At 65.6% G+C, this 54,664-nt stretch carries 57 protein-coding genes and 2 riboswitches (1 of these 59 only partly in view); of the genes, 31 read left to right on the plus strand and 26 right to left on the minus strand.

The genetic code is table 11. The features are described 5' to 3' along the window. Positions 1–40 precede the first annotated feature (40 nt). From KHN96_RS14860 to KHN96_RS14875, 4 genes are read right to left on the minus strand one after another with little or no spacing between them, the layout of a single operon-like run. Positions 41–1,351 carry an NAD(P)/FAD-dependent oxidoreductase gene (locus tag KHN96_RS14860; protein WP_062737645.1) on the minus strand — a complete coding sequence of 437 codons (1,311 nt, stop codon included), beginning with the start codon at positions 1,349–1,351 and terminating at the stop codon, positions 41–43. After that, on the minus strand, positions 1,348–2,109 hold the full coding sequence (locus KHN96_RS14865) for an amino acid ABC transporter ATP-binding protein (RefSeq protein WP_062737644.1): 762 nt from the start codon (positions 2,107–2,109) through the stop codon (positions 1,348–1,350). Before KHN96_RS14865 ends, KHN96_RS14860 begins: the two co-directional genes overlap by 4 nt. Positions 2,110–2,111: 2 nt before the next feature. Further along, a complete protein-coding gene (gene ehuD, locus KHN96_RS14870) occupies positions 2,112–2,783 on the minus strand; it encodes an ectoine/hydroxyectoine ABC transporter permease subunit EhuD (protein ID WP_062737643.1) in 672 nt (223 codons plus the stop codon). 20 nt (positions 2,784–2,803) lie between these two features. Beyond that, positions 2,804–3,586 (minus strand): ABC transporter substrate-binding protein, encoded by a 783-nt coding sequence (locus tag KHN96_RS14875; RefSeq protein ID WP_082062826.1) that lies wholly within the window; start codon positions 3,584–3,586, stop codon positions 2,804–2,806. Positions 3,587–3,780: 194 nt separating this feature from the next. On the opposite strand from KHN96_RS14875, the gene KHN96_RS14880 reads away from it, so the two are divergent. The 3 genes from KHN96_RS14880 (at position 3,781) to KHN96_RS14890 (ending at position 5,405) form a co-directional block, all read left to right on the plus strand. Further along, positions 3,781–4,569 (plus strand): IclR family transcriptional regulator, encoded by a 789-nt coding sequence (locus KHN96_RS14880; protein WP_045785368.1) that lies wholly within the window; start codon positions 3,781–3,783, stop codon positions 4,567–4,569. Between the two features lie 67 nt (positions 4,570–4,636). Beyond that, the gene (locus KHN96_RS14885; protein ID WP_062737642.1) at positions 4,637–5,077 is read left to right on the plus strand and encodes an acyl-CoA thioesterase; all 441 of its coding nucleotides are present in this window, start codon (positions 4,637–4,639) and stop codon (positions 5,075–5,077) included. Between the two features lie 109 nt (positions 5,078–5,186). Further along, a complete protein-coding gene (locus tag KHN96_RS14890) occupies positions 5,187–5,405 on the plus strand; it encodes a hypothetical protein (RefSeq protein ID WP_062737641.1) in 219 nt (72 codons plus the stop codon). Between the two features lie 85 nt (positions 5,406–5,490). Here the strand turns inward: KHN96_RS14890 and KHN96_RS14895 are convergent, their stop codons facing one another. The 3 genes from KHN96_RS14895 to KHN96_RS14905 are packed head-to-tail and all read right to left on the minus strand — an operon-like array spanning position 5,491 to position 7,342. Then, the gene (locus KHN96_RS14895) at positions 5,491–6,126 is read right to left on the minus strand and encodes a hypothetical protein (protein ID WP_062737640.1); all 636 of its coding nucleotides are present in this window, start codon (positions 6,124–6,126) and stop codon (positions 5,491–5,493) included. Next, entirely contained in the window at positions 6,123–6,773 is a 651-nt protein-coding gene (locus KHN96_RS14900; protein WP_062737639.1) for a type VI secretion system amidase effector protein Tae4, read from the minus strand. The genes KHN96_RS14895 and KHN96_RS14900 overlap by 4 nt, the downstream gene beginning before the upstream one ends. After that, positions 6,770–7,342 carry a PAAR domain-containing protein gene (locus tag KHN96_RS14905; protein WP_062737638.1) on the minus strand — a complete coding sequence of 191 codons (573 nt, stop codon included), beginning with the start codon at positions 7,340–7,342 and terminating at the stop codon, positions 6,770–6,772. The genes KHN96_RS14900 and KHN96_RS14905 overlap by 4 nt, the downstream gene beginning before the upstream one ends. A 501-nt stretch (positions 7,343–7,843) precedes the next feature. On the opposite strand from KHN96_RS14905, the gene KHN96_RS14910 reads away from it, so the two are divergent. Then, positions 7,844–8,128, plus strand: a complete 285-nt coding sequence (locus KHN96_RS14910) for a hypothetical protein (protein WP_062737637.1) — start codon at positions 7,844–7,846, stop codon at positions 8,126–8,128. 60 nt (positions 8,129–8,188) lie between these two features. Here the strand turns inward: KHN96_RS14910 and KHN96_RS14915 are convergent, their stop codons facing one another. Continuing rightward, complete coding sequence (locus KHN96_RS14915) at positions 8,189–9,076, minus strand: LysR family transcriptional regulator (protein WP_062737636.1); 888 nt, start codon at positions 9,074–9,076, stop codon at positions 8,189–8,191. Positions 9,077–9,134: 58 nt separating this feature from the next. After that, positions 9,135–10,559 carry a coniferyl aldehyde dehydrogenase gene (locus KHN96_RS14920; protein ID WP_238587538.1) on the minus strand — a complete coding sequence of 475 codons (1,425 nt, stop codon included), beginning with the start codon at positions 10,557–10,559 and terminating at the stop codon, positions 9,135–9,137. Positions 10,560–10,913: 354 nt separating this feature from the next. Here KHN96_RS14920 and KHN96_RS14925 point away from each other — a divergent pair, with 354 nt between their 5' ends. Continuing rightward, entirely contained in the window at positions 10,914–12,644 is a 1,731-nt protein-coding gene (locus KHN96_RS14925) for a GMC family oxidoreductase (protein ID WP_062737635.1), read from the plus strand. A gap of 243 nt (positions 12,645–12,887) precedes the next feature. On the opposite strand, the gene KHN96_RS14930 is transcribed toward KHN96_RS14925, so the two are convergent. From KHN96_RS14930 to KHN96_RS14940, 3 genes are all read right to left on the minus strand, one after another. After that, positions 12,888–13,796: an amino acid ABC transporter substrate-binding protein gene (locus KHN96_RS14930; RefSeq protein WP_062737634.1), complete on the minus strand. Its 909-nt coding sequence runs from the start codon at positions 13,794–13,796 to the stop codon at positions 12,888–12,890. Between the two features lie 279 nt (positions 13,797–14,075). Next, positions 14,076–15,737, minus strand: coding sequence for an acyl-CoA dehydrogenase family protein (locus KHN96_RS14935; RefSeq protein WP_062737633.1), 1,662 nt, complete (start codon positions 15,735–15,737; stop codon positions 14,076–14,078). 188 nt (positions 15,738–15,925) lie between these two features. Further along, the gene (locus tag KHN96_RS14940; protein ID WP_062737632.1) at positions 15,926–17,074 is read right to left on the minus strand and encodes an NAD(P)H-dependent flavin oxidoreductase; all 1,149 of its coding nucleotides are present in this window, start codon (positions 17,072–17,074) and stop codon (positions 15,926–15,928) included. 224 nt (positions 17,075–17,298) lie between these two features. Further along, positions 17,299–17,400: riboswitch (TPP riboswitch) on the plus strand. A gap of 92 nt (positions 17,401–17,492) precedes the next feature. Between KHN96_RS14940 and thiC the strand changes: the two genes are divergently transcribed. From thiC to KHN96_RS14970, 6 genes are all read left to right on the plus strand, one after another. Beyond that, a complete protein-coding gene (gene thiC, locus KHN96_RS14945; RefSeq protein WP_062737631.1) occupies positions 17,493–19,388 on the plus strand; it encodes a phosphomethylpyrimidine synthase ThiC in 1,896 nt (631 codons plus the stop codon). Between the two features lie 13 nt (positions 19,389–19,401). Further along, positions 19,402–20,547 carry an FAD-dependent oxidoreductase gene (locus KHN96_RS14950; RefSeq protein ID WP_062737630.1) on the plus strand — a complete coding sequence of 382 codons (1,146 nt, stop codon included), beginning with the start codon at positions 19,402–19,404 and terminating at the stop codon, positions 20,545–20,547. Next, positions 20,544–20,759, plus strand: coding sequence for a sulfur carrier protein ThiS (gene thiS, locus KHN96_RS14955; protein ID WP_045785383.1), 216 nt, complete (start codon positions 20,544–20,546; stop codon positions 20,757–20,759). The genes KHN96_RS14950 and thiS overlap by 4 nt, the downstream gene beginning before the upstream one ends. A 9-nt stretch (positions 20,760–20,768) precedes the next feature. Beyond that, positions 20,769–21,596 (plus strand): thiazole synthase, encoded by an 828-nt coding sequence (locus KHN96_RS14960; protein WP_062737629.1) that lies wholly within the window; start codon positions 20,769–20,771, stop codon positions 21,594–21,596. Next, complete coding sequence (locus KHN96_RS14965; RefSeq protein ID WP_062737628.1) at positions 21,593–22,747, plus strand: thiamine phosphate synthase; 1,155 nt, start codon at positions 21,593–21,595, stop codon at positions 22,745–22,747. The genes KHN96_RS14960 and KHN96_RS14965 overlap by 4 nt, the downstream gene beginning before the upstream one ends. 125 nt (positions 22,748–22,872) lie before the next feature. After that, positions 22,873–23,349 (plus strand): VOC family protein, encoded by a 477-nt coding sequence (locus tag KHN96_RS14970; RefSeq protein ID WP_062737627.1) that lies wholly within the window; start codon positions 22,873–22,875, stop codon positions 23,347–23,349. A gap of 64 nt (positions 23,350–23,413) precedes the next feature. On the opposite strand, the gene KHN96_RS14975 is transcribed toward KHN96_RS14970, so the two are convergent. The 5 genes from KHN96_RS14975 to KHN96_RS14995 form a co-directional block, all read right to left on the minus strand. Beyond that, a complete protein-coding gene (locus KHN96_RS14975; RefSeq protein WP_062737699.1) occupies positions 23,414–23,776 on the minus strand; it encodes a DUF4369 domain-containing protein in 363 nt (120 codons plus the stop codon). A gap of 17 nt (positions 23,777–23,793) precedes the next feature. After that, on the minus strand, positions 23,794–24,705 hold the full coding sequence (gene thiD / locus KHN96_RS14980) for a bifunctional hydroxymethylpyrimidine kinase/phosphomethylpyrimidine kinase (protein ID WP_062737626.1): 912 nt from the start codon (positions 24,703–24,705) through the stop codon (positions 23,794–23,796). Between the two features lie 59 nt (positions 24,706–24,764). After that, the gene (locus tag KHN96_RS14985) at positions 24,765–25,451 is read right to left on the minus strand and encodes a hypothetical protein (protein ID WP_062737625.1); all 687 of its coding nucleotides are present in this window, start codon (positions 25,449–25,451) and stop codon (positions 24,765–24,767) included. A 98-nt stretch (positions 25,452–25,549) separates the two neighbouring features. Next, complete coding sequence (locus KHN96_RS14990; RefSeq protein WP_062737624.1) at positions 25,550–26,944, minus strand: alkaline phosphatase; 1,395 nt, start codon at positions 26,942–26,944, stop codon at positions 25,550–25,552. A gap of 17 nt (positions 26,945–26,961) precedes the next feature. Then, complete coding sequence (locus KHN96_RS14995) at positions 26,962–28,434, minus strand: alkaline phosphatase (RefSeq protein WP_045785392.1); 1,473 nt, start codon at positions 28,432–28,434, stop codon at positions 26,962–26,964. A gap of 177 nt (positions 28,435–28,611) precedes the next feature. On the opposite strand from KHN96_RS14995, the gene KHN96_RS15000 reads away from it, so the two are divergent. The 5 genes from KHN96_RS15000 (at position 28,612) to KHN96_RS15020 (ending at position 32,684) form a co-directional block, all read left to right on the plus strand. Beyond that, on the plus strand, positions 28,612–29,361 hold the full coding sequence (locus KHN96_RS15000) for an AAA family ATPase (RefSeq protein ID WP_062737623.1): 750 nt from the start codon (positions 28,612–28,614) through the stop codon (positions 29,359–29,361). A gap of 42 nt (positions 29,362–29,403) precedes the next feature. Then, positions 29,404–29,479, plus strand: a riboswitch (S-adenosyl-L-homocysteine riboswitch). A 108-nt stretch (positions 29,480–29,587) separates the two neighbouring features. Continuing rightward, positions 29,588–31,012, plus strand: a complete 1,425-nt coding sequence (ahcY, locus tag KHN96_RS15005; protein ID WP_062737622.1) for an adenosylhomocysteinase — start codon at positions 29,588–29,590, stop codon at positions 31,010–31,012. Positions 31,013–31,066: 54 nt separating this feature from the next. Next, positions 31,067–31,411 (plus strand): phage holin family protein, encoded by a 345-nt coding sequence (locus tag KHN96_RS15010; protein WP_045785395.1) that lies wholly within the window; start codon positions 31,067–31,069, stop codon positions 31,409–31,411. A 7-nt stretch (positions 31,412–31,418) separates the two neighbouring features. Further along, positions 31,419–32,249 (plus strand): methylenetetrahydrofolate reductase [NAD(P)H], encoded by an 831-nt coding sequence (metF, locus tag KHN96_RS15015; protein WP_062737621.1) that lies wholly within the window; start codon positions 31,419–31,421, stop codon positions 32,247–32,249. Then, positions 32,250–32,684, plus strand: coding sequence for a TfoX/Sxy family protein (locus KHN96_RS15020; RefSeq protein WP_045785397.1), 435 nt, complete (start codon positions 32,250–32,252; stop codon positions 32,682–32,684). A 4-nt stretch (positions 32,685–32,688) separates the two neighbouring features. On the opposite strand, the gene KHN96_RS15025 is transcribed toward KHN96_RS15020, so the two are convergent. Both KHN96_RS15025 and KHN96_RS15030 read right to left on the minus strand, forming a co-directional pair. Continuing rightward, complete coding sequence (locus tag KHN96_RS15025; protein ID WP_045785398.1) at positions 32,689–33,300, minus strand: pyridoxamine 5'-phosphate oxidase family protein; 612 nt, start codon at positions 33,298–33,300, stop codon at positions 32,689–32,691. A 26-nt stretch (positions 33,301–33,326) separates the two neighbouring features. Beyond that, complete coding sequence (locus tag KHN96_RS15030; RefSeq protein ID WP_062737620.1) at positions 33,327–33,932, minus strand: 5-formyltetrahydrofolate cyclo-ligase; 606 nt, start codon at positions 33,930–33,932, stop codon at positions 33,327–33,329. A gap of 42 nt (positions 33,933–33,974) precedes the next feature. Between KHN96_RS15030 and KHN96_RS15035 the strand changes: the two genes are divergently transcribed. The 4 genes from KHN96_RS15035 to KHN96_RS15050 all read left to right on the plus strand — a co-directional run bounded on the left by KHN96_RS15035 (position 33,975) and on the right by KHN96_RS15050 (position 39,281). Beyond that, on the plus strand, positions 33,975–35,936 hold the full coding sequence (locus KHN96_RS15035) for a lytic transglycosylase domain-containing protein (protein WP_045785400.1): 1,962 nt from the start codon (positions 33,975–33,977) through the stop codon (positions 35,934–35,936). 172 nt (positions 35,937–36,108) lie between these two features. Next, positions 36,109–37,110, plus strand: coding sequence for a complex I NDUFA9 subunit family protein (locus tag KHN96_RS15040; RefSeq protein ID WP_045785401.1), 1,002 nt, complete (start codon positions 36,109–36,111; stop codon positions 37,108–37,110). A gap of 198 nt (positions 37,111–37,308) precedes the next feature. Continuing rightward, positions 37,309–37,998, plus strand: coding sequence for a glutathione S-transferase family protein (locus KHN96_RS15045; RefSeq protein ID WP_045785402.1), 690 nt, complete (start codon positions 37,309–37,311; stop codon positions 37,996–37,998). A 50-nt stretch (positions 37,999–38,048) separates the two neighbouring features. Then, complete coding sequence (locus KHN96_RS15050; RefSeq protein ID WP_425314436.1) at positions 38,049–39,281, plus strand: multifunctional CCA addition/repair protein; 1,233 nt, start codon at positions 38,049–38,051, stop codon at positions 39,279–39,281. A 9-nt stretch (positions 39,282–39,290) separates the two neighbouring features. Here KHN96_RS15050 and KHN96_RS15055 read toward each other — a convergent pair whose 3' ends face one another. Beyond that, positions 39,291–39,839 (minus strand): TetR/AcrR family transcriptional regulator, encoded by a 549-nt coding sequence (locus KHN96_RS15055; RefSeq protein WP_062737618.1) that lies wholly within the window; start codon positions 39,837–39,839, stop codon positions 39,291–39,293. 88 nt (positions 39,840–39,927) lie between these two features. On the opposite strand from KHN96_RS15055, the gene KHN96_RS15060 reads away from it, so the two are divergent. Beyond that, positions 39,928–41,265, plus strand: coding sequence for a protoporphyrinogen/coproporphyrinogen oxidase (locus tag KHN96_RS15060; RefSeq protein WP_062737617.1), 1,338 nt, complete (start codon positions 39,928–39,930; stop codon positions 41,263–41,265). 15 nt (positions 41,266–41,280) lie between these two features. On the opposite strand, the gene KHN96_RS15065 is transcribed toward KHN96_RS15060, so the two are convergent. The 5 genes from KHN96_RS15065 to KHN96_RS15085 all read right to left on the minus strand — a co-directional run bounded on the left by KHN96_RS15065 (position 41,281) and on the right by KHN96_RS15085 (position 45,856). Continuing rightward, on the minus strand, positions 41,281–42,177 hold the full coding sequence (locus KHN96_RS15065) for a glutamate/aspartate ABC transporter substrate-binding protein (RefSeq protein WP_062737616.1): 897 nt from the start codon (positions 42,175–42,177) through the stop codon (positions 41,281–41,283). Positions 42,178–42,276: 99 nt separating this feature from the next. After that, positions 42,277–43,110 carry a beta-keto acid cleavage family enzyme gene (locus KHN96_RS15070; protein ID WP_062737698.1) on the minus strand — a complete coding sequence of 278 codons (834 nt, stop codon included), beginning with the start codon at positions 43,108–43,110 and terminating at the stop codon, positions 42,277–42,279. Further along, a complete protein-coding gene (locus tag KHN96_RS15075) occupies positions 43,107–44,462 on the minus strand; it encodes an aspartate aminotransferase family protein (RefSeq protein ID WP_062737615.1) in 1,356 nt (451 codons plus the stop codon). The genes KHN96_RS15070 and KHN96_RS15075 overlap by 4 nt, the downstream gene beginning before the upstream one ends. Positions 44,463–44,476: 14 nt before the next feature. Further along, a complete protein-coding gene (locus KHN96_RS15080) occupies positions 44,477–45,385 on the minus strand; it encodes a MurR/RpiR family transcriptional regulator (protein WP_062737614.1) in 909 nt (302 codons plus the stop codon). 168 nt (positions 45,386–45,553) lie between these two features. Continuing rightward, entirely contained in the window at positions 45,554–45,856 is a 303-nt protein-coding gene (locus tag KHN96_RS15085; RefSeq protein ID WP_062737613.1) for a hypothetical protein, read from the minus strand. Between the two features lie 580 nt (positions 45,857–46,436). Between KHN96_RS15085 and KHN96_RS15090 the strand changes: the two genes are divergently transcribed. The 10 genes from KHN96_RS15090 (at position 46,437) to KHN96_RS15135 (ending at position 53,902) form a co-directional block, all read left to right on the plus strand. After that, positions 46,437–46,814 (plus strand): ArsR/SmtB family transcription factor, encoded by a 378-nt coding sequence (locus KHN96_RS15090; protein ID WP_115044433.1) that lies wholly within the window; start codon positions 46,437–46,439, stop codon positions 46,812–46,814. After that, positions 46,811–47,290, plus strand: coding sequence for an arsenate reductase ArsC (locus KHN96_RS15095; protein ID WP_115044242.1), 480 nt, complete (start codon positions 46,811–46,813; stop codon positions 47,288–47,290). The genes KHN96_RS15090 and KHN96_RS15095 overlap by 4 nt, the downstream gene beginning before the upstream one ends. 24 nt (positions 47,291–47,314) lie before the next feature. Further along, positions 47,315–47,752: a protein-tyrosine phosphatase family protein gene (locus tag KHN96_RS15100; RefSeq protein ID WP_115044244.1), complete on the plus strand. Its 438-nt coding sequence runs from the start codon at positions 47,315–47,317 to the stop codon at positions 47,750–47,752. A 17-nt stretch (positions 47,753–47,769) separates the two neighbouring features. Continuing rightward, positions 47,770–48,129: an arsenite efflux transporter metallochaperone ArsD gene (gene arsD / locus KHN96_RS15105; protein WP_115044246.1), complete on the plus strand. Its 360-nt coding sequence runs from the start codon at positions 47,770–47,772 to the stop codon at positions 48,127–48,129. Between the two features lie 15 nt (positions 48,130–48,144). After that, entirely contained in the window at positions 48,145–49,917 is a 1,773-nt protein-coding gene (arsA, locus tag KHN96_RS15110; protein ID WP_115044248.1) for an arsenical pump-driving ATPase, read from the plus strand. A 1-nt stretch (position 49,918) separates the two neighbouring features. Further along, positions 49,919–50,422: an arsenate reductase ArsC gene (locus KHN96_RS15115; RefSeq protein ID WP_115044251.1), complete on the plus strand. Its 504-nt coding sequence runs from the start codon at positions 49,919–49,921 to the stop codon at positions 50,420–50,422. A gap of 62 nt (positions 50,423–50,484) precedes the next feature. Continuing rightward, positions 50,485–51,510, plus strand: a complete 1,026-nt coding sequence (gene arsB / locus KHN96_RS15120) for an ACR3 family arsenite efflux transporter (RefSeq protein WP_115044253.1) — start codon at positions 50,485–50,487, stop codon at positions 51,508–51,510. 148 nt (positions 51,511–51,658) lie between these two features. After that, on the plus strand, positions 51,659–52,390 hold the full coding sequence (locus tag KHN96_RS15125; protein WP_244855878.1) for a recombinase family protein: 732 nt from the start codon (positions 51,659–51,661) through the stop codon (positions 52,388–52,390). Continuing rightward, the gene (locus KHN96_RS15130; protein ID WP_115044255.1) at positions 52,387–52,806 is read left to right on the plus strand and encodes a hypothetical protein; all 420 of its coding nucleotides are present in this window, start codon (positions 52,387–52,389) and stop codon (positions 52,804–52,806) included. The genes KHN96_RS15125 and KHN96_RS15130 overlap by 4 nt, the downstream gene beginning before the upstream one ends. A gap of 82 nt (positions 52,807–52,888) precedes the next feature. Continuing rightward, a complete protein-coding gene (locus KHN96_RS15135) occupies positions 52,889–53,902 on the plus strand; it encodes an IS5 family transposase (RefSeq protein WP_244855880.1) in 1,014 nt (337 codons plus the stop codon). 398 nt (positions 53,903–54,300) lie between these two features. On the opposite strand, the gene KHN96_RS15140 is transcribed toward KHN96_RS15135, so the two are convergent. Beyond that, a protein-coding gene (locus KHN96_RS15140; protein WP_244855882.1) for an oleate hydratase crosses the window boundary here: on the minus strand, positions 54,301–54,664 show its end. 1,601 nt of this gene lie beyond the right edge of the window; the window shows 364 of its 1,965 coding nt (coding positions 1,602–1,965); the start codon falls outside the window, past its right edge; the stop codon is at positions 54,301–54,303.

Raw genomic sequence — 54,664 nt, forward strand, 5'->3', positions numbered from 1 at the left:
ATCCTAGACCATGCCGCACCGGCCTGGGGTGTCGCTGTACTCAGCCGCCCAGCTTGTCGAGCAGGCTGTACCAGGCCACGCCCGCCGCAATGTAGAAGCGCTGCAGGCCATGCAGCGGGATCGGCGTGATGGGCGATACGGGATACGGAAACGCCTCGCCATTGCCCGCCAGCCGTGCGGCGATCTGCTGGCCGAGGCTGGTGCACAACGCGATGCCGCGCCCGTTGCAGCCCAGCGCCATCGTGATGCCTGGCGCCGGCTCATGAATGTGCGGCATGAAATCGCGCGTGATGGCGATGCGGCCGGCCCAGCGGTATTCGTATTCCAGCGGGCCGAGTTGTGGAAAGAGCAGCTCCAGTGAGCGTTCGAGGTGTGCAAAATCCTGCGCGTCGCGCGGCTCGGAAAAGAAGCCGCGTCCACCCATCAGCAGGCGCCCGGCTGCGTCTTTGCGGAAATACAGCAGCAGCCGTTGCGATGTGGAAGCCGTTTCCCCGCGCGCCAGAATGCGCTCGGCTTCAGCCGTCTTGAGCGGCCTGGTGGCGACGATAAAGCTGTTGGCCGAGAGCACCGTCTGCGCCAGGCCCGGCCAGAGCGGACCGGTGTAGCCGTTCGTGGCGATCACCACGCGCTGTGCCCGCACCGTTGCGCCCGTGCTGGTCGTGGCGATCCACTGCGTGCCCTGCCGCTCGAGTGCCGTGACGGCGGTGCGGCCATGCACGGCGGCACCGGCATTCTGCGCGGCACGCACCAGGCCCCGTGCATACGCCATCGGCTGGATGGCGCCTGCGCGGCCGTCGAGCCACGCGCCGGCAAACGCCTCGGTGCCGACACGCTGCGCGACGGCGGCGCGGTTCAGCATTTCCACCGGCACGCCGCGCTTCTCCCATTGCCGTGCGCGGGCGTGCAGCGCGGGTACGGCCTTGTCCGAATAGGAAAGCTGCAGCCACCCGGCACGCACGGGCTGGCAGTCGATGCGATGCCGCTCGATCAGATCGAACACCAGATCGGCGGAGCGCGAGATGGTGTCGATCAACGGTTCGGCACGTGCGGCGCCCAACAGGCTCACCAGTTCATCGGGGTCGTGCTTGAGCGTCGGGTTGACCTGCCCGCCGTTGCGCCCGGAAGCGCCCCAGCCCGGATCGTTGGCTTCGAGCACGGTGACCTGCGTGCCGCGCTCGGCCAGATGCAGCGCGGTGGACAGCCCCGTGTAACCGCCACCGATGACGAGCACATCGGTGGTGATCGACTCCATCAATGGCGGTGTAGGCGGTGCAGCAGGCGCCGTCGCTGCCCATAGCGAGGGCGGCAGCGGCTCGCCGCCCGCAGCCATGTCGAGTTGCGGCTGCGTCATGGCGCGAGGTCTCCGGCGGGAGCATCGGCGGGTTTGTGCAGCACGCGGCGTAGAAAGTCCTGCGTGCGCGGCTGGCGCGGGGCGCCCAGGACCTGCGCGGCTGGGCCTTCTTCGACGATGGTGCCGCTGTGCAGGAAGCACACGCGGTCCGCCACCTCGCGCGCAAAACCCATCTCGTGCGTGACGACGATCATCGTCATGCCTTCGCGGGCGAGGGCGCGCATCACCTCGAGCACATCGCCGACGAGTTCGGGGTCGAGCGCAGAGGTGGGCTCGTCAAACAGCATCGCCTCGGGCTCCATCGCCAGCGCGCGGGCAATCGCCACGCGCTGCTGCTGGCCGCCGGAAAGCTGCGCCGGATACGCCTCTGCCTTGGCGGCCAGGCCCACTTTTTCCAGCAGCGCCATCGCCTTGGCGCGCGCAGTTTCGGGACGTTCGCCCTTCACGTAGACGGGGCCTTCCATCACGTTTTCGAGCACGCTGCGATGCGGGAACAGGTTGAAGCGCTGGAACACCATGCCCATGCGGCTGCGCAGTGTGTGGATGGTTTTGCTGTGTTGATCGACGCGTTCGCCAAAGGCGCGGATCTCGCCGCCGTCGTACGACTCCAGCCCGTTGATGCAGCGCAGGACCGTCGACTTGCCCGAGCCCGACGGGCCGATCAGACAGACGACCTCGCCCTTGTTCACGTGCAGGCTCACGCCGCGCAGCACGTGATGGTCGCCAAAGTGCTTCTGCAGATCGCGAATCTCGATCATGCTCATCGTTTGGCCCTCCCCGCGCCCATGCGGTGTTCGAGCTTGCGCAGGCCGAACACCAGCGGCAGGCTCATCACCAGATAGAGCAGCGCGACCAGCGTGTAGACCGTCATGTTCTGGAACGTGGACGAGGCGATGAGCTGCCCCGCGCGCGTCATTTCCGCCACCGTGATGGTGGACACCAGCGACGAATCCTTGAGCATCATCACCAGCGTGTTGCCGTACGGCGGCAGCGCAATGCGAAACGCCTGCGGCAGGACCACGCGCCGCATGATGAGCGTGCCGCGCATGCCCATCGCTTGCGCCGCTTCACGCTGGCCGGGGTCGACCGCTTCAATACCGGCGCGGAAGTTCTCGGCCTGATACGCCGAATACGCAATGCCCAGCCCGATCACGCCCGCCTGAAACGCGGTGAGCTGAATGCCGATGTCCGGCAACACGAAGTAGATGTAGAAGAGCTGCACGATGATCGGCAGCCCGCGGATGATGTTGACGATCGTCGCCCCGGCCGCAGACACGGCCTTGACGGGCGACAGGCGCATCAGCGCGAGCCCCAGCCCGATCACGCTGCTAAGCAGGAACGACAGCACGGTCACCTCCACCGTGACCACCGCCCCCTTCAGCAGGATCGGCAGGAAGTCCTGCGCGTGCTCAAGAAACGTTGCAACACTCATGGCGCATCACCCGTCGGGAATCAGATGCCCCACTTCTTCACGATGGCATCGAGCGTGCCGTCGGCCTTGATCTTGGCGATGGCCTTGTTGAGGCGGTTGAGCGTTTCGGTATCGCCCTTGCGCACCACCAGGCATACATCACCCACGTTGGCGGGTTTGTAGCCGGCAGCCAGCTTCACGCCCTGGAAGGCGTTCTGGCGGATCTGGTACGCGATGATCGGCTGGTCGCCCAGGCCGGCCTTGATGCGGCCCAGCGCCAGGTCGCGCGTCATGTCGGCCACCGAGTCGTAGCTGCGCACTTCCTTGAAGATGCCCTTCTTGTTAAGCATGTCGAGGAACACCGTGCCGACCTGCGCGCCCACCACCTCGCCTTTCAGATCATCGAGCGTGGCGTAGTTCTTGGCGTCGTCCGCCTTGACGATCAGGCCTTCGCCGTATGAGTAGACCGGGTCGGAAAAATCCACCACCTGCGCGCGCGCCGGCGTCTTGAGCATCGCCGCCGAGATGATGTCGATCTTGTTCGACGTGAGCGATGGAATCAGCGCCGAGAACACCGTCTGCTGCACGTTCACGTTGAAGCCGCCCGCCTTGGCCACCGCGTTGACGGTGTCAACCATCATCCCCTGGATGGAGTTCGTCTTCACGTCGAGGAAGGTGAACGGCACGCCGGTGGCCGTGGCGCCGACGTTGTAGGTGGCCGGTGCGCCTGCACCTTGTGCCCACGCGAACGAAGCGGTGCCGAGCATGCACCCGACCAGTGCGGCACCGAGCGTGAAGCGGCGTGAAAAAGAGACGACAGACATGACAACCCTCCAGGCAACGAAAAAAGACGCACCCCAAACGCACATCCACGGGGACCGGTTCACCTTCATGCAATGCTTATGCCAATATTCGAACGTGCTGCATCGATACATAACTATGGAAAACCATTAACCGATGCATGCGAATCGATATGCGATTCTACGAGCGCTGATTTGCCAACCGAAAGCCACATGCCATGACCGACGCTGCCGACGCCCCCGACCTGCTGTTCAACCAGTCGCTGGAGAAAGGGCTTGCCGTGCTGGGCGCCTTCAACGCGCAGCGCCGCACCATGACGATTGCCGAAGTGGCCGCGGCGGCGGGCATCAACAAAAGCTCGGCGCAGCGCATGGTCTACACGCTCGAGCAGCTCGGCTACCTGCGCAAGCATCCGCAGACGCGGCGCTACCAGCTCACCCCCGCAGTGATGAAGATCGGCTTCAACTACCTGGCCGCCGACACGCTCATCGACGTGGCCAATCCGTTCCTGGCCGAGCTGACCAAGCTGACCACCGAAACGTCCTGCCTGACCGAGCCCGACCAGGACGAGATGGTGTACGTCGCCCGCTTTGTGAGCGCGCATTTCGTGCCGGTGCACATGCCCATCGGCAGCCGCATCCCGATGTACTGCACCGCGTCGGGCCGCGCCTACCTGAGCGCGTTGCCGATGCCCGAAGCGCAGGCCATCGTCGAGGCATCGCAGCGCGTGGCGCACACCATGCACACGCGCACCGACGTGGCGGACATCATGGAAACGCTGCGCCAGGCGCGCCAGCGCGGCTACGCCACCAACTGCGAAGAGCTGTTCCTCGGCGACATGACGATCGCCGCGCCGGTGATCGGCGGCAACGGCCGCGCGCTCGGGGCCATCCATCTCGTTGCCCCGACCGGGCGATGGACGCCCGACGAGATGGAGGCCAAGCTCGGCCCCGCCCTGCTGCAGTGCGCGCGCGCCATCAGCACGTCATTGCGCGCGCTGGGCTGACTGGGGTTCTGCGCCGGCGCGCAAAGCCCGGCACAATGCACGCACCGCCGCCCCACCGCTCATCACGATGACGCTCCCATCGCTCCACGACTTTCCGCTGCAGTCCACCGACAAGCTCCGCTACGGCGACACCGACCGCCAGGGCCACATCAACAACGCCGTCTTCGCCACGTACCTGGAGACCGGCCGCGTGGAAATGCTCTTCACGCCCGACAACCCACTGGCCGCGCCCGGCTGCGAGTTCGTCATCGCGCAGCTTGTGCTGGACTTCCGCAACGAGATCCTCTGGCCCGGCACCGTGCAGATCGGCACACGCGTGGCGAGCATCGGGCGCAGCTCGGTCAAGCTCGAGCAGGCCATCTTCCAGAACGGGCAATGCGCCGCGACATCGCAATCGGTGATCGTGCAGATCGACGTGGCGACGCGCCAGTCGTCTCCGATTACCGACAGCGCCCGCCAGCGCCTGGCTGCGCTCACCGGCGCCCCTGCCGGCGCCGAAGCGGAGTGATGCGCGCTGTACGCAAACGAACGCCCTCGAAAAACTTTTAACTTTGCTTGCACTTCTGCCGCTTGCCGGGAGCAAGATGGCTCTCCCGTTCAATCACGCGGAGGTGACCATGGGACTGTTGGATGAAGTGGGCAAAATCGCCGGCGCCGTCGCCGCCGTTGAAGCCGCCGAGAAAGTCGATCCGGATGCCGGCCTGCTGACCAAGGCCGTCGCCGCCGTCGCCGGTTTCAAGGGCGCGGGCGCGCTGGAAGCGATGCTCGAAAAGAAGGACGAAGCCAAGGCCGAAGGCGAGGCCGCTCCGGAAGATGGGGCAGCGCCGCAGGCTTGATTGCTTGCAGGCTCAAAAGGATTTGGGGGACCCCGCCGGTTGGCGGGGTTTTTGTTTTTCTTGAACCCTGGAGTCCGCAGAAGCCTTATGGTTCAGCCCAATTGTCGGGCGCGCATAGCTTCATGGATTTCAGAGGGATCGCCCCAAAGGCATTCTCCTTTGGAATCAGGGAGAAGTATTTCCAGTCGGCTTCATTGACGAAAACCTCCCCGCTTTTGCACAGCATGTGTGCTTGCCTTGGTCGCTTGTCGCACGCTGCGCCGCCAATTGCACAACGTTGCCATTGGGAAATCACGCCGGCAGGTCGAGGCTCACCATTCTTGAGTTGGGTGTATGTGGGAACGTCGCGAGTCGCGATCGCCATATACATGAAACCCAGGTCAGGTTGCACGGGCCTTGCCGTCTCCGCCTGGAGATACCGTCTGTGTAGATTAAAACCATAGTGGCAAATGGCAGAAAGAATCACCGCTAACATCAATGCCGCCAAAATCGCGGTCATTCGATGTGTCGTAAAGTCTCCTTTTCGGGTGAGGAATAATCCAAATATCGGGAATGCCAAGACTGTTGCGAGACCTGAGAGCAAGGCGGCTTCGAGGTCCGGGCTTGCACAATCGAGCCCGCAACCGGGGTTGTGGTCAAAGGCCGTCATGATGCGTATGACGATCGTCGCAGTTGCCAACCCCGCGAGCAAAAAGATTACTAACGTCAGAACTCGCTTCACTTAATCTCCCAAAACAGAATTTTCTTCGAGTCGCGCAAATCGGAGAAGCCAAGCGGCGATCCAGGAAAGAGCGAATTCATTCCAAACATTCGGCCGAAGGTGGCGATTGAGTTAATTGGGCCGCTAATCGTCAACCGCGATCCGTTCCAAAGATCAATATGGCCACCGCTGGCGTCGCCCGCAGAATCGCTGCTGCGAGACCAGTAGCTATCGAACATGATGATGCCGGTTCGGCCCTTGACCTTCGATTCCCAATCCCTGCCTGTAATATCTTCAGTCTTATGCAGCCCGCAAAACGGCTGCTTTCTCAACCAAGACCCCATCTGGTCTGCAAGGACGGCCGTGTGCCTTCCATCCATGAGGATTCGCCCGAATTTGCTGCCCGGCTTAATCGTTACGTTGGCAGAGGTGAACGATTTCATTTCGATGCCTACTTTGTGCAAGGTCACGCTCAGCCGAATGGCGCACTGGTTCTTGAAGTTGGGCGGCACTTCGCCGTTCTCTTTGTAGGGGCTGCCGGTCACATAGTTGGCCCACAAGTCGGCAAACGTCACCGCCGGAGCGTCTATTCGGCACACCGACCCCGGCGTTGCGTTGGTCCTGACCTGCGCCTTCTGTCTAAGTGGTTTGCGTGGTGCTGCCGTCATGCCGACTCCCCTGCCTGCTTTGCTAGAGCCTCGTCGCCCCAGAAAACGGTGTATTCCTCCTCGCCTTGTGTGACAACGCGCGGCAGCGCGCCATCGGCAAGCGCGCGGCCCGAGAAAGTGCGGCCGTCCGAGGTCTCGATGTAGTACGGCACGCCTTCCAGGTGCGGCGATACGAGATGCGTCTGTTCGTCGTGACTGGCTGAGGCTCCCGTGCTGGCTGCCGCGGCATGGGGATCGCCGGTGGTTGACGCATGGGAGGCACGTTCCCCGCAGCCCATGTCTTCATACCAAGCGTCGCCAGCGAGCGCAGCGACGATGCGCTGCGGAGTTGGGCACTTGCACAGAACCTCGTCGCCATCCAGGGCAACCTCACCCATGAACTCCATCCGGCGCGGGCCGCCAGCCTTTGCAATGATGCCGATGCTCTTGCACGCTTCGCAGTACGCTCGTCCGGCGACCAGAGCGACTTGGTGACCTGCGCTTCCGAATGTGCATTGGGGCCCTGAGTAAGGCAGGACCGTTCCGCCGTTCAGAAGCGCATCGCCGACAACAGCAATTCTTCGCATCATGGTGTGGCCTCCACGATGCAGCTCAACCACCGTTCGTTTTGCATAGGATCTGCCTCCGATTAACCGCTTCGGATTGTCTTGGGCGGATTGAGCGCGAAGCAGGATTTGGCGAAATATTACGAATAGGGTCGATGTATCCGATCGCTATAATCCCCACCGTCACCGCACCAACGGTGACCGGGTTTCGCAGCCCGTCCACGCTCACCACAGACGGACAGCCGCCTTTTCGCGCGGCGTTTTTATGTCCGGTGCTTGCGCACGCCTATGCTTTTTTTGCGGCGGGCCGGGCAGGGAGACCTTCGGGTCTGCCGGTTTCCTGTGGTGGCCGGTCTGCGAACCCTGTCGTCAGGCCCGCCACCCTCGTTTCGCAGCGAATGGCGGGTCTCCTGCAATCACCACAGGACGCCACATGGCTATCGCACTCAGCGGGCATCGCCCCGCGTCTTACCCTTCCCCACCGCCTTGGCGCTGCAGGCTTCCCACGCAATCGGGAGGTGCCGCATGTCTTTGACCAGCAACCGTCTGTACCTGAACGGTGCGATCTCGGCGCGCGCGTTTCTGTGCCGCACGCGCGCTGACATGCAGACCCATGGCCAGCGGCGGCTGGGCATGCTGCGCGAGCAGCTCACGTACTTCTCGGAACACGCGTATCCGCAGGCCTTCGTGAAGGGCTTTATCGATGCCATCGACGCGTATGTGTCGATGTCGCTCGGGGGGAGCGACGTGGACCCGCGCACGTGGGAGGTGTTGGCCGCCATCGAGCGACGGCAGGTCACCGCCGCATAACAACAGATGGACGTATCCCCGGGGCGGGCCGGGGATGCCAGATAGGCAGCCGACCGCAGATCAAGCCGCGCGCTTGCGCTCCAGCGCGCTCTGCCGCGTAGAAAATCCGTCTCGAATACATTGCGCCAGCGCTTGTGTTGCCTGGCTCGCGCCTTGCGCCGGCAACAGCAGGCTGATCGCAAACATCGGCAGTTCCGGCAGGCCGGCTTCGGGCCCGAGGATGTCCAAGTCCGCAGGCACCGTCGGCGTCAGCCATGCCGTGACGGCCAGCCCGGTGCGGACCGTGGCGGTGGTCGCTTCAATGTTGCCGCTCTCGAACACCGTGCGCCATTCGATGCCGTGCTCGCCCAGCGCCTTGAGCACGCGGGCGCGGAAGGCGCAGCTTTCATCCACCATCGACAGCGGCAGGGGGCGCTTCGCATGCACGTTGCCGCCGCGCGGGCCCACCCACACCAGCCGCTCCACGCACAGGCATTCACCCGTGGCTTCATCCACCGGCGCTTCGACCACGGCGACGTCCAGCTCGCCGCGCGCAATGCCCTCCGCCAGCTCGGGTGAGGTGCCGCAGACGATGGTCAATTCGACCGACGGCCACGCTTCGGTAAACGCCTTGAAGATCGGCGGGAAAACGGTGCCGACCAGGTCGTAAGGCACGCCAAGGCGCACCGGCCCCTGCAACGGGCGCGCCGCCATGTCGGCCCAGATTTCGTCGTTGAGGGCGAGCAGGCGTTTGGCGCGGCCGAGGAACCGTTCACCCGCGTGGGTGAGTTCGAGCCGCCGGCCGTCGCGCTCGAACAGGCGGCATTCGAAGGCGTCTTCGAGCCGCTTGATCTGCTGGCTGATGGCGCCCTGCGTGAGGTGCAGCGCGTTGGCCGCCACCGTCATGCTCGCGTTTTCCGCCACGGCAATGAAGGTGCGGACGAGGGTGATGTCGAGGTTCTTGGCCATCGCTGCATTCTAGAAGCTAATGCTTGGCTGCTAAAACCTCATTGCTGCTGATGACTCCTCAGCGCACGAGCAGCTTCATCATCGTCTCGAACGTCTTGCCGTACGGCGCGCGGAACAGGCCCAGCCCGTTCAGCCGGGCCTGCCTGAACACCGGCTTCATCTTCGAGAACCGCTCGAAACCGTGGATGCCGTGGTACGCACCCATGCCGCTGGCGCCCACGCCGCCAAAGGGCAGGTCGTCCTGCGCCACGTGCAGCAGGGTTTCGTTGATGCAGACGCCGCCGGCGATGGTGCTGCTCATGACGCGGTCGATGGTGCTGTTGCTGCGCTCGAACACGTACAGCGCGAGCGGGCGCGGGCGCGCGTTGATGTAGTCGATCGCCTCGTCCAGCGTCCGATACGGCACCAGCGGCAGCAGCGGGCCGAAGATTTCTTCCTGCATGACGCGCATGTCGTCGGTGCCGCCGGTGATGAGCGCGGGCGGGAACAGGCGCGTAGCGTCGTTGGGCGCAACATTGGTGAGCGGCAGCACCTGCGCGCCCTGCTCGCGGGCCTCGTCGGCCAGGCTGGCCATGCGCTGGAAGTGGCGCGGGCTGATGAGCGTTGTGTAATCGCGGTTGCGCGCCATGTCGGGGTACATCTTGCCGACCAGCTTGCGTGCGGCATCGATGAAGCGCTGTTCGGTGCCGGCCGGCAGCAGCACGTAGTCGGGCGCCACGCAGGTCTGCCCGGCGTTGAGCAGCTTGCCCACCAGCGTGCGCTCCACCGCGCGGTCAAAGTCCGCATCCGGCCCGATCAGCGTGGGCGATTTGCCGCCCAGCTCGAGCGTCACGGGTGTGAGGTTGGCGGCGGCGGCGCGCATGACGTGATGGCCGACGTTGGTGGAGCCGGTGAACAGCAGGTGGTCGAACGGCAGCCGCGAGAAGGCCTCGGCAACGGCCGCATCGCCATTGATGACGCGCACTTCATCGGCGGCAAAACTGCGCTCGACCAGGTCGGCAAACAGGGCGGAAAAGCGCGGCGTGTATTCCGAGAGCTTGACCATCGCCCGGTTGCCCGCCGCCAGCGCGGAGACCAGCGGCCCGATGGTCAGATAGATCGGGTAGTTCCACGGCACGACGATGCCCGCCACACCCAGCGGCTGCGGAATCAGCCGCGTGCTGGCCGGCCGGAACCACAGACTCACGCCGCGTCGCTGCACGCGCATCCAGCGCTTGCCGTGCGACAGCGCGTGCTTGATGCCGTCCACGCTCGGGAAGATCTCCAGCAACTCGGTTTCCTGCCGCGAGCGATTGCCGAAGTCTGCGCTGACCGCCTGGGCGATGGCCTCGCGGTTGTCCATGACAAGGCGCTTGAGGCGCATCAGCCGATCCCGGCGCACGGGCCAGGTGGGCAGCATGTCGGCCTGGTGGGCGGCGCGCATGGCCTCGAAGGTCTGCTGCATGCGCAGCATATGCGGGGCGGGCAGGTCGGCAGGTTGCATGGGAGGCTCCTGGCAAGGTCGGCGGATCGGTGCAATTGCAAAGCAGTATGGTCGCCACGCGCGCGTGCGACGGGCTGATACGCGCCTGCCGTGTGCCGCATGCCAGGCTTGCCTGGGCCCGCGCAACCGTGTGCCAGCGCGGAATTGTTGCGTTGCGGCATCCCGCCATCGCTACTCGAGCAAGGGTTGATGGGCGGCGGCGCGCCGGTTTGCTGCGTGACATCGAACGATGCCTCTAATGCGGGTAAGCCCGGCCGTTTGAAACAACCCAGCGCGCCTAGGATGTGAATTCAAGACCGGCAGACAGCTGGCGGCGTCGCTCGCCCAGATAAAAAACACCATCCGGAGACACCCATGGCCACGGATTCGCTCACCTCCGCGCTGACTTTCGACTACGTCATCGTCGGCGCCGGCTCGGCCGGTTGCGCGCTTGCCAGCCGGCTGACCGAAGACCCGGACGTCACTGTCGCCCTGCTGGAAGCCGGGCCGCACGATCATCACCTCTCGGTGTGGGTGCCGGCCGGCTGCGCGGCGTCGCTGCCGTTCAAGAACAAGCGCAACTATGGCTTCCTGACCGTGCCGCAGCCGGGCCTCGGTGGGCGCCAGGGCTACCAGCCGCGCGGGCGCGGTCTCGGCGGCAGCTCATCGCTGAACGCAATGATCTACATCCGCGGCACGCCCAGCGATTACAACCACTGGGCCGCGCTCGGCTGCACCGGCTGGGGCTGGAGCGACGTTCTGCCCTACTTCAGGCGCGCCGAAGGAAACGAGCGCTGCGCGGGTCGCGACGATGATCCGCTGCACGGCGGCACCGGCCCGCTGCACGTGAGTGACCTGCGCACCGGCAACCCGATTGCCCGTCGCTTTGTCGAGGCCGCCGTGGCCGCGGGCTACCCGCGCAACGACGATTTCAACGGCCCGCGGCAGGAGGGTGTCGGCCCGTATCAGGTCACGCAGTACAACGGCGAGCGCTGGAACGCCGCGCGCGCCTACCTGCATGGCGGCGACAAGGCCGATGCCACGTTCTGCCGCAACCGCCGTCAGCTCACGGTGCTGCCCGACACGCAGGCGCTGCGCATCGTCTTCGACGGCAAGCGCGCCACGGGTGTGATGGTGGAGCGCGGCGGCCGCACCGAAACGTTGCGTGCGCGGCGCGAGGTGATCGTGTCGTCGGGCGCATTCGGCTCGCCGCAATTGCTGATGGCCTCGGGCGTGGGCCCGGCCGAGCATCTGCGCGCGCTCGGCATTCCGGTCGTGCACGACCTGCCTGGCGTCGGCAAGAACCTGCAGGACCACCTCGACATCATCCTGCACAAGAAGACGTTCAACCTCGACCTGATCGGCTATTCGCTGCGCGGCAGCGTGAACATGCTGAGCGAGATCCTGCGCTACCGGCGCGAGCGTCGCGGCATGCTGGCGACCAACTTTGCCGAAGCCGGCGGCTTCATCAAGAGCCGGCCAGACCTGGCCGATCCCGATCTGCAACTGCACTTCGTGGTCGCCATGGCCGACAACCACAACCGCACGTTCAACTACGGCCACGGCTATTCGTGCCACGTCTGCGTGCTGCGCCCGAAGAGCCGCGGCGAAGTGCGCCTGGCCTCCGCCGACACGCGCGACGCCCCGCTGATCGATCCCAAGTTCCTTTCCGACCCCGACGACATGGCCGGCATGCTCGCCGGCTTCCGCGCAGTGAAGAGCATCTTCGCGCAGCGCCCGCTGGCCGACCTGGGCGGGCGCGAGCTGTATTCAGCCAACATCCGCGGCGACGGCTCCGACGACGAAGCCGTGCGCGCCCTCATCCGCCAGCACGCCGACACCATCTACCACCCCGTCGGCACCTGCAAGATGGGCAGCGCCGACGATGGCATGGCCGTGGTCGACCCCGAACTGCGCGTACGCGGCCTGACAGGCCTGCGCGTGATCGACGGCTCCGTCATGCCGACGCTCATCGGCGGCAACACCAACGCCCCAATCATCATGATTGCCGAGCGCGCCGCAGACCTCATGCGTCAAGGCGGACGCCCGACACTGAATGTGGTGAGCAGCATCGCGGCGCAGGCAGCGCCGGCGGAGGTGCACTGAAAACAGCGAGGGCGGCGAACCGCAGCGCCGCCCTCCGCATACCAACGGTGTGGCCGTTGGAGCCCTAGATGGCGCCTTGAATTTCTGTGAGCGGGCGGAAAAAGGAAGGAGGCCTGTCTGAGCGCAGCGAGTTTGCCTCCTTCCCCGCACGGTCACATAAATTCAAGGGGAAGTCGCCATCTCGGGCGCGCCTTTCAGGGATGCCCCAACACCATCAACGAGCACCCCGAAGCAAATCAGACATCAGTTCCCCGCACTATCCGTAGGCGTATTAAACGAATCCCGCAACAAATAACTCATCGGCACCTCCAGATTCACCCCATTCGGCGGAATCGGCTGCTGGAACCACTTCTTGTAGAGCTTCGGCACCTCGCCGTCGACAATCAGCCGCGTCATCGCCTGGTCGATCAGCTTCTTGAACTCCGGATCCTGCTTGCTCAGCATGATCGCGTACGACGACACAAGCTGCGTCTTGCCCGCCAGGCGGTAGTCAGCCGGGTTCTTTGCCGTGGCGCGCATGCCCGAGAGCAGGATGTCGTCGCCGGCAAACGCGTTGGCGCGGCCATCGGCCAGCATCGCAAACGCGCTGCGCAGGTCATTGGCCTCCACCACCTGGATCGTCATGCCCGTTTCGTTGAGCTTGCGTGCGAGGTCGGCATTGGTCGAGCCGCGCGCGGCCACCACCGTCTTGCCGTTCAGGTCTTCCCATTGCTGGATCGGCGAGCTGGCCTTCACCAGCATGCGGCCCTTGGTGATGTAGTGCGGGATCGTGAAGGCCACCTTCTGCCGGCGCTCCGGCGAGTTGTTCGTCGAGCCGCATTCCAGGTCGGCCTTGCCCGTGGCGATCACATCCAGGCGGTTGGCGGCCGTGACGGGCACGTACTGCACTTTCAGGTCGGGGCGCTTGAGCGACGTGCGCAGCGAGTCGATCAGCCGCGAGCAGATGTCGATAGCGTAGCCGACCGGCTTGGTGCCATCGAGATACGAGAAGGGGATGGAGTCTTCCCGATACGCCACATGCACCGTGCCGGAGTCGCGGATGCGATCCAGCGTCGGGGTAGCGGCAGCAACGTCGGGTGAGAAGAATGTGGCGGAAACAGCGGCGGGAACGGCAAGCGCGGCCAGCGGCCACGTGCGCGCGGGGAACGACATCGTCAACGGTCCTGGGAGAGGGTTAGGGCTCTAGTGGCACGACTGGCTGCGCTGTTGCCCTGTCGGCGCAGCTCTGGCGTGCGCGCCGTCACTCCCCCCGGGGAATGCCAAAACGTGAGGCAATGTCACGCGCCGCCATGGGCGCGCATTATGCGCTGATTGCGGGTATACCCTCAAGCACCTCTGCGGTGCCTGGATAAGCGGCCAGACGTCGGCCCGTGGTGAAGAGCGTTCGGCGAAAGCGTGCGCTCACGTTTAGCCGCATTCCCCGGGGTGGTGTTACACGGGCCACGCGCGCTGCAGCACGGCGCCGAGTTCTTGCGCATGCCCATCGAGCGTGCCGAACACACGGCCATGCTGGTGATGGAAACGGCTGGCGATAAAGCGCTCGGCGTCGTCCGGGTGGGCGTGGGCCAGCATCAGCGCCGCCTGCGCCGTGAGCGCCAGCCCCTGCGCGATGCGGCGCGCGGAGGTTTCCTGGATGTCACCCGGCTGATGCAGCATCGCCTGCAGCGCGGCCAGCTCCGCCCGCACGGCACGGTGGCCCTGGGCGCGCTCGCCAATGTCGTGCACCAGGCGCAGCGCATCGTCCGGCGTGCGGCCGATGGCGCGCAGCACGTCCAGGCACATCACGTTGCCCGAGCCTTCCCAGATGGAATTGACCGGCGCCTCGCGGTACAGGCGGGCCATCGGGCCTTCTTCCACATAGCCGTTGCCGCCCCAGACTTCCATCGCCTCGCCGGTCGCTTCGATGGTGCGCTTGCAGACCCAGAACTTGGCGGCGGGCGTGACAATGCGTTTCCACGCTGCGGCCAGCGGATCGACATCGGCCCGCTCGAACGCGTTGCCCAGTTCCATCATCAGCAAGGTCGCGGCTTGCGATTCCAGGGCCAGATCGGCCAGCACGTTGCGCATCAGCGGTTTGTCGGCCAGCAGGCGGCCGAATGCCATGCGATGGCGCGCGTGGTGCAGCGCCTGCATCAGCGCGTGGCGCAGGATGGCCGCGCTGCCGATCACGCAGTCGAGCCGCGTGTGCGTCGCCATCTCGATGATGGTCGGAATGCCGCGCCCTTCCTCGCCAATGAGGATGCCCTCCGCACCGCGAAACTCGACTTCGCTGCTCGCGTTCGAGCGGTTGCCGAGCTTGTCTTTCAGGCGCTGGATCTGGATCGGGTTCTTGCTGCCGTCATCGCGAAAGCGCGGCACGAAGAAGCACGACAGCGGGCCGTCTTCTGCACCCATGCGCGCGACCACCAGGTGCGCATCACACATCGGCGCAGAGAAGAACCACTTGTGGCCGGTGATGGCGTACGTTGCGCCACGGCCCTCGCCGCGCAAGGGCATTGCCACCGTGGTGTTGCTGCGCACATCGGAGCCGCCCTGCTTTTCGGTCATGCCCATGCCGACGAGGATGGCGGTTTTCTGGCGCCACGGCAGATCGCGTGCGTCGTGTTCGCGGGCGTAGAGACGCGGCCCCAGGTCGGCAAACAACGCGGTTTCTTTCTGCAGCACGGGAATGCTGGCGAACGTCATCGTCGCCGGGCACAGCGTGCCGGATTCGATCTGTGCCTGCATGAAATAACCGGCGGTGCGCGCGGCCCAGGCGCCCGGGCGTGGGTCGGCAAACGGCAGGGCCTGCAGCCCCTGGCTGCGCATCAGGCCGAGCAGCGCGTGCCAGGCGGGGTCGAAGCGGATGGCGTCGATGCGCTCGCCCGTGCGGCTGTGGGTGTGGAGTTCGGGGTGATAGGTGTTGGCCTCCGCAGCCCACTGCAGCGTCTCCGGCGCGCCGAGCTGGTCACCGAAGGCTTGCAGCGCGCCGGCGTTCCAGCCGCCGCCCAGGCGTTCGAGCGCGCCTTGCAGCGTGGTGTCGGACGTGAAGGGGTTGAAGCCGGTCAGGTCCGGGACCTGGTTGAAGACGCGGTGGGTGGCCTCTGTGGGCATTGGGAGTCTCCTGGCGTGGCGCTTTTGGGTGTGTGGGCCATGGTAGACCACCGGGGGGCGGGCTGGGTGGAGAGGGATTTCTATACGAGCTGGATTGGGGCGGTGGTTTTTTGACTTGGTGGTTCATCTGTGTTTCGTACCCTGCCGGGGCTGAAACAAGGGATGCACCACAAGCAAAAAAAACCACATCAAGAAGCGACCGGCTTCTCCCCCGTCAACAAGTAATGCATCAACTCCCGCACCGGCCGGATCGCCTCCCCGAACGGCAGCTTCCCCGCCCCGCGGAAAAACAGCCCGCGCTCCACGTCCCCCCGCAGCGCCTGCGCCAGCTTCAGGTCAATGCAGAACTGCCCCACCTTGCCGATGCCATCCCGCAGGCCGCACGTCTGCAGGCAATCGAACCCCTGCAGGCAGTCCCGCACCTTGGCCTTGGCCTGCAGCGCGCTTTCGCGAGACAGATAACGCGACAGCCAAGGCGTCATCACGGCCCGCGCGGGCAGCCCGGCCACGCTGACAAACTCGCTGATATCGCCTTGCTCCGCACCCGTCAGCACCCGCTTGAAGCGCACGTGCGCATCGCCCTCCTCCGTCACCGCAAACGCCGTACCGAGCTGCACCGCAGCGGCGCCCTTGTCGAGCCAGTGTTTCACCTTGGCATGCGAATCGATGCCGCCCGCGAGGATGATCGGAATCTGTTCCGCCGCCAGCCCCAGCTTGATGAACAACTCCCGGCATTCATCCAGCACGCGTGCAAACGAGAACCGCTCGTCGCGCAAATCTTCAATACGCGCCGCGCCCAGATGGCCGCCCGCATGTGTGGGGTGCTCGATCACCACCGCGTCCGGCAGCCGCGCCTTTTTCATCCAACGTTTGAGCACGACGCCCACGCCGCGCGAGTCGGAAAGGATGGGGATGAGCGCCACCTTCGGATGCTCCGCCGTCATCTCCGGCAGATCGAGCGGCAGCCCTGCGCCCATGACGATCGCATCGGCGCCGCTCTCGCAGGCCTGCCGCACCAGCGCAGGGTGCGATTCCACGGCCTTCATCACATTCACGGCGATCAGGCCGCGGCCTTCCGATACGGCGCGCGCGGCGCGGATTTCCCGGTCGAGCGCGACGAGATTGGCGGCGTTGATGGCGTCCTTGTCGCGCGATTTCTCGGTCGCGGCCACGAGGTCCGCATGGTGATGCCGCAGGTCGATGCTGGCGATGGTGCCCATGCCGCCTTCGCGCGCAACGGCGCCGGCCAGCCGGTGCGCCGAGATGCCGACGCCCATGCCGCCCTGCACGATAGGCACGAGGCTGCGCCCCGCGAGTGTGAACCGACGCTCCAGCATGACAACTCCCCCCAGCGGCTTTGCCGCAACGCAACAGGCATGAAAAATGGGTTCGAGCGTCGCACAGGTGAAACGCGGCCGGATTGCGCCAGATCAAGCCGACTGTGCCCGTGCGCCCCGATGCACTTTGCGCGCGGGTTTGGACTGAAATGACCCGGCAGCCGTCACCTGCCGGGAATTCTTGCTGGCAACGCCGGCAGCCCTGTGCTTAAATTCAGCCTCGTTGGATGAAACAGGGGTGCCGTACGGATGGGCCGTGCGGCTGAGAGAGTCCCTTCGCACCCGATCCGGTTCGTACCGGCGTGGGAAGTTTCAGAACACCGCGTAGTCTCGGCAGCCCACCCTTCCGGGTCACGCCACCTCTCCCGGTTTCGTCCACCGCCTGATCCACCAGGCCACAGCATCCAAGGACGAGACCATGCCCCAAGCCAAAACCGCCCCCGCCGCCTCATTCGACTCGCTGCAGACCGAGCTCGACCAGAAGTTCGCGTACCCCGCTTCCAGCAAGACCTACATCATCGGCAGCCGCCCGGACATTCGCGTGCCGATGCGCACGATCAAGCAGAGCGCCACGCGCACCGACCAGGGCGAGATGCTGAACCCGCCGATTCCCGTGTACGACACCTCGGGCCCGTACTCCGACCCCGACGTGCACATCGACCTGAAGGCGGGTCTTGCCCCGGTGCGCGCCAAGTGGATCGACGAGCGCGGCGATACGGAAATCCTCCCGGGCCTGTCGTCGGAATACGGCCAGACACGCGCCAACGACCCGGCCACCGCGCACCTGCGCTTCTCGCACATCTCCAAGCCGCGCCGTGCCAAGGCTGGTGCCAACGTCACGCAGATGCACTACGCACGCCGCGGCATCATCACGCCCGAGATGGAGTACGTCGCGCTGCGCGAGTCGCTGAACCTGCAGGCGCTGATGGACAAGCCCGAATACCGCAAGCTGCTCAAGCAGCATCCGGGCTTCGCGTACGGCGCAAACCTGCCGCAGCGCCCGGAAGACATCACGCCGGAATTCGTGCGGGCGGAAGTGGCCGCTGGCCGCGCAATCATCCCCGCCAACATCAATCACACCGAGCTGGAGCCGATGGCCATCGGCCGCAACTTCCGCGTGAAGATCAACGGCAACCTCGGCAACTCGGCGGTGACGTCGTCGCTGGCCGAGGAGGTGGAAAAGATGGTGTGGGCGATCCGCTGGGGGGCCGACACGATCATGGACCTGTCCACCGGCAAGCACATTCACGAAACGCGTGAATGGATCCTGCGCAACTCGCCGGTGCCCATCGGCACGGTTCCGATCTACCAGGCGCTGGACAAGACCGGTGGCGTGGCGGAAGACCTGACGTGGGAGATGTTCCGCGACACGCTGATCGAACAGGCCGAGCAGGGCGTGGACTACTTCACCATCCACGCCGGCGTGCTGCTGCGCTACGTGCCGCTCACGGCCGACCGCGTGACGGGCATCGTGTCGCGCGGTGGCTCGATCATGGCCAAGTGGTGCCTGGCGCATCACAAGGAGAACTTCCTGTACACGCACTTCGACGAGATCTGCGAAATCATGAAGGCGTACGACGTGTCGTTCAGCCTGGGCGATGGCTTGCGCCCGGGTTGCATTGCCGACTCGAACGACGCCGCGCAGTTCGGCGAGCTGCACACGCTGGGCGAACTGACCAAGAAGGCGTGGGAGCACGACGTGCAGGTGATGATCGAAGGCCCGGGGCACGTGCCGCTGCAGCGCGTGCAGGCCAACATGGACGAAGAGCTGAAGCACTGCTTCGAAGCCCCGTTCTACACGCTTGGGCCCCTGGTGACCGACATCGCCCCGGGCTACGACCACATCACCAGCGGCATCGGCGCAGCCAACATCGGCTGGTACGGCACCGCCATGCTGTGCTACGTCACGCCCAAGGAACACCTGGGCCTGCCCGACAAGGAAGACGTGCGCGAAGGCATCATCACGTACAAGATCGCCGCGCATGCGGCCGACCTTGCCAAGGGCTGGCCGGGCGCGCAGCTGCGTGACAACGCGCTGTCGAAGGCGCGCTTCGAGTTCCGCTGGGAAGACCAGTTCAACCTGGGCCTCGATCCGGAGAAGGCGCGCGCCTTCCACGATGAAACGCTGCCGGCCGAGGGCGCCAAGATCGCGCACTTCTGTTCGATGTGCGGTCCGAAGTTCTGCTCGATGAAGATCACGCAGGAAGTGCGCGACTACGCGGCCACGCTCGACACCAACGCTACTGCTGCCGTGAGCGGCATGGAAGAAAAGTCGATCGAGTTCCGCAAGAGCGGCAGCAAGATCTACAGCTAAGCCAAGCGGCGCAATGTCAACCTCGACTTCATTTGACGTAACGATCCTCGGCGGCGGCCTCGCTGGCCGCCTGTGTGCGTGGCAACTCGCGCAAACGGGGGTGCCGCCTGCGCGCATTGCCGTGGTGGAGCGCGGCCCGCGCGACGGCAGCGGTGCCGCGGCGTATGTGGCCGCGGCCATGCTGGCGCCGCTGGCTGAAGCCGCCGTGGCCGATCGTTTCGTCGTGGATTTGGGGTTGGCCAGCCTCGCGCTGTGGCGCACCTGGTTGCCCAAGCTGCGCACGCCGGTCTTCTTCCAGGAGGCCGGCACGCTCGTCGTGTGGCATGCGGCGGATCGTGGAGAGGCATCGCTGTTTGCCAGCCACGTCCGCAATGCCGCGCCGCCCGAGCGTGTGGCCGCCGATCTGCGCGCCGTGGATGCAGCGGGCATTGCGCAGCTGGAGCCGCTGCTCGCGCAACGCTTCACGCAGGGCCTGTATCTGGCGGGCGAAGGCCAGCTTGACCCGCGCGGCGTGCTGGATGCGCTGGCGACCGAGCTGGAAGCGCTGGGCGTGCAATTGCGCTGGAACACGGAGGTTGTCGATCCGAGCCCCGACGCGCTCGCCGCTGCCGGCCTGGGCGCGCGCCTCGTGCTCGATTGCCGTGGCCTCGGTGCCAAGCCGCAGTGGCCGCGCCTGCGTGGCCTGCGCGGCGAAGTGGCGCGCATCCATGCGCCGGACGTGTCGCTCACGCGGCCGGTGCGCATGCTGCATCCGCGCTACCCGCTGTACATCGCGCCCAAGCCGGGCAACGTGTACGTGATCGGCGCGACTGAGCTGGAATCCGACGACATGTCGCCGGCAAGCGTGCGCTCCACGCTGGAATTGCTGTCTGCGGCCTACGCCGTGCACCCCGCGTTTGGCGAGGCCCGCGTGCTGGAGCTGAATACGCAGTGCCGGCCGACGCTGCCCGACCACCGTCCGGCCATCCGCTGGGACGGCGCCGGCACGCTGTCGGTCAACGGCCTGTACCGGCACGGTTACATGATTGCGCCCGCCGTCACCCAAGCCGCTGTGGCGACGGCACGCGCGTTGCTGGATGGCCGCACCATCGATGCGCACGACTGCGAATGGCCCGGGCTGTTCGCTGAGGCCGCATCCCCCGAACCTGTTTTGTCATGACGCTGAACGTCACCCTCAACGACCTGTCGCTCGCGCTGCCTGCGGGCAGCACGCTGGCCGACGCCATTGGTGCGGCCGCGCCGCAACTGCAGATCGCGCCGCCGTTTGCCGCATCCGTGAATGGCGATTTCGTGCCCAAGGCGCGCCATGCGCAGCACGCGCTCAAGACAGGCGACCGCATTGCACTCGTGCAGCCCGTCGTGGGCGGCTAGGAGTCTTCGATGACCACTACGAATCTGTCCGCCGTGGCTGACCCGCTGCGCCTCTACGACGAAACCTTCGCCTCGCGCCTGCTGCTCGGCACGGCGCGCTACCCATCGCCGCAATCGCTGGAAGACGCGGTGCGCGTGTCCAACCCGGCCATGCTGACGGTGGCGCTGCGCCGCCAGAGCGCGGGCTCGCCCGAAGGCGGCGCGGGCTTCTGGAAGATGCTGCGCGAACTCGGCGTGCCCGTGCTGCCGAACACCGCCGGCTGCTATTCCTCCGACGAGGCCTACACGCTCGCGCAGATGTCGCGTGAGGTGTTCGAGACCGACTGGATCAAGCTCGAAGTCATCGGCGACGACTACACGCTGCAGCCCGACACGCTCGCGCTGCCGGCTGCGGCCGAACGCCTCATCCGCGACGGCTTCAAGGTGCTGCCGTATTGCACCGAAGACCTCGTGCTGTGCCGCCGCCTGCTCGACGTCGGCTGCCAGGCGCTGATGCCGTGGGCCGCACCCATCGGCACCGGCCGCGGGCCCACCAACCCGTACGGCCTGCGCCTGCTGCGCGAGCGCCTGCCCAACGTACCGCTGATCGTCGATGCGGGCCTGGGTGTGCCGTCGCACGCGACGCAGGTGATGGAATGGGGCTACGACGCCGTGCTGCTCAACACCGCCGTCGCCCAAGCCGGCGATCCGGTGGCGATGGCGCAGGCGTTTGCGATGGCCACGCAGGCCGGTCGCCTTGCGCGGCTGTCGGGCCCGATGCCTGAGCGTGATGTCGCGCAGGCCAGCACGCCGGTTGTAGGTTTGCCGTTCTGGCATGCGGAAGAGAAGCAGGCATGAGTGCATCCGCCTTGCGTTTTTCCGCCGCGTGGCCGGAAGCTGCAGCCCTTGCTGCGCAGATCGTCGATCGCCATGTGGAAGCCTTCGGCCGAGCGCCGCACGCCTGGAGCGTGACCGACCGCGCTGATGAAGCCACCAGCCCCGCCACGGTCCTGCTGACGACCGATACGGCGCAAGCCGAACGCGCTCGCTCTGCTGGCGCCGCTGTTGTGTTGACTGCAGTGGAAGGCGATCAACGCATCGACACCGTGTACGACCGCCTCGGTATGTATCGCTTCACGTCTGCGGCGCAAGGCGATGCATTCGATGCGCGCTTCGTCGCCATCTTCGGTGCGGCACTCGCGCTGGCATTCGAACCGCGCGATGCGCTGTGCGTGGCGCGCGCGTGGATTGCCGAAGGCAATGCCGATGCCCTCGCGTGGCCCACGCAATTCGATGCCCTGCCCCGCGTGATCGAACCGGCGTTGCCGTGCCCGACCGCAGCGGACCTTGCCTTTGCGCCGTGCCCGACGCAGCTCGGCATCTACGCCGTCGTGCCCGATGCGGACTGGGTGGCGCGCCTCGTCGCGCTCAAGGTGCCGACGGTGCAGTTGCGCTTCAAGTCGGACGACGCGCAGGCCGTGGTCGACCAGGTGCGCCGCGCAGAAGCCGCCGCACGCGGCAGCGCCACGCGCCTGTTCATCAATGACCACTGGCAAGTCGCGCTCGACGTGCATGCGCAGATGCCTGGCCGCGGCATCTACGGCATTCACCTCGGCCAGGAAGACATCGACGATGCCGACCTGGTGGCGATCCGCTCGGCCGGTTTGCGCCTTGGCATCAGCACACACGGCTTTGCCGAAATGCTGCGCGTCGCACCGTTGAACCCGAGCTACCTTGCACTGGGCGCCGTGTTCGCCACGCCCACCAAGACCATGCCGACCGTGCCGCAGGGCCTCGGCCGCCTGTTCGCCTATGCGGCCGCCATGCGCACGCGCGTGCCGGCGCCGCCGCTGGTCGCCATCGGTGGCATCGATCTGGCAGCGATGCCGCGCGTGCTGGAATCCGGCGTGGGCTCCGTGGCGGTGGTGCGCGCCATCACCCAGGCGGCCGATGTGCCGGCTGCGGTAGACGCACTGCAAGCGACGTTCGCGGCGCACGTGCGCGCGTAAGCATCGTCCGCCGCACGTCTGCGCGCTTGCGCCGCGCACCCGCGTTTTCGCTGACCTATCCTGTTCGTGCGCCGCTGCGGTTGATGCCGCAGCGGCTTTCCAACACACGCTGCAGGAGACAAGACATGGCGGTCCAGCCCATCCCCGAGGGTTACCACAGCGTCACCCCGTACCTGAGCATCAAAGGCGCCGCGCGCGCCATCGACTTCTACAAGCAGGCCTTCGGCGCCACCGAGATCATGCGCATGAACGGCCCCAACGGCACCATCGCGCACGCAGAAATCCGCATCGGCAATTCGCCCATCATGCTGTCAGACGAAGCGCCGGACACGATCTGCGCCAGCCCCGACACGCTGCAGAGCACGTCCGTCGGGCTGATGATCTACGTACCCAACGTCGACACCGTGTTTGCCAACGCGCTGAAGGCCGGCGGCACGGAAGTCCGCCCCGTGGTGGACCAGTTCTACGGCGACCGCTCCGGCACGCTCAAAGACCCGTTCGGCCACGTGTGGACCGTGTCCACGCATGTCGAAGACGTGGCGCCCGACGAGATGGCCAGGCGCATGGAGAAATGGACGAAGGAGCAGGCGGCATCGGCCTGACATCGGCGGTGCAAAGAGGAAAGCGTGGACGAGAGCCGCGCTTCTTTTTGCCTGTGTTGATCGCTCAACGCGCCTGACACGTCACCAGCACATTGTTCACATCGCCATTGACCGTGCCGCTGCCATTCGTCACCACGCAGTTGGCCGATGCGGGCTGCGTGCTGATCGTCACCAGATAGCTGCTGTTGTACGGGAGCAGCCCGCCAAACACGAAGGTGCCGTTGCTGGCGATCGTCAGCGAATCGCGGCCGTTGTTGAGCAGCACGACCGACTGGCCGACTGGCAGCCCGCTCACCGTGCCGCCCACCGAGAAGTCACTGCCGATGGACCCGACGCCGACATAGCCGACGTTGCAGGCGGCCAGCAGCCCGCACAGCGCGGCAGCGGCAAGCAGCGGGCGAATGCGCGAGGGGAGCAAGCGTTCCATGTCGGCGGTCCTGGGCATCAGTCTTCGTCGACATCCACGGCCAGCGCACGCGGTGCCGCCAGCGGACGCGGTGCAAAGCCGTGGTTCAGCGGGCCGGCGCCTTTCCCGAGCGCCAGATGGCGGCCGGCACCGATGGCATGCAGCAGGTAATCGAGCGAGCCTTCGATGGCCACTTCCAGCGCATCGCCGCGCGCCAGGTGGGCGGCAATGGCGGCGGACAGCGTGCAGCCCGTGCCGTGCGTGTGCGGCGTGTCGATGTAGGTATGCGCGTAGACGCGCTCGGTGCCGTCGGCGGTGACGAGCACGTCTTGCAGCACGCCGTCTTCGCCCGCATTGGACGCGGCGCTCAGGTGCCCGCCCTTGAGCAGCACGGCGCGCGGCCCAAGCGCCAGCAGGTCGTGCGCGGCGGGCAGCATGTCGTCGGCAGTGCGCACCTCGCGGCCGAGCAGCGCGCTGGCTTCCGGCAGGTTTGGCGTGACGACCAACGCGCGCGGGAAGAGCCACTTCGCCATCGCCTGCACCGTGGCGTCGCTGCCGAGCTGCGCGCCGCTGGTGCTGACCATGACCGGATCGACGACGAGGTTGGCGATCGGGTGGCGGTCCAGCGCGGAGAGAATGGCTTCCACCACCTGCGGCGTGCCGAGCATGCCGGTCTTGGCCGCATCGACGCCAATGTCGCTTGCCACGGCGTCGATCTGCGCGGCGACGATGTCCGGGGTGAGCGATTCCACCGCCGTCACGCCCAGCGTGTTCTGCGCGGTGATGGCCGTGATGGCCGACATGCCGTAGCAGCCGAGCGCGGCAAACGTCTTCAGGTCAGCCTGGATGCCCGCACCGCCGCCGCTGTCCGAACCGGCGATGGTGAGCACGCGCGGCACGTGCGAGGCAGGGGCGGCAAACGCAGCGAGGGTCGGGTCGGTGATCGTCATGGCAGGCGCGAACGTTGGCGGTGTTCGCACTATAGCGCTATCACGCCCCGACCGATGGGTCAGTCCATCAGGTCCGTGTAGTCGGCGGCGGCGTACCGCTGGGCGCGCTCCCACGGCGGGGCGGCGGGCGCCGGTAACGGCGTCACGCGCGTGAGCTTGCGTTGCGTGCCCGTGGCATTGCGCGATTCCACGCGACGCGGGTACTGGCCGGCCACGTCCCAATCGACCGTGACGGTGCGCTCGCCCTGCGTGGCGCGGTAGGTCTGCACGCCGTTGCGCGCGGGGCCTTCGGCACGCATGCCCTTGAGCGCGGCCGGGTCCAGCAGGTGATAGGCCGTGGCCCAGGAGCCGTCGAAGCCGATGTTCGAATACTCCGATGGTTCCACGGCGTAGTTCTTCTGCTGGGCTTCGCTCACCACGCGCACGGTCAGCGCGCCCTTGGCGTCGCGCTCGATCCAGCGCGCAGCGGTGTCGGTGTCGGCGTGCTTGTGGCCGGCGTGGGCGTTGGCGTGGTCATGCTCGGCGTGGGCGGATGCGGGCGGCAGCTCGCGGGCGATCCAGACGCGATTGCCCTGGCGATAGACGCGCTCGGCAAAGCGGACGTCGCGCTGGATGCCGTCGGTGCCGAGTGACGACATCTGATGTTCGACGCGCAGGGCGGTCAGCGTGGCCGGGCCGGCGGCGTGCGCCGTGCCAGCAAGCGCGGCAAGCGCGAGCGAAAGGAGGAGGCGGGCGGATCGGGTCATGCGATTCGGGGACGGGAAAACGGGAAAGAGAGCGGAAACGGAAACGAAAAAAGCGCATGCCGATTGCCTCGGCATGCGCGTCAATGGAAACGCCGGAATCAGAGGCCCATGGCCGTCTTGACCACGCCGAACACTTTCGTGTTGTCCAGCGTGCCCTTCAGCGGTGCGCTGCCCGGACCAGAGGAGAACAGCATCACATCCCCGCCGCCGTGCGTTTCCGAGCCGGGCGTGCCGAGCTGCACGCCCACTTCCTGCAGGTAGTCGTCCGCCGTGGTGTCGATGGCGGCGACGTTGTCGCGCGTGGCCTTGCGCGGCGTGCCGCCGTTGCCGAACACGAGCGTGGTGTAGGGCAGGCCGTCGGCGGCCAGTTGCGGCTGGCCGGTCTTGATGTCGTTCGAGACGCCCAGGATCGGGTTGCCCTTGCGCGGGTAGCCGTTGATCGTCATCGTGTGGTCGTGGTCGGCGGTCACGACGATCAGCGTGTTCTGCAGATCGGCAATCGACAGCGCGCGCTTGATCGCTTCGTCAAATGCGCCGGCGTCTTCCAGCGCGCGCTTGGCGTTGGTGCCGTGCAGCGCGTGGTCGATGCGGCCGCCTTCCACCATCAGGAAGTAGCCCTTGCCGTTCTTCTGCAGCACACGGATGGCCTTCTCGGTCATGTCGGCCAGGCTCGGCTCGTCGATGGCCTTCTTCACGCGGTCCAGCTCGTAGTTCATGTGGTCCATGTTGAACAGGCCGAGCAGCTTGTTGGTGCTGGCCGGGTCAACGGCGGCGAGCTGCGTGCCGGTGGACACGTAGCTGTAGCCCGCGGTCTGGAACTGCGCGATCAGGTCGGTCGTGTCGGTGCGCTTGCTGCCGGCGGTCGTCTGTGGCACGTAGTGGCGGCGGCCGCCGCCCAGCAGCACGTCCACGCCATCCTTGAGCGCGGTGTTGTACAGCGCGTTGCCCGGCGTGCCTTGCGCGGCGATCTGGTTCTCGCCGTCGCGGTGGCAGATGTGCGAGTACGTGGCCGCTGGCGTGGCGTGCGTCAGGCGGGTGGTGGTGACGGCGCCCACGGACTTGCCCGCCGCCTTGGCGAGCTCCAGCAGCGTCACGGCCGGCGTGCCGTTGCCTGCGGGGCAGGTCGAGTCGGCGCCGCGCACGTAGCCCTTGCCGGTGGCATCGCTGGCCTTCGTGTCCTGCGACATGGAGATGACTTCGTTGTTCATCTTCACGCCGGTCATGTAGGCCGACATCGACGGTGCGCTGTCGGTGGTCTGCGCATCGTTGGAGTACGTCTTGATGCGCGCCGTGCGCTTGAGCGTTTCCATCGTCAGGCGGCCGGCCTCGCCCACCTTGTAGATGCGCGTGGCAGTGACGGTGGTCGGGCCCATGCCGTCGCCCAGGAAGAAGATCACGTTCTTGGCTTCGCCGGCGGCGTGCGCCTGGGCGCAGGCACCGGCTGCCAGCGCCAGCAGCGCGGCGCGCATGATACGGTTCGATTGCGTGTTCATGATGTGCCCTCTCCTGCTTACAGACCCACGGCCTGCTTGATGAGGCCGAAGACCTCGGTGTTGTCCATCACGCCCGTGAAGCGCTCGGCGCCCAGGCCGCGTGCGCCGATGAAGACATCGGTGCCGCCGTGCGTCTCGCCGCCCGGCGCCACCGGGATCACGGCTTCCTGGTGGTAGCTCTTGTCGTACACGGCGGCATCCGTCAGTGCGCCGCGCGTGGCTGGGCGGTTCTCGCCCGTGCCGAAGCCGATGATCGTGAACGGGTTGCCCGACGTGTCGGTCGCGTTGTTGCCGCTCACGTAGCTCTTGAGCAGACCCAGCACGCCGGGGTTGCTGTCGCTGGTCGGGCCCGTGCGCTTGGCGTAGCCGTTGAGCACCAGCGTGTGGTCGTGGTCAGCCGTCACGACGATCAGCGTGTTCTTCAGGCCCGGGTCGATCGTGTTGAGCTTGTCGATCGCACCGCGGATGGCGGAATCGAACGCCACCGTGTCCTGCAACGCCTTGCGTGCGGTGGTCTCGTGCAGCGCGTGGTCGATGCGGCCGCCTTCCACCATCAGGAAGAAGCCCTTCTTCTTGGCGGCGAGCACGTCGATGGCCTTGTTGGTCATCTCGCCCAGGCTCGGTTCCTTGCTCGGGTCACGATCCAGGTCGTACGACATGTGGCTGCTGGTGAACAGGCCCACGACCTTGCCGTCGGTGGCTTGCAGCGTGTCGAATTCGGCCTTGTTGCTGGCATAGCGGTAGCCGCCAGCCTTGAGTTCGGCGATCAGGTCGCGGCCGTCGGTGCGGGCGCCGCCTGCGGTGGTCGGCTGGAAATGCTTGCGGCCTCCGCCGAAGATGACGTCCACGCCGTCGCCCAGCGCAGTGTTGAAGCCCTTGCCGGCCGGCGTGAGCTGCGCGGCGATGGTGTTCTCGCCGTCGCGGTGGCAGATGTGCGAATACGTGGCGGCCGGCGTGGCGTGCGTGATGCGCGTGGTGGTGACCACGCCCGTGCCGTAGCCTGCCGCCTTCATCAGTTCGAGCAGCGTCGTGACGGGCTTGCCGTTGCCGCTGGGGCAGGTGCTGTCGGCGCCCGAGATGTAATCCTTGCCGCCCGCGTCATAGGCCATCGTGTCCGGCGACATCGAGATGACCTCGTTGTTCATCTTCACGCCGGTCATGTAGGCCGACATCGACGGCGCGGAATCGGTCACCTGCGCGTTGTTCGAATACGTGCGCACGAAGCCGGTTTCCGGCAGCGTGTCCATGGTCAGTTCGCCGTCTTCGCCCACCTTGTAGATGCGGGCGGCGGTCATGGTGGTCAGGCCCATGCCGTCGCCGAGGAAGAACACGACGTTCTTGGTCGGGCCGGCCGGCGTGGTTGGCGTGCCGGTGTCCGGCGAGGCGCTGCCGGTGGTGGACGTGCCGTCGCTGCCGCATGCCGCGAGCGCGGCGACGGCCAGTGCGGCTGCCGCGGCGGCGGCGTACTTCGTGAATTTCTGGTTGTGCATCGTTGGCTCCCTGAACGATGCCGCGCACTGTGGTGCCGCCGTGTGGCAGCGGCATGATGCGGGGGCGCCGCTCCTTAATTGGATCGCAAGGTTGGCGTGTGACAGCGTATTGACAGTGCTGCATGCGCCGCGCTAAGCGCGATACGATGCGGCGTCTGCCATTTGCCCGCCCACGCCATGCTCACCCGCCAGTTCGTCAGCCACGTGACGCTGCGGCGCGACACCGTCGCGTCGTTCGACACCTATCCCTTTAGCCTGCCTGCCGTGCGGTCGCTCGAATCGCTGGAGCTGCATCCGAAGGTGACGTTTCTCGTGGGAGAGAACGGCTCCGGCAAATCGACGCTCATGGAAGCGATTGCCGTGGCAATGGGCCTGAACGCCGAGGGCGGCTCGCGCAACTTCAACTTCAGCACGCATGCCTCGCACTCCGAGCTGCACGCGCATCTGCGCATCGCCCGCGGCTTTCGCAAGCCGCGTACCGAGTTCTTCCTGCGCGCCGAGAGCTTCTTCAACGTGGCGACCCACATCCAGCGCATGGACGAAGAACCCGGCCTCGGCGGTCGCGTGATCGACGCGTACGGCGGCCGGTCGCTGCACGCGCAATCGCATGGCGAGTCATTCCTGGCGCTGCTGATGAACCGCTTCGGCCCGAACGGCCTGTACCTGCTTGACGAACCCGAGGCGGCGCTGTCGCCGCAGCGGCAACTGGCGGTGCTCACCCGCCTGCATGATCTGGTGCAGGCAGAAAGCCAGTTCGTGATCGCCACGCACTCCCCGATCCTAATGGCCTATCCCGACGCGTGGATCTATCAATGTGACGGTGACGGCATCCGGCGCATCGCCTATGAAGAGACCGAGCACTTCCAGGTCACGCGTGACTTTTTGGCGAATCCGCAACGGATGCTCGACATGCTGCTGGAGCCTTGAGCTGCCGTGGTGGCCGCTACCCAAATCCGCTACAATCCAGCCCATTCCGAGGAGCGTTGCAACGGGTGGGCACTGCCCCAACCGCCAGGCTCGGAAGTTCAAACGGCGCTCGCAGTATCGTGGCTGACACGATGGCGAGAGCGCATCTATCCGGGGCCCCAGCATGGGCCCCGTCTCAGTGGTCATCTCCCCGCGTGCGGTCACCCATCTTTTCCGGAGTGATCCAATGAACGCTGTCACCGAACTGAAACACGATTACCTCGTCGCCGACATCAAGCTGGCCGACTGGGGCCGCAAGGAAATCGCCATTGCCGAGACCGAAATGCCCGGCCTGATGGCGATCCGCGAGGAATTTGCCGCCAGCCAGCCGCTCAAGGGCGCGCGCATCGCCGGCTCGCTGCACATGACGATCCAGACCGCCGTGCTGATCGAGACGCTCAAGGCACTCGGCGCCGACGTGCGCTGGGCCTCGTGCAACATCTTCTCGACGCAGGACCACGCGGCCGCCGCGATTGCCGCCTCGGGCACGCCGGTGTTCGCGTTCAAGGGCGAGTCGCTCAAGGAATACTGGGACTTCACGCACCGCATCTTTGAATGGCATGACGGCGGCACGCCGAACATGATCCTGGACGACGGCGGCGACGCGACGCTGCTGCTGCACCTGGGTGCCAAGGCCGAGAAGGATGCCTCCGTGATCGCCAAGCCGACCAGCGAAGAAGAGACCTTCCTGTTTGCCGCCATCAAGGAAAAGCTGTCCAAGGACCCGACCTTCTACAGCCGCAACCTCGACGCCATCAAGGGTGTGACCGAAGAAACCACCACGGGCGTGCACCGCCTGTACCAGATGGCCCAGCGCGGCGAGCTCCGCTTCCCGGCCATCAACGTGAACGATTCGGTCACCAAGAGCAAGTTCGACAACCTGTACGGCTGCCGGGAATCGCTGGTCGACGGCATCAAGCGCGCGACCGACGTGATGATCGCCGGCAAGATCGCCGTCGTGGCCGGCTACGGCGACGTGGGCAAGGGTTCGGCGCAGGCACTGCGCGCGCTGTCGGCGCAAGTGTGGGTGACCGAGATCGACCCGATCTGCGCACTGCAGGCCGCCATGGAAGGCTACCGCGTGGTGACCATGGACTACGCCGCCGAACACGGCGACATCTTCGTGACCTGCACAGGCAACTACCACGTCATCACGCACGACCACATGGCCCGGATGAAGGACCAGGCCATCGTCTGCAACATCGGCCACTTCGACAACGAGATCGACATCGCCTCGATCGAGAAGTACCAGTGGGAAGAGATCAAGCCGCAGGTCGATCACGTGATCTTCCCCGACGGCAAGAAGATCATCATCCTCGCCAAGGGCCGCCTGGTGAACCTGGGTTGCGCCACGGGCCACCCGTCGTACGTGATGAGCAGCTCGTTCGCCAACCAGACCATCGCGCAGATCGAGCTGTGGACGGAAGCGCAGAAGGGCTCGAACAAGTATCCGGTGGGCGTGTACACGCTGCCCAAGCACCTGGACGAGAAGGTCGCGCGCCTGCAACTGAAGAAGCTGAATGCGCAACTGACCGAGCTGACGGACGAACAGGCCGCGTACATCGGCGTGAAGAAGGAAGGCCCGTACAAGGCTGACCACTATCGTTACTAAGCCGTACCCGCCGGCGGCATTCCGGCCGCCGGCTCTCCAACCGAGGACTGCTCCATGAGACTGCTCGCTGTCTGGATCATCAACGCGCTGGCGTTGCTCCTTGTCGCCTATCTGCTCACCGGCATCCACGTGAACGGCTTCGGCTCCGCGCTGATTGCGGCGCTGGTGCTGGGTCTGGTCAATACGCTCATCCGCCCGATCCTCGTGATCCTCACGCTGCCCGTGACGCTGCTCACGCTGGGGCTCTTCATCTTCGTGATCAATGCGCTGCTGTTCCTGTTCGTCGGCAACCTGCTGGCGGGCTTCCAGGTGGCCAGTTTTGGCGCGGCGCTGCTGGGCTCCATCCTGTACAGCGTGATCTCGTGGCTGCTGTCCAGCCTGCTGCTTCGCGAGGCTTAGAGCCGTTATGCAAGATCGTCAATTCAGTTTTGAGTTCTTCCCGCCCAAGACGGCGGAAGGCGCCGAGAAGCTGCGCAACACGCGCGCGCAGCTCTCGCCGCTCAAGCCGCGCTTCATCTCCGTGACGTTCGGCGCGGGCGGTACCACGCAGCAGGGCACGCTCGACGCGGTGGTGGAAATCCAGCGCGAAGGCATCGAGGCCGCGCCGCACCTGTCGTGCGTGGGCTCGTCGCGCGAGAACATCCGCAGCATCCTGAACACGTACCGCGAACACGGCATCCGCCGCATCGTCGCGCTGCGCGGCGACATGCCCTCGGGCATGGGCGAGATCGGTGAATTCCGCTTCGCCAACGAATTGGTCGAGTTCATCCGCCAGGAAACCGGCGACGCGTTCCACATCGAGGTGGCGGCGTACCCGGAATACCACCCGCAGTCGCGCTCGCCCCGGCACGATCTGGACAACTTCGCCCGCAAGGTGAAGGCCGGTGCGAACTCCGCCATCACGCAGTACTTCTTCAACGCCGATGCGTACTTCCAGTTCGTGGAAGACGCCCGCAAGGTGGGCGTGGATGTGCCGATCGTGCCGGGCATCATGCCCATCACGAACTCGTCGCAACTGATGCGCTTTTCCGAGATGTGCGGCGCCGAGGTGCCGCGCTGGATCGCCAAGCGGCTGGAAAGCTTTGGCGACGACCGCGAATCCATCCGCGCGTTCGGCCTGGATGTCGTGACGGCGATGTGCGACCGGCTGCTGCAAGGCGGCGCGCCGGGCCTGCACTTCTACACGCTGAACACGGCGACGGCCACGCGGGCGATCTGGCAGCGCCTGGGGCTGTGAATGGCGGCCGCGCCGGATCCGCTGATCGCGTGGCTGCTGGATGAGCTCCAGCCGCTGGCCGCGCAGATCGGCGCGATCCGGGCGCGGCGCATGTTCAGTGGCGCCGCGCTGTATTACGACGACATCGTCTTTGCGCTGGTGATCCGCGGCACGTGCTACCTGCGCGTGGACGGCCTCACCCGCGAACGCTTTCTCGCAGAAAACTGCACGCCGTTCAGCTACGAGCGCGGCGGCCGCACCATCACCATGACAGGCTACCTGAGTGCGCCCGCCGAGGCGCTCGATGGCGGCCCGCCGCTGCGCGACTGGGCGCGGCTGGCGATCGAAGCTGCGTTGCGCGATGCAAACGCCAAGGCCGCCAAGCCGAAGCGCGCGCGCAACACGACAACGGCGGCCAGGAAGGTCGCCGCAAAGCGCACTCCCCGCAAGCGCTGAGCGCTCAATACAGCGTCGTCTTCAGCCGTTCGGGCAATTCACGGTCATAAGCGTCACCATCGAATGTGCCGCCGCTGATGTGCTGCAGGATCCGGCCGGCGGTGGGCAGCGCGGGCGCCGCCTCCTGCGCACGTTCCCACAGCTTCGAGCGCACCAGCGCCTTTGAGCAGTGGAAGTACACCGACCGCACCTTCACGAGAATCACGCTGCGCGGCAGCTTGTCGCGTACGGCAAATGATGCAAGCAGTGCCGGGTCGACCGAAATCGTGGCGGCGCCGTTCACGCGCAGGGTTTCGCCCACGCCGGGCACGATGAAGAGCACCGACACGCGCCCGTCTTCCACGATGTTGCGCAGGTTGTCGATGCGGTTGTTGCCGGGGCGGTCGGGAATCGCCAGCGTGCGGTCATCGACGATGCGCACGAAGCCTGGCGCGTCGCCCTTGGGCGAGGCGTCCGTGCCGCCAGCGCCCACCGACGACAGCACGATGAATGGGGAAGCTTCGACGAAGGCGCGGTAGTCCGCGTTCAGGTGGTCGATCTCCTTGAGCAGCGAACGCGGGTTCGGGGCGCCGTAGACGGCTTCGAGTTCGGCAACGGTGGTCAGCGTGTGCGGCATGCAGGTTCCTTCGATCGATTTTCGATTCAAAACACGCCGCGCTCGGTGACGATGCAGTCGAGCGCGATGTCGTGCGACTGCGGCGCGATGGATTCGAGCCGGTTCGCCTCGAATGCGATGCCGATGGTGCGCGGCCGGTGGCCGGCGGCGTGCAGCGCGGCCAGCGTGCGGTCATAGAAGCCGCCGCCGTAGCCGATGCGATAGCGCTGCGCATCGAAGCCCACGCAGGGGATCAGCAGTGCATCGGGTGTTTCGACCTCGCCCGAGCGGGGGATGGGGATGTTGTAGGCGCCCGGTGTCATTTCACATTCGGGCGTCCATCGCCGAAACTGCAAGGGCGAAAATTTGTCTGTCACCACGGGCAGCAGCGCATGGCGCGTGGCGTCGGCCCCCAGCCAATGGACCAGCACGGTCAACGCATCGAACTCGCCTTGCGTTGGCCAGTAGGCCGCCAGCCGTTTGACGGGCAGCGCCGCCAGCAGGTCTGCCAGGTGTCGCGCAAGCTCAGCGTCATGCGCAACACGATCGGGCAGCGATGCACGCGCGTCGAGCAGCATGGCGCGCAGGGCGCGGCGAGACTCGATCGGGGTGGTCGGATTGGCCGGATCGTGCGGGTCGCTCAGGGGCGGCATGGGATAATCGACGGACCTAACAGTGATGGGATGGGGTAGGAGATGGCATTGAAGGCCAAGGCAGTATATCGCGCGGTAGCGCTGGCTTTTGCGGGTCTGATGGGCATGAGCGTGATCGGGCCCGCGCCCCTCGCGGTGGCCGCCAAGCGGCAGGCGCCGCAAGGCATTCCGGCCAATCCGGACGACGCGTTTGTCGAGCTGCGCAACGCCGCGCGCCGCAACGACGTCACCCGCAGCTGGGAGCTGGCCGACAGCCTGTCGGACTACCCGATCCCGTCGTACGTGCAGTATTTCCGCATCAAGCCACAGCTCTTCGATGCCAGCGGCTACGCGCGCATCGATGCGCCGGAAGACGAAGTTCGCGCGTTCCTGCAGCGCTACCAGGGTGAAGCGATTGCCGACCGTCTGCGCAACGACTGGCTGCTGGTGCTCGGCAAGAAGCGCGACTGGGCGACCTTCGATGCCGAGTATCCGAAGTTCGTGCTCAAGGACGACGCCCAGGTCGAGTGCTACGCGCTGCTCTCGCGTGCGATGAAGGGCCAGAACGTGGCCGCCGACGCGCGCAACACGCTGCTCGATCCGAAGGGCTACGGCGAAGGCTGTGTCGACCTGATCGGCTATCTCGCGCAATCGAACCAGTTCAGCCGTGCAGACGTGGCCTTTGCGGCGCGGCTGTCGCTGGAGCAGAACCTCGTCACGCAGGCCGCGCGCATTGCGGCCGTGCTGCCCGGTACCGATGCGGGCGACCGCGTGGACAACGACACGCTCGCCAACGTGACGCGCATGGCGCGCACCGATCCGTCGCAGGCAACGGCCTACCTGCTTTCGCAGAGCGGCGGCCTCTCGCGCGAGGAGCAAGGCGCCGGCTGGGGCGTGATCGGCCAGTACGCTGCCAAGAAGCAGACGCCCGATGCGCTCGATGCCTACCGCCGCCAGATGAAGCTCGGCGGCGATGCGTGGCTGTCGGACGAATCGCAGGAGTGGCGCGTGCGCACCGCCCTGCGTGCCGGCGACTGGAAGATGGTGCGCCAGGCAATAGAAACCATGCGCCCCACCTTGCGCAGCCGCGATCCGGCGTGGACGTACTGGTATGGCCGCGCGCTCAAGGCCGATGGCCGCGGCGACGAGGCAGCCAAGCAGTTCCAGTCGATTGCCGGCCAGTTCAACTTCTACGGGCAGCTGGCGCTGGAAGAGCTGGGCCAGCGCATCACCGTGCCGCCGCGTACGACCGTGACTGACGCCGAGGTCGACGTGATGGGCCGCAACCATCCGGGCTTCGGCCGCGCCAAGCGCCTGTACGACATGAACCTGCGCTTCGAGGGCAACCGCGAGTGGAACTGGGAACTGCGCAACATGAGCGACCGCGAGCTGCTCGCCGCGGCGGAATACGGCCGCAAGCTCGGCCTGCTCGATCGCACTGTCAACTCGGCCGACAAGACCAAGGCCGAGCATGACTTCTCGCTGCGCTTCCCGACGCCGTACCTGAACGTGGTCCAGCGCAATGCCGATGCCGTGGGCCTGGACGTTGCCTGGACGTACGGCCTCATCCGGCAGGAGTCGCGTTTCATCATGGATGCGCGCTCGTCGGTGGGCGCGTCTGGCCTGATGCAGGTGATGCCGGAAACCGCCAAGCACATTGCCAAGAAGATCGGCCTGCCGGGCTTCCGCGTTTCGCAGATGAGCGATATCGATACCAACGTGCTGCTCGGGACGGCGTACCTGTCGATGATCCTGAACAACCTGGAGAATTCGATGACGCTGGCCACCGCTGGCTACAACGCGGGCCCGGGCCGCCCCAAGCGCTGGCGCTCGACGCTCACGCGTCCGGTGGAAGGCGCGATCTTCGCCGAGACGATTCCGTTCAACGAGACGCGCACGTATGTGAAGAACGTGCTGTCGAATGCGACGTACTACAGCGCGCTGCTCACCGGTCGCTCGCAATCGCTGAAGGATCGGCTGGGCAAGGTGGCGCCGGAAGCCGTCACCCCGGACGACCTGCCCTGAGTCGCTTTCCCGCTCGGAAACAACGCCCGCTGTGATGCGGGCGTTGTTTCATTCGCATGCGCATTCGCGATCACAGTGGTGGCGCACGCTGCACGGCGCATCGCACGCCCTTGGGGTCGGGCGCGTTCGGGTTGTATTGTGGTGTTGCCCCCCACCTTTTGGAGATGCGGCCATGCATACCTCCAATCTGCTCGTCTTTGGCGGCACCGGCTTCATCGGCACGCAATTGCTTTCCCGGCTCGTGACGCAGACGTTTGCCGCGCCCGGCCTGCCCGACGGCCGTGTGATCGTGCCCACGCGTGACGCCGAATCTGCCCGGGCACACAACCTCACGCTGCTGCCTCGCGTTGACGTGATGGACGCCGACATCTATGCCGACGACGTGCTCGACGCCCTCTTCCTGGCGCTGACCGAACGCGGCGGCGAGCACTGCGCCGTCATCAACCTGGTCGGTACGCTGCAGGATGCGCGCGAGATGCCGTATGGGCCGAATTTCCAGCGCGTGCATGTCGATCTGCCGCGCCGCATCGTGGCCGCATGCCGCCGGCATGGCGTGAAGCGGCTGCTGCATATGAGCGCGCTGGGCGCCGATCCTGCCGGCCCATCGATGTATCAGCGCAGCAAGGGCGACGGCGAGCGCGTGGTCATGGACAGCGGTCTGCACTGGACGGTGTTCCGTCCATCGGTGGTGTTCGGCCCGAACGATCACTTTCTCAACCTGTTCGCCCGCTTGCAGCGCATGGCGCCGTTCGTTCCGCTGGCCCGCGCCGACGCCCGCTTCCAGCCGGTATACGTGGACGATGTGGCCGCCGCCTTCGTCAATGCGCTCGACAATCCGGCCACCGTCCGGCACGCGTATCCGCTGGTCGGCCCACGCGTGTACACGCTCGCCGAGCTGATGCGGTTTGCCGGGCGCGCCAGCGGCCATCCACGCTGGATCGTGCCGCTGCCCGAAGGCCTGGGCCGCATGCAGGCCGCGCTGTTCGAACATCTGCCCGGAGCGCCCATCTCGCGCGACAACCTCGACTCCATGCGCGTCGACAGCATCAGCGCCGAGCCGGTCGCGCCGGAACTCGGCATCCACCCGCTCGGCATGGAAGCGGTGATGCTGCCTGCGCTGGCCGGCTTCCGGCCGGATCGGGCGCTGCGCCCCGGCATGGGCTCGCATCGGTAGCGGAACGGGCTTTGCTTGTGAGCCACCTTAACAATGGTGGCGAATGGGTTTCATTTTGTGGCGCTGCAGCGCAGGGCTAGAATGGACCGTTCGCCTTGCGCCGCCGCCCCCAATCTCGCACAACAACACGGGCGCGGCGCACCTCAAGCTGGCGAACCCTTGCAACCCCTCGCTGTGCACTCTCCAAGGACGGGAATCATGAAACTGGTCATCGGCAACAAGAACTACTCGTCGTGGTCGCTACGCCCCTGGCTGCTGGCCAAGCAGGCCGGCATTCCGTTCGAAGAGATCCGCGTGCGCCTGCTGAGCGAGACCTTTGCCGCCGACGTGGCACGTCATTCGCCTGCCGGCCGCGTGCCCGTGCTGGTGGACGGCGATATGAACGTGTGGGATTCGCTCGCCATCTGCGAGACGCTCGCCGAGCGCTTTCCGCGTGCCCAGCTGTGGCCGGCTGACCCGAAGGCCCGCGCGCACGCCCGCTCGATCTGCGCCGAGATGCACAGCGGCTTCACCAACCTGCGCAACAACATGCCGATGAACGTGACGGCCGTGCTGCCCGGCATGGGCTGGAACGTGGCCGTGCAGCGCGACATCGACCGCATTGCGGCCATGTGGACCGAGCTGCGTCAGAAGTACGCGGCCGAAGGCCCGTTCCTGTTCGGCCACTTCACGGTCGCGGATGCGTTCTATGCGCCGGTGGTCAGCCGCTTCGCGACGTACGGCGTGCGCCTGCCCGATGTGGCGAAGGCCTATGCCGACCACATCCTCAATCTGCCCGCCATGCAGGAATGGATCGACGGCGCCCGCGCCGAGCACGACTTCCTCCCCGACGACGAGCCCTATCGCACGGCGCCGGACGAGGACACGCTGGTCGCAGCCAATCAATGACGGAACGCGCAGCGCACGACGAAGCCGTTGTCGATCCGGCCACGCATGGGCTGGAGGTGTATGCCGTGGGCGGCGCCATTCGGGACGCGCTGCTCGGGCTGCCGGTGCAGGACCGGGATTACGTTGTGGTCGGCGCCACGCCGGAAGCCATGGAGGCACGTGGCTTTCGGGCGGTCGGCAAGGATTTCCCGGTCTTCCTGCATCCCGCGACGCATGCCGAATACGCGCTTGCCCGCACCGAGCGCAAGACGGCCGCCGGCTACAAGGGCTTCTCGGTCTACTACGCCCCCGATGTCACGCTCGAAGACGACCTCATCCGCCGCGACCTGACCATCAATGCGATGGCGCAGCGCGTGGCGGAAGACGGCGCGCTTGTCGGCCCGGTGGTCGATCCGTACGGGGGACAGGCCGACTTGGCGTCGCGCACGTTCCGGCATGTGTCGGATGCGTTCATGGAAGACCCGGTGCGCATCCTGCGCCTGGCGCGGTTTGCTGCGCGCTTTGCCGACTTTCATGTCGCGCCCGACACCAATGCGCTGATGCAACGCATGGTGCAGGACGGCGAAGTCGATGCGCTGGTGCCCGAGCGCGTGTGGCAGGAGATTGCGCGCGGCCTGATGGAAGCCCATCCGCAGCGCATGTTCGCCGTGCTGCGCGACTGCGGTGCGCTGGCGCGTCTGCTGCCGGAGCTGGACCGACTGTGGGGTGTGCCGCAGCGTGCCGACTACCACCCCGAAGTCGACACCGGCGTGCACACCATGATGGTCATCGAAACGGCCGCCGCGATGGGCACATCACTGCCGGTGCGCTTTGCCGCGCTGGTGCACGACCTCGGCAAAGGCACCACGCCCGAGGACGTGCTGCCGCGCCACATCGGCCATGAAGCGCGCAGCGTGCCGATGATCGAAGCCGTTTGCCAGCGCCTGCGCGTGCCGACCGAATGCCGCGACCTGGCCGTCGTCGTCGCGCGCGAGCACGGCAACATCCACCGCAGCGACGGCTTCGATGCCGCCGCGCTGGTGCGCCTGCTCGAGCGTTGCGATGCGCTGCGCAAGCCGGACCGTTTCCGGCAGGCCCTGCAGGCGTGCGAAGCCGATGCACGCGGCCGGCTCGGGTTTGAAGACCGCGCCTATCCGCAAACCGAACGTCTGCTGCGCGCGTTGCGGGCCGCCGCATCCATCGACGCCGGTGCGGTTGCCAAGCGCCATGCCGACAACCCCTCTCGCATCAAGCAGGCCGTGCATCAGGCGCGCATCGAGGCCGTTGCGCAGGCCGGTATCTAAGTCCGACGGCTAGGCTGGCACGGCCAGCCGCTGCGACATCGCAAACAACTTCAGAAAGAACGCCCGGAACGCCTCAGGGTCGGGCCGTGCCGTGGTCTGCTGCGTGCCGATGAAGCACAGGTGGGCGATGCGGCCCCAGAAGGCGGCGTCGTCGGGCACGCCTCCGCGCAGGCCGCACAGTTGTGTGGCGAAGGCCAGCCGCTGCGAATCGACGCGTTCGAGATATTCCGCCACCAGCGGCTCGCGCATGGCCCACGCGCGGATGGCAACTTCGCGCCCCGGATGCATCGATGCGGCCACGTCGAGGTAGCGCATGAGCAGTGTCTCGGCGGTGTCGTCGGGTTTGACGAGCGAAAGGATGCTGCCGGTATAAGCGCGTTCCCATTCGGCCAGGAGGCTGCGCACGTAGTCGTTGCGGCTGCTGAAGTGGTGATAGAACGCGCCGCGCGTCACGTTCAGACGGCGCGCCAGGCGCTCGGCCGAGAGTCCGTCCGCGCCATACATGTCGAGCAGTTCGAAACCGGCTTCGATCCAGCGCGTGCGGGTGGTTCTGGGCATGGCGGTGTCCTCGTGCAGAAACTGACAGGCTGTGTATGGTGCGCGGCCGGCCGGTATTGTAAGTCGCGTCACCATTCACCTTCTGGCCATGCGACATTTCATCGTAGTCGGTGCGGGCATTGCGGGACTGAACGCCGCGCGGCATCTGCAGCGCGCGGGTTGCGCCGTCACAGTATTCGAGGCGGCGCGCGCGCCCGGCGGCCGCATCCTCAGCGTGCCGTTTCACGGACACACCATCGAATGTGGCGCGCAATTCGTGTCGTCGCGATATCGCCACGTGCTGCCGCTGCTGCACGAGGCGGGGTTGTCCTCACGGCTGTACAAGACTTCGGCCGTGGCGGCGCTGCAGCGAGGGCAGGACTTCCGTGCCGTGCATTCCAAACGCCCATGGACGCTTGCCACCACCGGCCAACTCACCTGGGGCGAAACATGGCAGATGCTGCGAGGCGGCTTTGCCCCAGCGCGGGAGGCGCGCGGCATTGACCCCAATCACTACGCCAGCCTGGCCGCATTCGACGACGCCGACGCACAGGACTGGGCCACACGCGTGTTTGGCGGCGGTGCCACGCGGTACGTCTTCGAACCCATGGTGCACGGTCTGTACTTTCACCGGCTGAAAGGGACCTCGCGAGCGTTGCTGGCCGCGCTCGGCGCATTTCGCGGCGCAGACACGCTGATCGTCGAAGGCGGCTGGCAGGCGCTGCCGCGCGCGATGGCCGCGTCGCTCGATGTGCGTTACGGCGCCAACGTCGAACAGGTTGCCGAAACCCCCGATGGCGTGCGGCTGTGTGTCAACGGGGAGTGGATCAACGCCGACGGCGCGGTGCTCGCCACGCCTGCACATGCAACGCGGGCCTGGTTGCCCCGTCCGTCGCTGGGCGAGGCCGCAGTCCTCGACGCGACCTACGCGCCGAGCATCCACGTGGCGCTGGGCCTCTCCCCTTCATGGTCGGCACCGAAGGTATTCGCGCAGGCGTACGGCGCGCTGTTTTCGCCCGTGGAGGGCGGCCCTTTGGCGGCGCTGACGTTTCAACACGGTGCAGGGCGAGGCGATGGCCCCATCGTTTGTGCGATGTTTGGCGAGCAGGCCGCGACGCGCGCCATGCCGCAGAACGATGCCATGCTGATCCGCTTCGCCACCGAGGCAATGGCAGCGCATTTGCCGGGTCTGGAGCGCGCAGTGGTGTCGGCACACGTGCAGCGTTGGGTAGCGGCCGAGCCGCGATCGCCCGTCGGCCGCGCGCGTGCCATTGCGGCGTACCGCGCCACGCTCGGGCGCGATCGCCGGATCGTGCTGGCGGGGGATTATCTTGGCAGCCCGTGGACGGACGGCGCCGCCGAGTCCGGGCAGTGGGCCGCCAGCCACCTGTTGGCGGCGCGCATCCCACAGGCAGAGCGCGCCGCGTTGGCCCGGACGGTGGCGTAATGTTGCGTGCTGCGCTTACTCGAACGGCGTGTCGTTCGGGTTCGCGTACAGCGCCTTCAACTGATCGTTCATCGGGAAGTTGAAGTTCAGGTTCTTGGGCGGCACCGGCTTTTCGAACCACTTCGCGTAGAGCGTCTTGATCTCGCCGCTCTTCATCACGCCGGTCATGGTGTCGTCCACCAGCTTCTTGAACTGGGGGTCGTCCTTGCGCAGCATGAAGCCGTAGGCTTCGAACGACTGCGGCGTGCCGGTCACGACCCAGTCGTCGGGCTTCTGCGCCAGCGTGCGTGCGCCGGCCAGCAGCACGTCATCCATCATGAACGCCGCCACGCGGCCGCTCTGCAGCGTGAGGAACGATTCACCGTAATCCTTCCCGCTGATCACGTTCATGTTCATCTTCTTCTCGTCGTTCATCTTGCGCAGGATGCGTTCCGACGTGGTGCCCGCGTTGGTAATGACCGACTTGCCCGCCAGGTCGGGGAAATCCTTCACGCCGGATTTCACGTTGGTCAGCAGGCGCGTGCCGGCGATGAAAAAGGTCGTCGAAAAAGCAGTCTGCTGCTCGCGCGACTTCAGGTGCGTGGTCACGCCGCACTCCAGATCGACCGAGCCGTTCTGCACCAGAGACGTCCGGTTCTGGGAGGTCACGGGAATCTGCTTGACCTCCAGGTTGGGCTTGCCCGTCTTCTTCCTGACGGCGTCGATCACGCGGGAGCAGAGATCGGCCGAGAAACCGACGATCTCGTTCTTGCTGTCGCGGTAAGAAAACGGAATCGACGATTCGCGCACGCCGATCAGGATCGTGTTGCTGTCCTGGATCTTCTTGAGCGTGCCGTCGAGTGCCTCGGCGTGGGCCGTGGTGGCGAACATGCCGGCCAGCGCCAGCGGGATGCAACGAGCGGTAAGACGCATGGTGTCCTCCAATGGTTGTGGGGTGCGGCGTGATCCGTGCCACGCCGTCTTGGGGAAGTTCTTCGAGGTGAAAGGTCGACAGGCGAAACGAAAGCGGCGCTACCGCCCGAACCATCCGCGCAGCTCGGCGGCGCTTGCCAGCGGCCGATGCAGCGCGTCGATGTGCCGGCGCAGGTTGGTGATGAGCGCGGCGTTGTCAGGTGCGATGCTGCCGTCGGGCAGCGCCATGTTGTTCTCGAAGCCGAGGCGCGCGTGGCCGCCAAGCAGCGCCGCCGTGAGCGCGCATTCCGCCTCGCGCGGCCCGAATGCGCACATCGCCCACGGTACGGTGGCGGTGATGTCCCCGCCGTCAGCCCACGCCTGCAGGAACGGCAGCAGGTCCGCCGGGTCGGAGCGCTGGCCTGCGCTGTAGCGGCCCAGCACGAACAGCACCCAGTGCGGCGTGTCGGGCAGCACGCCGCGCACGCGCAGATCACGGTAGCGCACCACGTCGTCAGCGGAATAGAGGATGTACTGGATGGCCGTGCGCGCCGCCGCGAGTTCGCCGAAGAAGCGCGCCGCCTCGCCTTCTTGCCCCGCATCGGGGACAAGCTCGCGCAGTGCCGCGGAAATCGCCTCGGGCTGCAGCGCGCGCACCGATGCCATCTGCTGCGCAGGCGTGTAGATGCCGACCGCCTCGGTGGTGATCTGGATCACGAGCGCGTCGCCCACGGCCTGCCGCACGGCGGCGATGGCGGGACGGTAATCGTCGGGCTCCAGGCTGTGCGTGCCGTCCGGGTGGCGCACATGCAGATGCAGCATCGCGGCGCCGGCATCCACGCACCGCTGCGCACACGCGGCGAGCTCGCCGGGCGTGATCGGCAGCGCAGGATGGTCGGCGTGCGTCTTGCGGGCGCCGTTGGGCGCGACGGCGATGGCGATGGGCTGGGTCACCACGCGGCCTCCAATGCGCTGGCGGTGGCTGCGTCCACGGCATCGCCGAGGCGCTCGACGATGGCGTCGATGTCCTGTGCGGTCGCGATGAACGGCGGCGCGAGCAGGATGTGGTCGCCGCGCTGACCGTCGATCGTGCCGCCCATCGGATAGACCATCAGGCCGCGCTGCATGGCTTCGGCCTTCACGCGTGCGTGCGTCTTGCGGGCAGGCGGCAGCGGCGCCTTGGTCGCGCGATCCGCCACCAGCTCCACGCCGACGAACAGCCCGCGGCCGCGCACGTCGCCCACGTGCGGGTGATCGGCAAAACGCGTCCGCAGCGCCGCGCGCAGTTGTTCGCCGCGCGCCTGCACGTTGGCGAGCAGGTGTTCTTCAGCGATCACCTTCTGCACTTCGAGGGCGGCCGCGCACGCCGTCGCATGGCCGATGTAGGTGTGGCCATGCTGGAAGAAGCCGCTGCCGTTCGTGATGGCGTCGTAAATGCGCCGGCTGACCAGCGTCGCGCCGATCGCCTGATAGCCGCCGCCCAGCCCCTTGGCGATGGCAACGAGATCCGGCACCACACCGTCTTCTTCGCACGCAAACAGGTAGCCCGTGCGGCCCATGCCGGACATCACCTCGTCGAGCAACAGCAGCACGCCGTGGCGGTCGCACACCGCACGGATCCTGCGGAAGTAGTCGGCCACCGGCGGCACCGCGCCGGCCGTGGCGCCCACCACCGTTTCGGCGACGAAGGCGGCCACATTTTCAGCGCCCAGCTCCGTGATCTTGGCCTCGAGTTCATCGGCCAGGCGCTGGACGTACTGCGCGTCGGTCTCGCCATCGCGGCGCTCGCGGTAGGCAAAACACGGCGACACATGATGCGCCGGCACCAGCAGCGGCAGGAACGGCTCACGACGCCACGCGTTGCCGCCAATCGCCAGCGCGCCGAGCGTGTTGCCGTGATAGCTCTGCCTGCGCGCGATGAAGTACTGGCGCTGCGGCTGGCCGATCTCGACGAAGTATTGGCGTGCCAGCTTCAGCGCGGCCTCGATCGCTTCCGAGCCGCCGGAGACGAAGTACACGTGGTCCAGGTCGCCCGGTGCAGCGGCGGTGAGGCGCGCGGCCAGCTCCTCGGCGACATCCGTCGTAAAGAACGACGTGTGCGCATACGCCAATGCGCGCACCTGCTTGCAGATGGCCTCGACCACGCGCGGATGGCCATGGCCGAGGCACGAAACGGCAGCGCCGCCGCAGGCGTCGAGGTAGCGCTTGCCCTCGGCGTCGATGAGGGTCATGCCCTCGCCGCCGATTGCAGTGGGCAGCGTCTTGCGCGGGTCGCGGTGGAAGACAGAGGTGGTGGACGGTGTCATGGTCGGTCGGGCAGTCAACGTTGGGCGGGCGGCACGGCGACAGCCGCTTCACTGCGGCGGGCGTTGCGCACGTAGGCGTGCTGTTGCTTGAGCTGGGCGTCGCTGTCGGCCAGGCGCGCGAGCGCCGTGGGGCCGGCGCGGCGGAACCAGGTCATCAGCAGGGCATCGAGCAGCGCCAGGGGCGCCGCCAGTGAGTGGAAAAACGAGGGGATGGCCACCGGCGCAACGAGTTGCTGCCAGGCGAGTTCCGCACCGGGCGCGATGGCGCTGTCGGTCACGTAGACGAGCCGCGCCCCGCGCGCATGCGCGTACTGCATGGCCTCGACGACTTCGCGCGTGTACGGGTCGAACGTGACGGCGATCACGATGTCGCCCTCGCCGCAGAAGCGCAGCGGATCGGCCAGCGTGTTGCCGCTGCCGGCGCAAAGCGTGACCTTGTCGTCAAACAGTTGCGCCGCGTAGCCGAACGCGTGCGTGAGCGCGAGGCAGCTGCGCGCGCCCAGCAGGTACACGCGGCGCGCCGCGCATAGCGCGGCCGCGACGGTTTCCAGCGACACCATGTTGGCCGCCGAAAACGCCGATTGCACATGTGCGCCGATCGCCATTCCGATGCGCTCGGCGTCGGACGCGCCCGTTGCATCGCTGCCCTGCAGTGTGCTGGCGCGACCGGCAAAGCCGTCCGCCTGCTGGCGCAGGTGGTTCACGCAGATCTCGCGCAGCGCGGCAAAGTCCTCGAAGCCCAATGCGCGCGCCAGGCGCGAGAACGTGGCCGGCGCCAGGTCGCAGCGGCGGGCGAAATCGCGCATCGAAAGCAGCGCGATATCGTGCTGGTGCGTTTCCAGCAGCATGGCGGCACGCTGCAGCTGCGGAGACAGATTGCCCGCGCGGTCGCGCAGCGTCTGCATGAGTTCTTCGAACGTCATGGAGTGACTGTGTTGATTCAATTGTTTCGTAAACTACGTTAATGAAACAATTGCGTCAACACCGGGGTCTCCCGTGGGCTGCGCAAAGCAGGACGGCCGCGAAGTGCGGCCGTCTCGGACAAACAAAAACGGAGGCCGAGGCCTCCGTTCGTGCGGTGACGCGTGGGCTCAGGCGGCCGGCGCGTCGAGCTGTTCCATGCGGAACTGGAAGAAGCCCGCGGCAACGAGGCCCAGCAGGCTCACCGCCATGCAGCTGCACGCCAGGATCATCACCGCGCCGAGCGACGACACCCCGCTCATCAGCGGCGTGTGCATCAGGGCCGACAGATTGCCGCCTACCCACGTCGTCGCGATCAGCGCCATCAGGCAAGTGAGCGCCGCAGCATTGCGCAACCACGTCAACCGCGTCTTGCGGCTGATGCCGTCGAAAGCGTGGAAATGGAAGTGGTGACCGGTGCCAACGAATGCCATGGAGTGCCTCCTTGTGCTTGTCGCTGATAGCGTTGAGTCACTATACCGAGACCTGTGACAATTTGGCGCAGTTTGGGACGCTAGGTATACCCTAAGCTGCGCTGCGTCAAGAGGGCTCGGGTATATTTTTTGTTGCTGCGACACTGCGCCGCAGATCGTTGATCGGCGCGGCGAACGGGGAGACGGCGCGGTGTCGAAAGCCCGCGCGGAAAAGAAAAAAGACCTCGCGAGGAGGTCTTTTTTGTTGCTCTGCAAAATCGATGGACCTTGCAGAACGAAGAATTTTGGTGGTGCAGACGCGACCGGAATCCAACCCACTCTCTCAACGATTGAGCAATCCCGGGCAATCCTGCGGGTTGTTGTGGACGCAATGGCCTCGGCAATGAACGCCGGTCAGTCAGTGCAGGGCGGACTCTCACCTTGTGCGGCGCCGATTGACCGGTAGCGTCGCAGCCTACCATCGAGTGGTTAGCCCCAGCTATGACCGATGGCCCGCCAGCGCGTGTTGGTCAACGAGTTGTTAATGGACAGTCATCAAAACGTCATTTTGTTACTTCAACTATTGTTGTATTATCCAAGCATGGAAAAGAACACAGCCACCACGATCTTTGAATCGCTGTCGTCCGGCCTACGGCTGGATGTGTACCGGCTTCTGGTGCGCAAGGGCACCGAAGGCATGGTCGCGGGCGAGATCGCTTCAACCCTCGATGTACCGCCGACCAACCTGTCGTTCCACCTCAAGGCACTGACACAGGCCGGGATGCTGACCGTCGAGCAGGAAGGCCGCTTCCAGCGTTACCGGGCCAACATCCCGCTGATGCTGGACTTGATCGCCTACCTGACCGAAGAGTGCTGCTCAGGTCACCCCGAACAGTGCGGAGACATGCGCGCTGCCTCCAAGTGTTCTGACGCTGTGCTGCCGCCCCTTTCTTCAACTCAAGAGGCCCTCAAAAAATGAACATCCTGTTTCTGTGCACCGGCAACTCGTGCCGCTCAATCCTTGCTGAAGCCACCTTCAACCACCTTGCCCCGGCAGGGTGGAAAGCCATGAGCGCAGGCAGCCAGCCCACCGGCCAAGTCCATCCTCGCTCGCTCGCACTGCTGGCACGCGAGGGCATCTCGACCGAGGGCTACCACAGCAAGTCGTGGGACAACCTGCCCTCGACCCCGGACATCGTGATCACGGTCTGTTCCAGCGCTGCTGGGGAAACCTGCCCGGCCTACCTAGGGCCTGTTCTGCGCACCCACTGGGGCGTCGAAGACCCAGCCCACGCCACCGGCACCGATGAGGAAATCGACGCGGCCTTCGTGAAGGCCTACCGCATTCTGCGAGCGCGCATCGAGGCTTTTCTCGCGCTGCCGCTGGCGGACTTGCAGCAAGACAAGGCCAAGCTCAAGGCAGAGCTTGATCGCATCGGCACGATGCTCGCCTGAAACCGAGAGAGGGGCCAGCTACCGATGCAAAAGCAATATCACGAGCTGATCGCAGGCCGCATCTACTTCGGCGGAGCGAGCGACATTCAACAAATCGCCGATGTGGAACACATCGACGTGGTGGTGGACTTGCGCGAAGAGTCCACGGGCTGCGCGGCGTCGAATCCCACCCTGATTTGGCAGCAAATCCCGCTCGGAGACAACGCCGACCAGCCGCAAGCCCCGCTGTTCAAAGACGCCATCCAAGCGGTCGTGTCGGCCTATCGAGACGGCAAAAAAGTGGCTTTCCACTGCGGCGGCGGCAAGGGCCGGACTGGCACCGTGGCCGCGGGCGTGCTGTTGGAGCTAGGCCTGTGCAGCACGCTCGACGAAGCAGAAGCAGCGGCCAAAGCAATTCGCCCCGTCATCAATATCAAGCCTGACCAGCGCGAGGCACTTGAATCCCTGTATCCCAACGCATGACTTTGGAAGGAACAATCATGGCAACCATTCAGATTTTTGACCCCGCTCTGTGTTGCAGCACAGGTGTCTGCGGTGTTGAAGTTGATCAAGCTCTGGTGAGCTTCGCAGCCGATGTGGACTGGGCCAAACAAAACGGCGCACAGGTTGAACGCTTCAATCTGGCGCAACAGCCGCTTGCCTTCGCCGAGAACTCGACTGTCAAAGCGTTCTTGGAGCGCTCCGGTCAGGAAGCACTTCCCTTGATTCTGGTGGATGGCGAAGTCGCCTTGGCAGGGCGCTATCCCAACCGCACCGAGCTGGCCCGCTGGGCTGGCATCGCAACCTTGAGCGCGCCGCAATCGCAAGGTGGCTGCTGCTCCGGCAGCCGCTGCTGCTAAACCGAGGAATTACCCATGCACTTCCTCAATCAACCTCCACGCTATCTCTTCTTCACCGGCAAGGGTGGCGTTGGCAAGACCTCCATCGCCTGCGCCACGGCTGTGCAACTCGCCGCCGAAGGCAAGCGCGTCCTGCTCGTCAGCACTGACCCGGCTTCGAACGTAGGCCAAGTGTTCGGGGAAAGCATCGGCAATCACATCACGGCGATCCCCGCTGTACCGAACCTGTCGGCACTGGAAATTGACCCACAGGCAGCAGCACAAGCCTATCGGGATCGGATCGTCGGCCCGGTGCGGGGCGTCCTGCCCGAACCTGTCGTCAAAGGGATCGAGGAACAACTCTCCGGTGCGTGCACCACGGAAATCGCCGCCTTCGATGAATTCACGGCGCTGCTGATCGACTCTGCTCTGACCGCAGACTACGAACACATCATCTTTGACACCGCGCCAACCGGTCACACCATCCGCTTGCTCCAACTGCCAGGCGCATGGAGCGGCTTCCTTGAGGAAGGCAAGGGCGATGCGTCTTGCCTCGGGCCTCTGGCTGGGCTGGAAAAGCAGCGTACCCAGTACAAAGCAGCCGTTGAGGCCTTGGCCGATCCGCTGCGCACGCGCTTGGTTCTGGTCGCCCGCGCACAGCGAGCCGCCTTGCGGGAAGTGGCTCGCACGCACGAAGAACTTGCGTCCATCGGACTCTCGCAACAGTACCTCGTCATCAATGGCGTTCTGCCGATCAGCGAAGCCGAGCACGATGAACTCGCGGCAGCGATCCACCAACGCGAGCAAGATGCACTCGCTGCAATACCGGACGTGCTCCGGGCCTTGCCTCGCGATCAGATTGCATTGAAGCCGTTCAACTTGGTCGGACTCGACGCTCTGCGGCACCTGCTGGTGGCCGCCACGCCTCCGAACGATGCTGGTGCCATCGAACTGCCTACGCAACTGAACGCACCCACGCTTGCCTCCTTGGTCGATGACATCGCGGTAGACGGGCATGGTTTGGTCATGCTCATGGGCAAAGGCGGCGTGGGGAAAACCACTTTGGCTGCGGCCGTCGCCGTCGAATTGGCTCTCCGAGGCCTCCCCGTGCACCTGACGACCTCCGATCCTGCCGCTCATCTGGCAGAAACATTGGACGGCTCACTGGCTAACCTCACCGTCAGCCGCATTGATCCTCACGAGGAAACGGAGCGCTATCGCAAGCACGTACTGGATACCAAGGGTGCCCAGCTCGATGCCGAAGGGCGCGCGCTGCTGGAAGAGGACTTGCGCTCCCCCTGCACCGAGGAGATCGCGGTCTTTCAGGCCTTCTCTCGCATCATCCGAGAGGCGGGCAAGAAATTTGTGGTGATGGATACCGCGCCGACCGGGCACACGCTGCTGCTGCTCGATGCCACAGGCGCGTATCACCGCGAAGTGACCCGGCAGATGGGTAACACGGGCTTGCACTACACGACACCGATGATGCAGTTGCAAGACCCGAAACAAACCAAGGTTCTCATCGCCACGCTGGCAGAAACCACCCCTGTTCTGGAAGCCGCGAACCTCCAGTCCGATCTGCGCCGAGCTGGCATCGAGCCATGGGCATGGATCGTGAACAACAGCGTTGCAGCCACGCGACCGAACTCCTTGCTGCTGCGTCAACGTGCATACAACGAACTTCGAGAGATCGACTTGGTGGCGACACATCACGCCAAGCGCTTTGCGGTCGTACCGCTCTTGAAGCACGAGCCAGTCGGCGTGGATCGGCTGCGTGACTTGGCACACCACATCACCGAGGAGGTCTGACATGGACAAAAAAATCTATAACGTGCTGTTCATCTGCACGGGGAACTCTGCCCGCAGCATCATGGCAGAAGTCATCATGAATCACCTTGGCCGGGAGCGCTTCAAGGCCTACAGCGCGGGAAGCCATCCTCGGGGGGAGGTTCACCCGATGACCTTGGAAGTGCTGTCCGATCAGGGCTACGACTTGGGCGGCCTGCGCAGCAAGAGCTGGAGCGAATTTGCTGAACCAGATGCACCGCAGATGGACTTCATCATAACGGTGTGCGATCAGGCAGCAGGAGAGGCTTGCCCGGCATGGCCCGGCCAACCAATCACAGCGCACTGGGGATTTGCTGACCCAACCAAGGTCGAAGGCGACCGGGAAAAGCAGCTCAAGGCATTCTCAAACGCGCAGTTCCAGATCGCCAATCGCATCCGGCTTTTCATGAGCCTGCCTATCGAAAAAATCGACCGCATGTCGCTGCAAACCAAGCTCCGCGAGCTGGGGCAGCAGCGTGACGCTTAACAGGGGGAAATGCTTTGTCAGCGCAATGTGAAGCCACACTGAAAAAATCGGCAGGTCTGCCGATGAGCGTCTTTGAGCGCTATCTGACCGTCTGGGTATTCCTCTGCATCGTCATCGGGATCGCCCTCGGTCAACTCTTCCCGGCGGCATTCCAATCCATCGGCCGCATGGAAATCGCGCAGGTCAATCTCCCGGTGGGCCTGCTGATCTGGGTGATGATCATCCCGATGCTGATCAAGGTGGACTTCGGTGCCTTACACGAAGTGCGGCAGCACGTCAGGGGTATTGGTGTCACGCTGTTCGTGAACTGGCTGGTCAAGCCGTTCTCAATGGCTTTCCTCGGGTGGCTTTTCATCCGCAACCTGTTTGCCCCGATGCTTCCCGCTGACCAGCTCGACAGCTACATCGCTGGGCTGATCCTGCTGGCCGCCGCACCATGCACTGCGATGGTGTTCGTGTGGAGCCGCTTGACCAATGGCGACCCGCTGTTCACGCTGTCACAGGTTGCGCTGAACGACAGCATCATGGTGGTGGCCTTTGCGCCTCTGGTCGGCTTCCTGCTGGGCATCTCGGCTATCACCGTGCCTTGGGATACGCTGATCACGTCCGTCGTTCTGTACATCGTAATCCCCGTCATCTTGGCCCAGCTCCTGCGCAAGCAGCTTTTGGCCAAAGGCCAAGAGGCATTCGATGCTGCGATGGCGAAAATTGGCCCTTGGTCGATCACTGCGCTGCTGGCCACGCTCGTTCTGCTCTTCGCCTTTCAAGGCGAGGCGATTCTGAAACAGCCACTGGTCATAGCGCTACTGGCCGTGCCTATCTTGATTCAGGTGTTCTTCAATTCGGCATTGGCCTACTGGCTCAACCGCTTGGTGGGTGAGAAGCACAACGTCGCCTGCCCCTCAGCCTTGATTGGTGCATCCAACTTCTTCGAGCTGGCCGTCGCCGCCGCAATCAGCCTGTTCGGCTTCCACTCCGGTGCAGCGCTGGCCACCGTGGTGGGCGTGCTGATCGAAGTGCCGGTGATGCTGCTGGTAGTGCGAGTAGTCAACGCATCTCGTGGTTGGTACGAAAAGCAGCCTGCATAAAGCGCACAACAGCGGATGGTGACATCCGCTGTTCATCAAACCACCGTTTGATGAACGTCACATATAGGTATGTATATACCTACTTATGAGCGTGATGCCGCCATTCCCACGGAGGGGTAGGGTTGCCTTCGCTCCAAAGACCGCCCTGATGGCCAAGACCTACGGCGCGGAAGGCGTGGTCACCAAGGGAGGCAAGCCCTTCACCAAGCAGACCCTCTACAAGATGCTGCACAACCGGATGTACCTGGGCGAGATCGTCCACAAGGGGCAGAGCTTCCCTGGCCAGCATCAGGCCATCGTGACGCAAGCGCAGTGGGATGCCGTGCACGCACTGATCGCCACTGATGGCATCGAACGGCGGCGCGAGACCAACGACCGCCAGCGGGAACCGGTGTTGTTGCGTGGCCTGCTGTTCACGCCCGATGGTGATCGGCTGGTGCCCAGCTACACCGTCAAGAAGGGCAAAACCTACCGCTACTACACACCGATCAAGCACCGGCGCTTTGGCGCCTGGGCCAGCAGCCACGGGCCGTTGCCAGCGGCGCCCATCGAGGAATTGGTGACCCAGCAGATCGTAGCAGCGCTATCAGCACCGCACATCGTGCAGTCGGTGTGGGATCGGATTCGGACAACCCGCCCAGACCTGTCGGAGCCTGAGGTGGTCTTGCCGATGCGAAATCTGGCTGGCCTGTGGCAACAGTTGTTCCCCGCCGAACAGTGTCGATTGGCGCAGTTGCTGATCGAGCGCGTGGTGATTGCCGACGGTGGGCTGGAAATCATCTGGCGCGATCAGGGCTGGCAGGAACTGGCCGGTGAGTTGATGCCCGGCACCATCGGCGGGGAATTGCAGGAATGGGAGCAGACGGAGGAAATGGCATGAAGCCGAAAGTGCAGGCTTTGGGTGGCCCCGTTGCGCGCGAGCGCCGGGACGGCGGCCAGGTCAAGCTGTCCACCTTCATCCCGCTGAAGATCAGGAAGCGCGGCGCCAGCAAGGTGGTGGTGCGGCCGGATGGGGCGGTCGAGTCGCCGGGCAAGGTCGCCAGCCAGATTGACCAGCCCCTGCTGGTGGCCCTGACGCGGGCTTTCTACTGGCAGCAACTGCTCGACGATGGGGTGGTGGGCAGCGGTAGCGAGATCGCCCAGCGCGAGGGGTTGCACCACTCGACGGTCAACGAGCTGCTGCGTCTGACGCTGCTGGAGCCCGCCATCATCCAGAGCATTCTGGCCGGGCAGCAGCCCAAGTGCATGAGCCTGCTGGGCACTTCTCGAAACCTCCCTCCCCCTTGCAGCCCGTGAGCCGGCATGATGTCGCCCATGATCACCCCGCGCATCAAGCCCCTCGTCTTTCTGGCGTCACCAGCCTGGCGCTGACCTGTTCGTGCAGGACCAGCGCCAAGCCAAGCTCGGCGGCTTCATTGCCAACCTGGCAGCAATGGACGAACTGATCGACTTCGCGGCCATTGCCGCCCGGGTCGACACCGCCTGCCCTCGCGCTGACCGTAGCAAAGGCGGGCGCCCGCCGTACCCCACCGAGGTGATGGTGCGGCTGCTGTTCATCCAGTCGCTGTACAACCTCAGCGACGAGGACTGCGAGTACCAGGTGCTGGACCGCATGAGCTTCCAGCACTTCTGCCGCCTGGACGGAGCACTGCACATCCCCGATGCGCGCACGCTGTGGAGTTTCAAGCAGCGCTTGGCCCAAGGCGGTCTGGGCGGGCGCGCCATCTTCGAGGCGGTGAGCCTGCAGTTGCAGCAGCACGGCTACATCCCGCGCGGCGGGCAGATCGTGGATGCCAGCATCGTGCAGGCACCGCTGACCCAGGCGAACAAGGACGAGCGCGAAGCGCTCAACGAAGGCCGCAGGCCCGAGGGCTGGAATGCCAAGCGGCTGCAGCACACCGACCGCGACGCGCGCTGGACCAAGAAGCACGGCAAGAGCTTCTACGGCTACAAGGTGCACGCCAACGCGGACGCGCGCTACAAGCTGATCCGCCAGGCGAAGGTCACGCCGGCCAACGCCGACGACGGCCAGACGCTCAAGGAGGTGCTGGACCGCGCCAACACCGGCGCGCGGCTGCTGGCCGACCGAGGCTACGACGCGCAGACCAACCGCCAGTTGCTGCAGGCCCACGGGCTGCGGGACGGCATCGCGCGGCGTGCGAAGCCCGGGCAGGAGCGGCGCGTGCGACTGGACGCGCGCAACAAGGCGATCAACCGCGTCCGCGCCAGAGGCGAACATGTGTTCGCCGGCCTCGAGCAGTTGGGCGGCAAGTGCGTGCGGGCGATGACGCTGGCGAGAAACGAACTGGCGATCCTGCTGAAGTGCGCGGCGTACAACGCCAAGCGGCTGGTCTGGCTGGTGCGCCATGACCCGTGCGGGTGTGCGCGATGAAGGCAGAGGTGCGCCCGCTGCAGCCTGCAAACGCAGTTTTGCAGGGCCTCGGGCGCCCGCCAAGGCTGCGATGACGGGGCCTGAGCGGCACCGAGAACCCCGAACTGAACGACGCGAGCGCCCTCATGCCGGTTCAGCCTTCGGAAATGGGGTTATGCGAAGTGCCCTGGTGGTCGCCTCGGGCGTCGTCCCCGGCAGGTCGGCGGCATATGTCTGAGCCAATCGCGTCAGGGCGTCGCGGGCACGCTCCAGCGCTGCTGCGTCAATGTCGTACGCCGTGACGCTCTTGCCGTGAAAGGCGCACTAGAAGGCGATCTGCGCGCCGAGCACGCCAGTGCCCAGCACGGTCACCCGCTGCAGGCCGGAGGGCGAGGCGACGGTCTTTGTGGTGTCCTGTGTCATGTTCGTGCGTCCTCCCCGGCCAGCAGGCCGGCGTCGTGGAGCAATGCACCGATCTCGGTGCGGTCGAGCCTGGCCAACAGGCGGTCGCGCAGGAACGACGGGCCCGGCAACGCCAATTCTTCGCCATCGCGCAGCTGGTGCAGTGCATCCAGCAGGGTGCGGATGTCGTAGGTGGAATTGAACACTTCCGGCACGCCGCGTTCAATGCCCAACAGCGTGTAGACCGCTTCCATCGGCGTGCGCACCGAGTACTCGGTGGTGAAGATACAGTCGCGTTGCTTCGACTCCGCGAACTGGCCGATGAATGCGAAGTTCACAGCGCCCGCTGGCACCACGTCAGGGCGATCACCGGCTTGACGC

Source organism: Ralstonia mannitolilytica (genome assembly GCF_905397375.1).
GTDB lineage: Bacteria > Pseudomonadota > Gammaproteobacteria > Burkholderiales > Burkholderiaceae > Ralstonia > Ralstonia mannitolilytica.

What these genes read in the sequence shown, in the direction of transcription:
- metF (WP_062737621.1), top strand. Translation starts at nt 31,419, where the DNA reads ATGCAAGATCGTCAATTCAGTTTTGAGTTCTTCCCGCCCAAGACGGCG.
- KHN96_RS14950 (WP_062737630.1), top strand. Translation starts at nt 19,402, where the DNA reads ATGTCAACCTCGACTTCATTTGACGTAACGATCCTCGGCGGCGGCCTC.
- KHN96_RS15075 (WP_062737615.1), bottom strand. Translation starts at nt 44,462, where the DNA reads ATGACACCGTCCACCACCTCTGTCTTCCACCGCGACCCGCGCAAGACG.
- arsD (WP_115044246.1), top strand. Translation starts at nt 47,770, where the DNA reads ATGGCAACCATTCAGATTTTTGACCCCGCTCTGTGTTGCAGCACAGGT.
- KHN96_RS14930 (WP_062737634.1), bottom strand. Translation starts at nt 13,796, where the DNA reads ATGTCGTTCCCCGCGCGCACGTGGCCGCTGGCCGCGCTTGCCGTTCCC.
- KHN96_RS14995 (WP_045785392.1), bottom strand. Translation starts at nt 28,434, where the DNA reads ATGCACAACCAGAAATTCACGAAGTACGCCGCCGCCGCGGCAGCCGCA.
- KHN96_RS15085 (WP_062737613.1), bottom strand. Translation starts at nt 45,856, where the DNA reads ATGGCATTCGTTGGCACCGGTCACCACTTCCATTTCCACGCTTTCGAC.
- KHN96_RS15130 (WP_115044255.1), top strand. Translation starts at nt 52,387, where the DNA reads ATGAAGCCGAAAGTGCAGGCTTTGGGTGGCCCCGTTGCGCGCGAGCGC.
- KHN96_RS15030 (WP_062737620.1), bottom strand. Translation starts at nt 33,932, where the DNA reads ATGCCGCCCCTGAGCGACCCGCACGATCCGGCCAATCCGACCACCCCG.
- arsB (WP_115044253.1), top strand. Translation starts at nt 50,485, where the DNA reads ATGAGCGTCTTTGAGCGCTATCTGACCGTCTGGGTATTCCTCTGCATC.
- KHN96_RS14975 (WP_062737699.1), bottom strand. Translation starts at nt 23,776, where the DNA reads ATGGAACGCTTGCTCCCCTCGCGCATTCGCCCGCTGCTTGCCGCTGCC.
- thiD (WP_062737626.1), bottom strand. Translation starts at nt 24,705, where the DNA reads ATGACGATCACCGACCCGACCCTCGCTGCGTTTGCCGCCCCTGCCTCG.
- KHN96_RS14880 (WP_045785368.1), top strand. Translation starts at nt 3,781, where the DNA reads ATGACCGACGCTGCCGACGCCCCCGACCTGCTGTTCAACCAGTCGCTG.
- ahcY (WP_062737622.1), top strand. Translation starts at nt 29,588, where the DNA reads ATGAACGCTGTCACCGAACTGAAACACGATTACCTCGTCGCCGACATC.
- KHN96_RS14965 (WP_062737628.1), top strand. Translation starts at nt 21,593, where the DNA reads ATGAGTGCATCCGCCTTGCGTTTTTCCGCCGCGTGGCCGGAAGCTGCA.
- KHN96_RS14915 (WP_062737636.1), bottom strand. Translation starts at nt 9,076, where the DNA reads ATGGCCAAGAACCTCGACATCACCCTCGTCCGCACCTTCATTGCCGTG.
- KHN96_RS15045 (WP_045785402.1), top strand. Translation starts at nt 37,309, where the DNA reads ATGAAACTGGTCATCGGCAACAAGAACTACTCGTCGTGGTCGCTACGC.
- thiC (WP_062737631.1), top strand. Translation starts at nt 17,493, where the DNA reads ATGCCCCAAGCCAAAACCGCCCCCGCCGCCTCATTCGACTCGCTGCAG.
- KHN96_RS14960 (WP_062737629.1), top strand. Translation starts at nt 20,769, where the DNA reads ATGACCACTACGAATCTGTCCGCCGTGGCTGACCCGCTGCGCCTCTAC.
- KHN96_RS15095 (WP_115044242.1), top strand. Translation starts at nt 46,811, where the DNA reads ATGAACATCCTGTTTCTGTGCACCGGCAACTCGTGCCGCTCAATCCTT.
- KHN96_RS14985 (WP_062737625.1), bottom strand. Translation starts at nt 25,451, where the DNA reads ATGACCCGATCCGCCCGCCTCCTCCTTTCGCTCGCGCTTGCCGCGCTT.
- KHN96_RS15000 (WP_062737623.1), top strand. Translation starts at nt 28,612, where the DNA reads ATGCTCACCCGCCAGTTCGTCAGCCACGTGACGCTGCGGCGCGACACC.
- KHN96_RS14905 (WP_062737638.1), bottom strand. Translation starts at nt 7,342, where the DNA reads ATGATGCGAAGAATTGCTGTTGTCGGCGATGCGCTTCTGAACGGCGGA.
- KHN96_RS15010 (WP_045785395.1), top strand. Translation starts at nt 31,067, where the DNA reads ATGAGACTGCTCGCTGTCTGGATCATCAACGCGCTGGCGTTGCTCCTT.
- KHN96_RS14885 (WP_062737642.1), top strand. Translation starts at nt 4,637, where the DNA reads ATGACGCTCCCATCGCTCCACGACTTTCCGCTGCAGTCCACCGACAAG.
- KHN96_RS15115 (WP_115044251.1), top strand. Translation starts at nt 49,919, where the DNA reads ATGGACAAAAAAATCTATAACGTGCTGTTCATCTGCACGGGGAACTCT.
- KHN96_RS14925 (WP_062737635.1), top strand. Translation starts at nt 10,914, where the DNA reads ATGGCCACGGATTCGCTCACCTCCGCGCTGACTTTCGACTACGTCATC.
- KHN96_RS15020 (WP_045785397.1), top strand. Translation starts at nt 32,250, where the DNA reads ATGGCGGCCGCGCCGGATCCGCTGATCGCGTGGCTGCTGGATGAGCTC.
- KHN96_RS14910 (WP_062737637.1), top strand. Translation starts at nt 7,844, where the DNA reads ATGTCTTTGACCAGCAACCGTCTGTACCTGAACGGTGCGATCTCGGCG.
- KHN96_RS15025 (WP_045785398.1), bottom strand. Translation starts at nt 33,300, where the DNA reads ATGCCGCACACGCTGACCACCGTTGCCGAACTCGAAGCCGTCTACGGC.
- KHN96_RS14970 (WP_062737627.1), top strand. Translation starts at nt 22,873, where the DNA reads ATGGCGGTCCAGCCCATCCCCGAGGGTTACCACAGCGTCACCCCGTAC.
- KHN96_RS15060 (WP_062737617.1), top strand. Translation starts at nt 39,928, where the DNA reads ATGCGACATTTCATCGTAGTCGGTGCGGGCATTGCGGGACTGAACGCC.
- ehuD (WP_062737643.1), bottom strand. Translation starts at nt 2,783, where the DNA reads ATGAGTGTTGCAACGTTTCTTGAGCACGCGCAGGACTTCCTGCCGATC.
- KHN96_RS15065 (WP_062737616.1), bottom strand. Translation starts at nt 42,177, where the DNA reads ATGCGTCTTACCGCTCGTTGCATCCCGCTGGCGCTGGCCGGCATGTTC.
- KHN96_RS15090 (WP_115044433.1), top strand. Translation starts at nt 46,437, where the DNA reads ATGGAAAAGAACACAGCCACCACGATCTTTGAATCGCTGTCGTCCGGC.
- KHN96_RS14900 (WP_062737639.1), bottom strand. Translation starts at nt 6,773, where the DNA reads ATGACGGCAGCACCACGCAAACCACTTAGACAGAAGGCGCAGGTCAGG.
- KHN96_RS15100 (WP_115044244.1), top strand. Translation starts at nt 47,315, where the DNA reads ATGCAAAAGCAATATCACGAGCTGATCGCAGGCCGCATCTACTTCGGC.
- KHN96_RS15125 (WP_244855878.1), top strand. Translation starts at nt 51,659, where the DNA reads ATGGCCAAGACCTACGGCGCGGAAGGCGTGGTCACCAAGGGAGGCAAG.
- KHN96_RS14860 (WP_062737645.1), bottom strand. Translation starts at nt 1,351, where the DNA reads ATGACGCAGCCGCAACTCGACATGGCTGCGGGCGGCGAGCCGCTGCCG.
- KHN96_RS14940 (WP_062737632.1), bottom strand. Translation starts at nt 17,074, where the DNA reads ATGCTGGAGCGTCGGTTCACACTCGCGGGGCGCAGCCTCGTGCCTATC.
- KHN96_RS14875 (WP_082062826.1), bottom strand. Translation starts at nt 3,586, where the DNA reads ATGTCTGTCGTCTCTTTTTCACGCCGCTTCACGCTCGGTGCCGCACTG.
- KHN96_RS15080 (WP_062737614.1), bottom strand. Translation starts at nt 45,385, where the DNA reads ATGACGTTCGAAGAACTCATGCAGACGCTGCGCGACCGCGCGGGCAAT.
- arsA (WP_115044248.1), top strand. Translation starts at nt 48,145, where the DNA reads ATGCACTTCCTCAATCAACCTCCACGCTATCTCTTCTTCACCGGCAAG.
- KHN96_RS14865 (WP_062737644.1), bottom strand. Translation starts at nt 2,109, where the DNA reads ATGATCGAGATTCGCGATCTGCAGAAGCACTTTGGCGACCATCACGTG.
- KHN96_RS15035 (WP_045785400.1), top strand. Translation starts at nt 33,975, where the DNA reads ATGGCATTGAAGGCCAAGGCAGTATATCGCGCGGTAGCGCTGGCTTTT.
- KHN96_RS14990 (WP_062737624.1), bottom strand. Translation starts at nt 26,944, where the DNA reads ATGAACACGCAATCGAACCGTATCATGCGCGCCGCGCTGCTGGCGCTG.
- thiS (WP_045785383.1), top strand. Translation starts at nt 20,544, where the DNA reads ATGACGCTGAACGTCACCCTCAACGACCTGTCGCTCGCGCTGCCTGCG.
- KHN96_RS14890 (WP_062737641.1), top strand. Translation starts at nt 5,187, where the DNA reads ATGGGACTGTTGGATGAAGTGGGCAAAATCGCCGGCGCCGTCGCCGCC.
- KHN96_RS15055 (WP_062737618.1), bottom strand. Translation starts at nt 39,839, where the DNA reads ATGCCCAGAACCACCCGCACGCGCTGGATCGAAGCCGGTTTCGAACTG.
- KHN96_RS14920 (WP_238587538.1), bottom strand. Translation starts at nt 10,559, where the DNA reads ATGCAACCTGCCGACCTGCCCGCCCCGCATATGCTGCGCATGCAGCAG.
- KHN96_RS15040 (WP_045785401.1), top strand. Translation starts at nt 36,109, where the DNA reads ATGCATACCTCCAATCTGCTCGTCTTTGGCGGCACCGGCTTCATCGGC.
- KHN96_RS14935 (WP_062737633.1), bottom strand. Translation starts at nt 15,737, where the DNA reads ATGCCCACAGAGGCCACCCACCGCGTCTTCAACCAGGTCCCGGACCTG.